The 57671-nt window shown below is 56.6% G+C and carries 52 protein-coding genes and 3 pseudogenes (1 of these 55 running past the window's edge); 33 read left to right on the forward strand and 22 right to left on the reverse strand.

What is annotated here, in order from left to right; translation table 11 throughout:
* Window positions 1–3483 (forward strand): glutamate synthase large subunit (gltB, locus tag G5358_RS02195; RefSeq protein WP_421323511.1); only part of this gene is annotated, 3483 nt, incomplete at its 5' end.
* 12 nt (window positions 3484–3495) lie between these two features.
* Window positions 3496–4911, forward strand: coding sequence for an FAD-dependent oxidoreductase (locus G5358_RS02200; RefSeq protein WP_005346752.1), 1416 nt, complete (start codon window positions 3496–3498; stop codon window positions 4909–4911).
* Between the two features lie 79 nt (window positions 4912–4990).
* On the opposite strand, the gene G5358_RS02205 is transcribed toward G5358_RS02200, so the two are convergent.
* Window positions 4991–5569 carry an O-methyltransferase gene (locus G5358_RS02205; protein ID WP_421323512.1) on the reverse strand — a complete coding sequence of 193 codons (579 nt, stop codon included), beginning with the start codon at window positions 5567–5569 and terminating at the stop codon, window positions 4991–4993.
* A gap of 286 nt (window positions 5570–5855) precedes the next feature.
* Here G5358_RS02205 and G5358_RS02210 point away from each other — a divergent pair, with 286 nt between their 5' ends.
* Together G5358_RS02210 and G5358_RS02215 are read left to right on the forward strand one after the other, a co-directional pair.
* Entirely contained in the window at window positions 5856–7151 is a 1296-nt protein-coding gene (locus G5358_RS02210) for a DEAD/DEAH box helicase (protein ID WP_005337380.1), read from the forward strand.
* A gap of 98 nt (window positions 7152–7249) precedes the next feature.
* Window positions 7250–7900, forward strand: a complete 651-nt coding sequence (locus tag G5358_RS02215) for a DUF2913 family protein (protein ID WP_421323513.1) — start codon at window positions 7250–7252, stop codon at window positions 7898–7900.
* A 94-nt stretch (window positions 7901–7994) separates the two neighbouring features.
* Here G5358_RS02215 and G5358_RS02220 read toward each other — a convergent pair whose 3' ends face one another.
* From G5358_RS02220 to G5358_RS02230, 3 genes are all read right to left on the reverse strand, one after another.
* A complete protein-coding gene (locus tag G5358_RS02220) occupies window positions 7995–8234 on the reverse strand; it encodes a FeoC-like transcriptional regulator (RefSeq protein WP_421323514.1) in 240 nt (79 codons plus the stop codon).
* The gene (gene feoB, locus G5358_RS02225) at window positions 8231–10504 is read right to left on the reverse strand and encodes a Fe(2+) transporter permease subunit FeoB (RefSeq protein ID WP_421323515.1); all 2274 of its coding nucleotides are present in this window, start codon (window positions 10502–10504) and stop codon (window positions 8231–8233) included. Before feoB ends, G5358_RS02220 begins: the two co-directional genes overlap by 4 nt.
* A 128-nt stretch (window positions 10505–10632) precedes the next feature.
* On the reverse strand, window positions 10633–10860 hold the full coding sequence (locus G5358_RS02230) for a FeoA family protein (RefSeq protein ID WP_421323516.1): 228 nt from the start codon (window positions 10858–10860) through the stop codon (window positions 10633–10635).
* A 119-nt stretch (window positions 10861–10979) separates the two neighbouring features.
* On the opposite strand from G5358_RS02230, the gene G5358_RS02235 reads away from it, so the two are divergent.
* The 8 genes from G5358_RS02235 (at window position 10980) to G5358_RS02270 (ending at window position 17317) form a co-directional block, all read left to right on the forward strand.
* Window positions 10980–11309, forward strand: a complete 330-nt coding sequence (locus G5358_RS02235) for a translation initiation factor (RefSeq protein ID WP_139428489.1) — start codon at window positions 10980–10982, stop codon at window positions 11307–11309.
* Between the two features lie 259 nt (window positions 11310–11568).
* On the forward strand, window positions 11569–12126 hold the full coding sequence (locus G5358_RS02240; RefSeq protein WP_005337386.1) for a TMEM165/GDT1 family protein: 558 nt from the start codon (window positions 11569–11571) through the stop codon (window positions 12124–12126).
* Between the two features lie 163 nt (window positions 12127–12289).
* The gene (locus G5358_RS02245) at window positions 12290–13228 is read left to right on the forward strand and encodes a DUF2157 domain-containing protein (protein WP_421323517.1); all 939 of its coding nucleotides are present in this window, start codon (window positions 12290–12292) and stop codon (window positions 13226–13228) included.
* Entirely contained in the window at window positions 13221–14225 is a 1005-nt protein-coding gene (locus G5358_RS02250; protein ID WP_042056213.1) for a DUF4401 domain-containing protein, read from the forward strand. The genes G5358_RS02245 and G5358_RS02250 overlap by 8 nt, the downstream gene beginning before the upstream one ends.
* A complete protein-coding gene (locus G5358_RS02255; protein WP_042056215.1) occupies window positions 14222–14740 on the forward strand; it encodes a GDYXXLXY domain-containing protein in 519 nt (172 codons plus the stop codon). The genes G5358_RS02250 and G5358_RS02255 overlap by 4 nt, the downstream gene beginning before the upstream one ends.
* Before the next feature lie 71 nt (window positions 14741–14811).
* Window positions 14812–15558, forward strand: coding sequence for a substrate-binding periplasmic protein (locus G5358_RS02260; protein ID WP_421323518.1), 747 nt, complete (start codon window positions 14812–14814; stop codon window positions 15556–15558).
* Between the two features lie 120 nt (window positions 15559–15678).
* Window positions 15679–16434 carry a substrate-binding periplasmic protein gene (locus tag G5358_RS02265; protein ID WP_216953322.1) on the forward strand — a complete coding sequence of 252 codons (756 nt, stop codon included), beginning with the start codon at window positions 15679–15681 and terminating at the stop codon, window positions 16432–16434.
* A 127-nt stretch (window positions 16435–16561) separates the two neighbouring features.
* Window positions 16562–17317 (forward strand): substrate-binding periplasmic protein, encoded by a 756-nt coding sequence (locus tag G5358_RS02270; RefSeq protein WP_216953321.1) that lies wholly within the window; start codon window positions 16562–16564, stop codon window positions 17315–17317.
* A gap of 391 nt (window positions 17318–17708) precedes the next feature.
* Here G5358_RS02270 and G5358_RS02275 read toward each other — a convergent pair whose 3' ends face one another.
* Genes G5358_RS02275 through G5358_RS02285 form a run of 3 tightly spaced genes read right to left on the reverse strand, consistent with a single transcriptional unit; the run spans window position 17709 to window position 22820 of the window.
* Window positions 17709–19694 carry an MtrB/PioB family decaheme-associated outer membrane protein gene (locus G5358_RS02275; RefSeq protein WP_421323519.1) on the reverse strand — a complete coding sequence of 662 codons (1986 nt, stop codon included), beginning with the start codon at window positions 19692–19694 and terminating at the stop codon, window positions 17709–17711.
* 11 nt (window positions 19695–19705) lie between these two features.
* On the reverse strand, window positions 19706–20680 hold the full coding sequence (locus G5358_RS02280; RefSeq protein WP_337072733.1) for a DmsE family decaheme c-type cytochrome: 975 nt from the start codon (window positions 20678–20680) through the stop codon (window positions 19706–19708).
* 55 nt (window positions 20681–20735) lie between these two features.
* Window positions 20736–22820, reverse strand: a complete 2085-nt coding sequence (locus tag G5358_RS02285; RefSeq protein WP_337072734.1) for an OmcA/MtrC family decaheme c-type cytochrome — start codon at window positions 22818–22820, stop codon at window positions 20736–20738.
* Between the two features lie 246 nt (window positions 22821–23066).
* Here G5358_RS02285 and pdsA point away from each other — a divergent pair, with 246 nt between their 5' ends.
* The 4 genes from pdsA to nrfD all read left to right on the forward strand — a co-directional run bounded on the left by pdsA (window position 23067) and on the right by nrfD (window position 26140).
* Window positions 23067–23678, forward strand: coding sequence for a periplasmic diheme shuttle PdsA (pdsA, locus tag G5358_RS02290; protein ID WP_216953317.1), 612 nt, complete (start codon window positions 23067–23069; stop codon window positions 23676–23678).
* Window positions 23679–23831: 153 nt separating this feature from the next.
* Window positions 23832–24452 carry a cytochrome c nitrite reductase pentaheme subunit gene (nrfB, locus tag G5358_RS02295; RefSeq protein ID WP_005346804.1) on the forward strand — a complete coding sequence of 207 codons (621 nt, stop codon included), beginning with the start codon at window positions 23832–23834 and terminating at the stop codon, window positions 24450–24452.
* On the forward strand, window positions 24449–25117 hold the full coding sequence (netC, locus tag G5358_RS02300) for an Nrf-like electron transfer protein NetC (RefSeq protein ID WP_421323520.1): 669 nt from the start codon (window positions 24449–24451) through the stop codon (window positions 25115–25117). The genes nrfB and netC overlap by 4 nt, the downstream gene beginning before the upstream one ends.
* Window positions 25118–25186: 69 nt before the next feature.
* Window positions 25187–26140 (forward strand): cytochrome c nitrite reductase subunit NrfD, encoded by a 954-nt coding sequence (gene nrfD / locus G5358_RS02305; RefSeq protein WP_421323521.1) that lies wholly within the window; start codon window positions 25187–25189, stop codon window positions 26138–26140.
* A 177-nt stretch (window positions 26141–26317) separates the two neighbouring features.
* Here the strand turns inward: nrfD and G5358_RS02310 are convergent, their stop codons facing one another.
* The 4 genes from G5358_RS02310 to G5358_RS02325 all read right to left on the reverse strand — a co-directional run bounded on the left by G5358_RS02310 (window position 26318) and on the right by G5358_RS02325 (window position 32079).
* The gene (locus G5358_RS02310; RefSeq protein ID WP_421323522.1) at window positions 26318–29752 is read right to left on the reverse strand and encodes an ImpA family metalloprotease; all 3435 of its coding nucleotides are present in this window, start codon (window positions 29750–29752) and stop codon (window positions 26318–26320) included.
* A 278-nt stretch (window positions 29753–30030) separates the two neighbouring features.
* Window positions 30031–30786 carry a UDP-2,3-diacylglucosamine diphosphatase gene (gene lpxH, locus G5358_RS02315; protein ID WP_421323523.1) on the reverse strand — a complete coding sequence of 252 codons (756 nt, stop codon included), beginning with the start codon at window positions 30784–30786 and terminating at the stop codon, window positions 30031–30033.
* Window positions 30783–31592 carry a DUF4269 domain-containing protein gene (locus tag G5358_RS02320; RefSeq protein WP_421323524.1) on the reverse strand — a complete coding sequence of 270 codons (810 nt, stop codon included), beginning with the start codon at window positions 31590–31592 and terminating at the stop codon, window positions 30783–30785. Before G5358_RS02320 ends, lpxH begins: the two co-directional genes overlap by 4 nt.
* The gene (locus tag G5358_RS02325) at window positions 31582–32079 is read right to left on the reverse strand and encodes a peptidylprolyl isomerase (RefSeq protein ID WP_033115878.1); all 498 of its coding nucleotides are present in this window, start codon (window positions 32077–32079) and stop codon (window positions 31582–31584) included. The genes G5358_RS02320 and G5358_RS02325 overlap by 11 nt, the downstream gene beginning before the upstream one ends.
* 212 nt (window positions 32080–32291) lie before the next feature.
* Between G5358_RS02325 and cysS the strand changes: the two genes are divergently transcribed.
* Window positions 32292–33668, forward strand: coding sequence for a cysteine--tRNA ligase (cysS, locus tag G5358_RS02330; protein WP_041208491.1), 1377 nt, complete (start codon window positions 32292–32294; stop codon window positions 33666–33668).
* A gap of 598 nt (window positions 33669–34266) precedes the next feature.
* On the opposite strand, the gene G5358_RS02335 is transcribed toward cysS, so the two are convergent.
* Entirely contained in the window at window positions 34267–36063 is a 1797-nt protein-coding gene (locus tag G5358_RS02335) for a UvrD-helicase domain-containing protein (RefSeq protein WP_421323525.1), read from the reverse strand.
* A gap of 2 nt (window positions 36064–36065) precedes the next feature.
* Window positions 36066–38276 carry an ATP-dependent nuclease gene (locus G5358_RS02340; protein ID WP_421323526.1) on the reverse strand — a complete coding sequence of 737 codons (2211 nt, stop codon included), beginning with the start codon at window positions 38274–38276 and terminating at the stop codon, window positions 36066–36068.
* 1198 nt (window positions 38277–39474) lie between these two features.
* On the opposite strand from G5358_RS02340, the gene G5358_RS02345 reads away from it, so the two are divergent.
* Window positions 39475–40830: an 8-oxoguanine deaminase gene (locus tag G5358_RS02345; RefSeq protein ID WP_421323527.1), complete on the forward strand. Its 1356-nt coding sequence runs from the start codon at window positions 39475–39477 to the stop codon at window positions 40828–40830.
* Window positions 40831–41006: 176 nt separating this feature from the next.
* Window positions 41007–41641: pseudogene (locus tag G5358_RS02350) on the forward strand (integrase core domain-containing protein); the annotation flags it as partial.
* A 63-nt stretch (window positions 41642–41704) separates the two neighbouring features.
* Here the strand turns inward: G5358_RS02350 and G5358_RS02355 are convergent.
* The 7 genes and pseudogenes from G5358_RS02355 to G5358_RS02385 form a co-directional block, all read right to left on the reverse strand.
* Window positions 41705–42883, reverse strand: coding sequence for an acyltransferase family protein (locus G5358_RS02355; RefSeq protein ID WP_216953306.1), 1179 nt, complete (start codon window positions 42881–42883; stop codon window positions 41705–41707).
* Between the two features lie 220 nt (window positions 42884–43103).
* Window positions 43104–43955 (reverse strand): annotated as a pseudogene (locus tag G5358_RS02360) (IS5 family transposase); the annotation flags it as partial.
* 93 nt (window positions 43956–44048) lie between these two features.
* Window positions 44049–44784: pseudogene (locus G5358_RS02365) on the reverse strand (IS3 family transposase); the annotation flags it as partial.
* A 558-nt stretch (window positions 44785–45342) separates the two neighbouring features.
* Window positions 45343–46401 carry a phage integrase gene (locus tag G5358_RS02370; RefSeq protein ID WP_421323528.1) on the reverse strand — a complete coding sequence of 353 codons (1059 nt, stop codon included), beginning with the start codon at window positions 46399–46401 and terminating at the stop codon, window positions 45343–45345.
* Window positions 46398–46799: a hypothetical protein gene (locus tag G5358_RS02375; protein WP_110303031.1), complete on the reverse strand. Its 402-nt coding sequence runs from the start codon at window positions 46797–46799 to the stop codon at window positions 46398–46400. Before G5358_RS02375 ends, G5358_RS02370 begins: the two co-directional genes overlap by 4 nt.
* Before the next feature lie 227 nt (window positions 46800–47026).
* Window positions 47027–47917, reverse strand: a complete 891-nt coding sequence (locus G5358_RS02380) for a BRCT domain-containing protein (RefSeq protein ID WP_110303030.1) — start codon at window positions 47915–47917, stop codon at window positions 47027–47029.
* 100 nt (window positions 47918–48017) lie between these two features.
* Window positions 48018–48713 carry a LexA family protein gene (locus G5358_RS02385; RefSeq protein WP_110303029.1) on the reverse strand — a complete coding sequence of 232 codons (696 nt, stop codon included), beginning with the start codon at window positions 48711–48713 and terminating at the stop codon, window positions 48018–48020.
* 99 nt (window positions 48714–48812) lie between these two features.
* On the opposite strand from G5358_RS02385, the gene G5358_RS02390 reads away from it, so the two are divergent.
* From G5358_RS02390 to G5358_RS02450, 13 genes are all read left to right on the forward strand, one after another.
* Window positions 48813–49004, forward strand: a complete 192-nt coding sequence (locus G5358_RS02390) for a Cro/CI family transcriptional regulator (RefSeq protein ID WP_110303028.1) — start codon at window positions 48813–48815, stop codon at window positions 49002–49004.
* Between the two features lie 10 nt (window positions 49005–49014).
* Window positions 49015–49377: a hypothetical protein gene (locus G5358_RS02395; RefSeq protein ID WP_226013961.1), complete on the forward strand. Its 363-nt coding sequence runs from the start codon at window positions 49015–49017 to the stop codon at window positions 49375–49377.
* A 33-nt stretch (window positions 49378–49410) separates the two neighbouring features.
* Window positions 49411–49926 (forward strand): phage regulatory CII family protein, encoded by a 516-nt coding sequence (locus G5358_RS02400; RefSeq protein WP_110303026.1) that lies wholly within the window; start codon window positions 49411–49413, stop codon window positions 49924–49926.
* Between the two features lie 8 nt (window positions 49927–49934).
* Window positions 49935–50159, forward strand: a complete 225-nt coding sequence (locus tag G5358_RS02405) for an ogr/Delta-like zinc finger family protein (protein WP_005351998.1) — start codon at window positions 49935–49937, stop codon at window positions 50157–50159.
* A 49-nt stretch (window positions 50160–50208) separates the two neighbouring features.
* Window positions 50209–50661 carry a hypothetical protein gene (locus G5358_RS02410; RefSeq protein ID WP_110303025.1) on the forward strand — a complete coding sequence of 151 codons (453 nt, stop codon included), beginning with the start codon at window positions 50209–50211 and terminating at the stop codon, window positions 50659–50661.
* 65 nt (window positions 50662–50726) lie between these two features.
* A complete protein-coding gene (locus tag G5358_RS02415) occupies window positions 50727–50915 on the forward strand; it encodes a hypothetical protein (RefSeq protein WP_110303024.1) in 189 nt (62 codons plus the stop codon).
* 2 nt (window positions 50916–50917) lie between these two features.
* On the forward strand, window positions 50918–51178 hold the full coding sequence (locus G5358_RS02420; RefSeq protein WP_005352009.1) for a helix-turn-helix domain-containing protein: 261 nt from the start codon (window positions 50918–50920) through the stop codon (window positions 51176–51178).
* 193 nt (window positions 51179–51371) lie between these two features.
* Complete coding sequence (locus G5358_RS02425) at window positions 51372–51578, forward strand: hypothetical protein (RefSeq protein WP_005352017.1); 207 nt, start codon at window positions 51372–51374, stop codon at window positions 51576–51578.
* Entirely contained in the window at window positions 51575–51775 is a 201-nt protein-coding gene (locus G5358_RS02430; protein WP_110303023.1) for a hypothetical protein, read from the forward strand. The genes G5358_RS02425 and G5358_RS02430 overlap by 4 nt, the downstream gene beginning before the upstream one ends.
* The gene (locus tag G5358_RS02435) at window positions 51753–52064 is read left to right on the forward strand and encodes a hypothetical protein (protein ID WP_421323529.1); all 312 of its coding nucleotides are present in this window, start codon (window positions 51753–51755) and stop codon (window positions 52062–52064) included. The genes G5358_RS02430 and G5358_RS02435 overlap by 23 nt, the downstream gene beginning before the upstream one ends.
* Window positions 52061–52318, forward strand: coding sequence for a hypothetical protein (locus tag G5358_RS02440; protein WP_421323530.1), 258 nt, complete (start codon window positions 52061–52063; stop codon window positions 52316–52318). Before G5358_RS02435 ends, G5358_RS02440 begins: the two co-directional genes overlap by 4 nt.
* On the forward strand, window positions 52315–54612 hold the full coding sequence (locus G5358_RS02445; RefSeq protein WP_421323531.1) for a replication endonuclease: 2298 nt from the start codon (window positions 52315–52317) through the stop codon (window positions 54610–54612). The genes G5358_RS02440 and G5358_RS02445 overlap by 4 nt, the downstream gene beginning before the upstream one ends.
* Window positions 54613–54995: 383 nt before the next feature.
* Window positions 54996–55553 carry a lecithin retinol acyltransferase family protein gene (locus tag G5358_RS02450; RefSeq protein ID WP_421323532.1) on the forward strand — a complete coding sequence of 186 codons (558 nt, stop codon included), beginning with the start codon at window positions 54996–54998 and terminating at the stop codon, window positions 55551–55553.
* A gap of 60 nt (window positions 55554–55613) precedes the next feature.
* Here the strand turns inward: G5358_RS02450 and umuC are convergent, their stop codons facing one another.
* Together umuC and umuD are read right to left on the reverse strand one after the other, a co-directional pair.
* Window positions 55614–56891: a translesion error-prone DNA polymerase V subunit UmuC gene (gene umuC, locus G5358_RS02455; RefSeq protein ID WP_421323533.1), complete on the reverse strand. Its 1278-nt coding sequence runs from the start codon at window positions 56889–56891 to the stop codon at window positions 55614–55616.
* Entirely contained in the window at window positions 56888–57310 is a 423-nt protein-coding gene (gene umuD, locus G5358_RS02460) for a translesion error-prone DNA polymerase V autoproteolytic subunit (protein ID WP_421323534.1), read from the reverse strand. The genes umuC and umuD overlap by 4 nt, the downstream gene beginning before the upstream one ends.
* Window positions 57311–57482: 172 nt before the next feature.
* Between umuD and G5358_RS02465 the strand changes: the two genes are divergently transcribed.
* Window positions 57483–57671, forward strand: partial view of a hypothetical protein gene (locus G5358_RS02465; protein WP_421323535.1) — the 5' portion only. Its footprint extends 51 nt past the window's final position; the window shows 189 of its 240 coding nt (coding positions 1–189); the start codon lies at window positions 57483–57485; its stop codon lies off the right edge, out of view.

The raw sequence follows: 57671 nt of genomic DNA on the forward strand, positions 1-57671 counted from the left end.
AACTCCATGCACATGGAGCCGTGGGACGGCCCGGCCGGTATCGTCATGACCGACGGTCGCTACGCCACCTGCGCACTAGATCGCAACGGTCTGCGTCCGGCCCGCTACGTCATCACCAAGGACAAGTTCATCACCCTCGCCTCCGAGGTCGGCACCTGGGACTACACCCCGGACGAAGTGCTGGAGAAGGGCCGGGTCGGCCCGGGCGAGCTGTTCGTGGTGGATACCAGCAACGGCAAGGTGTGGACCAGCTTCGAGATCGATGACGACCTCAAGAACCGTCACACCTACAAGCAGTGGATGGATAAACATTGCCGCCGACTGGTCCCCTTCGAGCAGATGGACGACAGCCAGACCGGTAGCCGCGAGTTCTCCGATGACCAGCTGAAAACCTATCAGAAGTTGTTTGGCTACTCCTTCGAGGAGCTGGATCAGATCATCCGGGTGCTCGGTGAAAACGGTCAGGAAGCGGTGGGCTCCATGGGGGATGACACCCCGATGGCGGTGCTCTCCTCCGGCCCGCGTACCCTCTATGACTACTTCCGCCAGATGTTTGCCCAGGTGACCAACCCGCCCATCGACCCGCTGCGGGAAAACCACGTCATGTCTCTCGCCACCTGTATCGGTCGCGAGCAGAACGTCTTCAACGAGACCTTCGGCCACGCCCACCGGGTGCTGTTCCAGTCGCCGATCCTGCTCTACTCCGACTTCCACCAGCTGCTGGCACTGGAAGGTGAGTACTACCGTCATCAGGTGATCAGCCTCAACTTCAAGCCAGAAGAGGGGCTGGAAGCGGCCATCGTGCGCATCTGCGATGAGGCCAAAACCGCCGCCAGGAGTGGCACCGTACTGCTGGTGCTGTCGGATCGCGATATCAGCGCCGATACCCTGCCGATCCCGGCCGCCATGGCGGTGGGCGCGGTACAGCGCACCCTGGTGGACAACAACCTGCGCTGCGACGCCAACATTCTGGTGGAGACCGCAAGCTGCCGTGACCCGCACCACTTCTCGGTGCTGCTGGGCTTTGGCGCGACCGCCATCTACCCCTATCTGGCCTACGAAACCCTGGCCAAACAGGTTGAAGAGGGCGTGCTCACCATGTCCCTGCGCCAGGCCATGGTCAACTACCGCAACGGCATCAATAAGGGGCTCTACAAGGTGATGTCCAAGATGGGCATCAGCACGGTCGCCAGCTACCGCTGCTCCCAGCTGTTTGAGGCAGTGGGTCTGGCCAAGTCGGTGGTCGATACCTGCTTCCGCGGCGTTTCCAGCCGTATTCAGGGTGCCGATTTTGCCGACATCCAGCAGGATCAGCACAATCTGGCCCGTCAGGCCTGGCTGGTGCGCAAGCCCCTCCCCCATGGCGGCCTGCTCAAGTTTGTCCACGGCGGCGAGTACCACACCTACAACCCGGATGTGGTGCAGACCCTGCAAACCGCGGTGCGCTCCGGCAACTATGCCGATTACAAGGAGTACGCCCGTCTGGTGAACGAGCGCCCGGTTGCCACCCTGCGCGATCTGCTTGCCCTGAAGAAGGTCGACAATCCGGTCGCGCTGGATCAGGTTGAACCAGCCGACAAGCTGTTCCCCCGCTTCGACTCCGCCGCCATGTCCATCGGTGCCCTCGGCCCAGAGGCCCACGAGGCGCTGGCTGTCGCCATGAACCGCCTCGGCGGTCAGAGCAACTCCGGCGAAGGGGGCGAAGATCCCAAGCGTTTCGGTACCGAGAAGAACTCCCGCATCAAGCAGGTGGCTTCCGGCCGCTTTGGCGTCACCCCCCACTACCTGATGAACGCCGATGTAGTGCAGATCAAGGTGGCGCAGGGCGCCAAGCCCGGCGAAGGGGGCCAGCTGCCCGGTGACAAGGTGACGGCCCAGATCGCCCAGCTGCGTTATTCCGTGCCCGGCGTAACCCTGATCTCGCCGCCGCCGCACCACGACATCTATTCCATCGAGGATCTGGCCCAGCTCATCTTCGACATCAAGCAGATCAACCCGAGCTGTCTGGTGTCGGTGAAACTGGTCTCCGAGCCCGGCGTGGGCACCATCGCCTGCGGCGTGGCCAAGGCCTATGCCGACTTCATCACCATCTCCGGTTATGACGGCGGCACTGGCGCGAGCCCCCTCACCTCGGTCAAATATGCCGGCTCCCCGTGGGAACTGGGTCTGGCCGAGACCCAGCAGGCGCTGGTCGCCAACGGTCTGCGCCACAAGGTGCGGCTGCAGGTGGATGGCGGTCTCAAGACCGGTCTCGACATCATCAAGGCGGCCATCCTCGGCGCCGAGAGCTTCGGTTTTGGCACCGGCCCCATGGTGGCGCTCGGTTGCAAATACCTGCGTATTTGCCACCTGAACAACTGCGCCACCGGCGTTGCCACTCAGGATGAGAAGCTGCGTCGCGAGCACTTCACCGGCCTGCCGGAGATGGTGATGAACTACTTCAAGTTCATCGCCGAAGAGACCCGCGAGCTGATGGCCCAGCTCGGCGTCACCCAGCTGACCGACCTGATTGGCCGCACCGATCTGCTGGAAGCCCTGCCCGGCCTCACCGCTCGTCAGGCCAAGCTGGATCTCTCTGGCATTCTGGCCCGTCCGGTTGCGCCGGCAGGCTCCAGCCTGTTCAGCCAGCAGCACAACCCCACCTTCGACAAGGGGCCGCTCAACCTCAAGATGGTGGAAGATCTGCTGGAAGCGGTGGAAACCTCAAGCGGTGGCGAGTTCCGCTACGACATTCGCAACACCGACCGCTCGGTGGGGGCGCGCCTCTCGGGCGAGATCGTCAAACGTCACGGCAATCAGGGAATGGCGGCGGATCCGGTCAAGGTGCACTTCAACGGCACCGCAGGCCAGAGCTTCGGCGTCTGGAACGCAGGTGGCCTTGAGATGATCCTCACCGGTGACGCCAACGACTATGTGGGCAAGGGGATGACCGGCGGCAAGCTGGTGATCAAGCCCCACGTCGGCGTGGCGTTCAAATCCCATGAAGCGGCCATCATCGGCAACACCTGCCTCTACGGCGCCACCGGCGGCAAACTCTACGCCGCGGGCACTGCCGGCGAGCGTTTCGCGGTGCGCAACTCCGGCGCCCTGGCGGTGGTCGAGGGAATTGGCGACAACGGTTGTGAATACATGACCGGCGGCATCGTCACCGTGCTCGGTCAGACCGGCGTCAACTTCGCGGCGGGCATGACCGGCGGCTTTGCCTACGTGCTCGACGAGTGCGGCAACTTCGCCAAGCGCACCAACCCCGAGCTGGTAGAACTGCTGGACGTGGCGGATCTCGCCATCCATCAGGAGCACCTGCGCGGCATCATCACGGCGCACCTCAATGAGACCGGCAGCTCGCGCGCCGAGGAGATCCTGGCCAACTTCGACTCCTATGTGCCCAAGTTCAGGCTGATCAAACCCAAGTCCAGCGACGTGAAATCGCTGCTGGGTCACACCAGCCGTTCCAGTGCAGAACTCAGAATCCAGGCGCAATAAGGAGGGAACCCTATGAGCCAGAACGTATTTCAGTTTATCGATGTCCAGCGGGTCGACCCGCCCAAGAAGCCACTCAAGATCCGCAAAATCCAGTTTGTGGAGATCTACGAGTCCTTCAATCAGCCGCAGGTACAGATGCAGGCGGATCGCTGCCTCGAGTGCGGCAACCCCTACTGCGAGTGGAAGTGTCCGGTCCACAACTACATCCCCAACTGGCTGAAACTGGCCAAAGAGGGGCGCATTCTGGAGGCGGTGGAGCTCTCCCACCAGACCAACAGCCTGCCGGAAGTGTGCGGTCGGGTCTGCCCGCAGGATCGCCTTTGCGAGGGCTCCTGCACTCTCAACGATCGCTTCGGTGCCGTCACCATCGGCAACATCGAAAAATACATCACCGACAAGGCGTTCGAGATGGGCTGGAAGCCCGATCTCTCGAACGTGGTCAAGACCGGCAAGCGGGTCGCCGTTATTGGCGCGGGCCCTGCGGGTCTTGCCTGTGCCGATGTGCTGGCACGCAATGGCGTCACCCCGGTAGTGTTTGACAAGTATCCGGAGATCGGCGGCCTGCTCACTTTCGGTATCCCCTCCTTCAAGCTGGAAAAAGAGGTGATGCAGCGTCGCCGCGAGATCTTCCAGGGGATGGGCGTGGAGTTTCGTCTCGAGACCGAAGTGGGCAAGGACATCACCTTCGCCGACCTGCTCGGCGAGTTCGATGCGGTCTTCCTCGGGGTCGGCACCTACAAGTACATGAAGGGCGGCTTTGCCAACGAAGAGGCGCCGGGAGTCTATGACGCCCTGCCCTACCTCATCGCCAACGCCAACCGGTTGCTGGGCTTCGAGAAGGCACAAGCCGACTACATCGACTTCGCTGGCAAGCAGGTGGTGGTGCTGGGCGGTGGTGATACCGCCATGGACTGCGTGCGTACCGCTATCCGTCAGGGCGCCGCCAAGGTGATCTGTGCCTATCGCCGCGACGAGGAGAACATGCCGGGCTCCAAGCGGGAGGTGAAAAACGCCCGCGAGGAGGGGGTTGAGTTCATGTTCAACCTGCAACCGGTAGCGGTCGAGCTGGATGCCAGTGGTCGCACCGTCGGCATCAAAGTAGTGAGCACCGAGCTGGGTGAACCCGATGCCAATGGCCGCCGCAATCCGGTGGTCATCGAGGGCTCAGAGCAGGTGTTGGCCGCCGATGCGGTGGTGATGGCGTTTGGCTTCCAACCCAACCCCCAACCCTGGATGGCGGAGTTCGGCATCGAGCTCGACAACCGGGATCGCATCAAGGCCCGCGAGCAGGCGGAATACGCCTTCCAGACCAGCAATCCCAAGGTGTTTGCCGGTGGCGACGCGGTACGCGGATCCGATCTGGTGGTGACCGCCATCTACGAAGGGCGCAAAGCGGCCGAAGGGATCATGGACTATCTGGCGGTCTGATCCGACCGACCAAGACCCTGATGCACTTTCACAATCAGCCTCGCCAATGCGGGGCTGATTTTTTGCAGCTATCCACCTCCTACAAACGCACCACCAGCCACTCCCCCTTGCCGACCGGCACCAGCGAGGTGGCAAAGGCCGGATCCTGCCCGACCTCGTTCATCCACTCCACCATCTCGCTGCGATGGGAGATGGCGTTATCAACCACCAGCAGGCCACGGGGTGCCAGCAGGCGGCGGATCTGCGGCCACCATGCCCGGTAGTGCTGACGCTCCGAATCGAGGAAGATGAGCTGATAGCCGCCTTGCGGCAAGGTCGGTAACAGCTCACTCGCATCCCCTGCCAGCAAGGTTACCCAAGGGGCCAACCCTGACCTCTGAAAGTTGTCATGGGCCAACACGCGCTTGTCCTCATCCAGCTCAATGGTGGTCACGTGCCCCTCCAACCGACGCACCGCTTCTGCCAGCCAAAGCGTGGAGTAACCATTTGAAGTACCGATCTCCAGCACCGCCTGTGCCCCACGGGTCTGCACCAGCACTGACAGCAACTCCCCCGTGTCGCGGGTGATATTGAGCAGCTTGCGGTGTCGAGCCTGCTGCATGCTGTCATTGCGCTCGCCAAGCTGCTCCAGCTGGCGTTTTAACTGTTCCAGTTCCATCGATATCCCTTTCGTCCTTGCCCAAAACCATTAGCCACGCATCTAAGCTTGGCATTTGGGAGTCAAATGATTGCTTTCAACCGCCATTCACACCACAAAGGATGAGAAAAGGACAACCATTTGAGGCAGAATTTGTGACGTCTATCTGTTACACTTCGCGCCCGCCATTTTCCGGCTCACTCTCTGACTTGATGTCAGGCGCAGCCGTCGGTGGTTACAACCTCCGTCTCGCTCATGCCGAGCTAACCAAGCCAAACACAGCCCAGCTGGAACACAGGAACCCATTATGAGATTTGAATCGTTCGATTTTGCCCCCGAGATTTTGCGTGCTGTCTCAGATTGCGGTTATCAGGAGATGACCCCTGTGCAGCAACAGGCGATCCCGGCCATTCGCCGTGGCCGCGATGTGCTGGCCAGCGCCCAGACCGGTACCGGCAAGACCGCCGCCTTCGCCCTGCCCATTTTGCAACGTCTGGTAGACAATCCGGCGCCGGTCCAGCCTTCCAACGCCCGTGTGCTGATCCTGACCCCGACCCGCGAGCTGGCGGCTCAGGTGGCGAGCAACATCAATGACTTCGCCAAGTATCTCGATATCACCACCATCACCATTGTCGGCGGTGGCAAGCAGGACGTGCAGGCCAAGAAGCTCAAAGCGGGCGCTCACATCATTGTGGCCACCCCGGGCCGTCTGCTGGAGCACCTCACCGCCTGCAACCTCAGCCTCTCCGGCGTCGAGTGTCTGGTGATGGATGAAGCGGATCGCATCCTCGACATGGGCTTCAGTGCCGATGTGCAGAAGATCCTGCAAGCGGTCAATAAGACCCGTCAAAACCTGCTCTTCTCCGCCACCTTCTCCGACGCGGTGAAGAAGCTGGCCAACCTGATGCTGGACAGACCGCAGATCGTCAGCGTCAACAAGCAGAACTCCACCGCCGACACCGTCAGCCACACCGTCTATCCGGTCGAGCAGAAGCGCAAGCGCGAGCTGCTCTCAGAGCTGATTGGCAAGCAGAACTGGCAGCAGGTGCTGGTGTTCGCCAGTACCCGCGAGAGCTGTGATGTGCTGGTCGAGGAGCTGAACCTCGACGGCATCAAGTCCGCCGTGGTCCATGGCGAGAAGGCCCAGGGCAACCGTCGCCGCGCCCTGCGCGAATTCATGGAAGGCAAGGTACGGGTACTGGTGGCCACCGAAGTGGCCGCCCGTGGTCTGGACATTCCGGATCTGGAATACGTGGTCAACTACGATCTGCCGTTCCTGGCGGAAGATTACGTCCACCGTATCGGCCGTACCGGTCGTGCCGGCAAGCGCGGCATGGCCATCTCCTTCGTCAGCCGTGAAGAGGAGCGTACCCTGCTGGAGATCGAGGCCCTGATCGGCCAGAAGATCCGTCGCATCATGGTGCCAGGCTATGAGGTGAGCAGCCGTGACGAGCTGATCAAACAGCTGCAAGAGCGTCGTCGCTTTGGCAAGCGCCCGCAGCGTGAAGATAACGCCGTGGCCCAGGTGATGGCCGAAGCCAAGCTGCAGGGTCAGCGCCTCAAGCGTCTGGCCGCTGCCAAGAAGCCCCGCCAGCCGAAATAAGGCGGGCAGTTGCTCTATTGAACCGCAAAGGCGCCACTGGCGCCTTTGCCATCTCTGTCATCGGTGTTGGCCCCTGGTGGTCAACTCAAGGATTGCTTATGACCTCTCCTACCTACAATCAGGCCCTGCTCGAGATGGCCACCCAGAGCCTGGCCGAACTGGCCCGCACCGCCGAACAAAAGGCGGGCAAGCGCACTCCGGCCCAAGAGAGCCACTCTCTCTGCACCTGGATGGCCGACTCCCTCAAGGAGAAGCGCTTCTCCCGTCTGGTGATGGAAGATTTGAAAGCTTGGGTGCAGCTTGGCCGCACTCTGGGCGCGGGTGCCGATCTCAAGGGATTGCTTGCGCGCATCGCCTTCCAATACCAGTGCGCCATGACCAACCCGCAACAACTGGGGGCCAAGCTGGCGGCCCTGCTGGAGGATCTGACGGCGGCAGGCTGGCTGGTGCTGACCGAGAGCGAGGTGAATGCCAAGCTGCGCCTGCAATCTGGCGGTCAGGCGAGTCTGGTGGTAAGCCACAGCGAATATACAGGCCATATCGAGGACGGTGAGCTTGTCAAACCCCTCACCCTCTATGTGCGCGGTGACGAGAAGGTGCTGGCCGAGGCGGCCTTCAAGCACGGCCTGCTGCTGAGCCAGGGCAACAAGAAGACCACCCTGGTCAAACATCACAAGGCCTACCGGTTGATGCCGGACAACGCCCAACCGGCGCTGGCACTGCTGAGCGAGGCCCGCCATAGCGCCTGATCCCGCCTGTTTTCAGCAATAAAAACGGCAGACCCTTGTGCAGGATCTGCCGTTTTTTATTGTTCGATGTTTGGTGATGAGGTTTGGTGGTCGTTTAGCGGATCTTGAACCCAATCTGGCCCGCGTCACACCACTCGAACATCACCTCCTCGCTCTTGCCGCAGCAACTGCCACCACAGACCCGACTCTCGCGCTTGATGACCCGCCCCTTGCGCATCCAGAAGCCAAGCATGGCCTCCACCGCATCTTCCGAGGTGTGGAAGTGGCGAGCCAGATCACGCCGGCTCACCTTCTGCTGCGCGGCGAGGTAATCCCCCAGCTCGCGCAGGATCATAAGGTCACCACCTTGCGGGCAACGATGTCACCATGACGGCGACCGGCCCACCAGAGCAACACCAGAGAGAGGCCGTAGCTGACGATCCAGAACAGGCTCTGCTCCGGATGAGCGGCAAAGGTCGCGACCTGATAGAAGAGGGTCGCGCACATAAAGGCCATATAGTTGCACCATACCGCCGTCATCAGCGCCCACTGACGACCGGTTTCCCGCACCAGCGCGCCCATGGCGGCGGCGCAAGGCATGTAGAGCAGCACGAACAAGAGGTAGGCAAAGGCACCAGCCGCCCCGTCGAAGTGGGTCTGCATGTTGCCGTAGGTGGAGACATCCACTTCCTGCGCCTCGGCGGCAGCTTTCTGGTCGTCGAGGTTGCCAACATCAAGCCCCATAGGGTCGCTCGGGTTGATCTCCGCCAGATTGGCCGCCACGGCATCGATCGCCTCGTGGAAACTGGCCACCAGCGAGAACTCGCTCGCCTCCTCTTCATCCGCGCCACCACCGGCGTAGAGGCTGTTGAGGGTACCGACCACCGCCTCTTTGGCGAAGATACCGGTGACGATACCGACCGTGGCCTGCCAGTTGTCATCGCGCACACCGATGGGGTGCAGCACCGGGGTCACCGCCTGGCTGATCTTGCTCAGTACCGAGCTCTCCTGCTCCTGATGGCCAAAGCTGCCATCGGTACCCAGGGAGTTAAGCACGCTCAGCACGGCAACCACCAGTACGATGGTTTTACCTGCGCCAAAGACGAAGGATTTGAGCTTCTGCCAGGTCTTGATGGCAACGTTGACCGGACGCGGCCACTCGTAGTCCGGCATCTCCATCAGCATGGAGTCGCTCTTGCCCGGCAGCAGGGTGCTGCGCAGCAACAGGCCGGTGAGCACCGCCACCAGAATGCCGATGAGGTAGAGACCGAACACCAGGTTCTGGCCAGACTCGGGGAAGAAAGCCACCGCAAACAGGGCGTAAACCGGCAGACGGGCACCGCACGACATAAAGGGGGCCATGGCCGAGGTCATCAGCCGCTCCCGCTCGGAGTTGAGGGTACGGGTCGCCATCACCGAGGGGACGGTACAGCCAAAGCCCATCAGCATCGGCACGAACGCCTTGCCCGGCAGGCCGAGGCGGCGCATCAGGGCATCTACCACGAAGGCGGCGCGGGCCAGATAGCCGGAGCTCTCCAGTACCGCGAGGAACAGATAGAGGCAACCAATCACAGGAATAAAGGTGGCCACGGTCTGCAAACCAACCCCGAAGCCGTCAGCCAGAATGGCGCCCAACCATTCGGGGGCATTGATCAGCCCCAGCAGGTGGTGCACCCCATCGACAAACAGGGCGCCGCCCATGATGTCGAAGAAGTCGATAAAGGCGCTGCCCACCTTGATGGCGAACATGAACATCAGGTACATGACAAACAGGAAGAAGGGGATGCCAATCCAGCGATTGAGCAGCACCCGATCCAGCCACTCACTCTGGGCCTCGGTGAGCTTGCCCTTCTGCTGGCGAGCCTGTTGTACCCACTGGTGGATATGTCCGTAGCGGATATCTGCCAGTTGCAGGTCGATATCCTGCCCTTGATGAGCGCGAGCTACCACATTGGCGGCGGCCGCCTGCTGACCGGGCAGCAGAGTCTCCTGCATCACCGCATCCTCTTCCAGCAGGCGCAGGGCGCGGCCACGGGTAGTGAGGTGATGCGGGGCGAGCAGGGTCTCCAGCTCCGCCAGATCGGTTTCAAGCTCTTGGCCGTAATCGAGTTGCAAGGCTGCTTGCGGCTGACCGATAAACTGCCGGATCTGCTGCTTGAAGGCGGCAACCTGCTTGCTGTTGTGGGCAGAGAGGGCCACTACAGGGCAACCGAGGGATTTGCCGAGCTTGCTATCGTCGATGACGATGCGGCGCTTTTGCAGGATATCCAGCTTGTTGAGCACCACCACCATGGGCAGGCCCAGTTCGCGCAGTTGCAGCGTGAGGTAGAGGGAGCGCTCCAGATTGGCGGCGTCGATGACGTTGAGCAGCAGGTCGGGTTGTTGGCCCTGGGCAAAGCGGCTGGCGATCTGCTCGTCCAGACTGCCATCCTGACCCGCCAGGCTATAGATGCCGGGCAGATCCATCAGCTTGAAGTGATGCTCACCCGCGCTGAACTCACCCATCTTCTTGTCGACGGTGACGCCACTCCAGTTGCCTACCTGCTGGCGGGCGCCGGTCAGGGCGTTGAACAGGGAGGTCTTACCGCTATTGGGGTTACCTACCGTTACCAGGGAATAATTCATACCAGCTCTACCTCTATTTTCTTCTGAACCCGCCGCGTGCGAGTGGCAAGCTGCTTTGCAGGTTCGACTTCTTGTCTCTGAACCGCTCCCGGTGACTTTCTTGACCGAAGCGGTAGCCGAACAGGGGGTTATACCGGCTCGACTTCTATTTGCTGGGCCAGACTCTTTTGCATGGAGAGACAGATCCCCTGGCACTGGATCTGGAGCGGGTCCCCCAGGGGGGCGGAGCGCAGATAAATGACTTCAGTCTGGGGCAACAGGCCCATCACCATCAGTTTGCGGCGCAGCGGCCGGGCGAGCTGATTCATATTCTTGATGCGAGCACTCTGTCCCGGTGACAACTGCGTGAGTAGCATGACTGACTCCTGAAGTTAAACAATAATAATTCTCTTTTACTTGGGGCATTATAAGCTGTGTCTTCAACTTTTATTTGAGTAAAATCAAACTCCGCTTAGCTAACCCATAAAGTAATGCCATGAATCACGACAACAACAGCCGCCTCGTTTACAGCACAGATGGCGGCATGATCAAGGAGCAGAGCGCTCCCCAATCCGCCTCCCCCTTCCCCACTGACGGCACCGTGCGCATTCGCCGCGAGACCAAAGGGCGCAAGGGCGCCGGGGTGATCACCATTCATGGCGTACCCGCCGATCAGCAAAAATCCCTGGCCACCCTGCTCAAGAAAAAGTGCGGCACCGGAGGCGGTATCAAGGAGGGAGTGATCGAGATCCAGGGGGATAAACGGGACCTGATCAAAACCGAGCTGGAGAAAGCCGGTTTCAGCGTCAAGCTGGTGGGTGGCTGATCCCCTTGTCACTCATGCGGTTTTTCCCTAGAATGCCCGCTCCCATCGAGGGGGAGTAGTCTCGCACGCCGGTGCCATCCATTGCATGAATACCGGTTTGCGACCCTGATCAACATACTTGGTGCCAAATCACCATGGTCAGGGTGATCCATGCCAGCCATGGATTTGACAAGACCTTTGACGGGCCAGTGCCAATACCGGGGACGGATGGCGCAGGCTTGTCTTTGGTTTATAACAATTCCGTCCCCCGGTCATTTTTATGGAAGCCTTGTTAACCTCAACCCTCAGCGTCGCTATTGCCGAAATCGGCGATAAAACCCAGCTGTTGGCTTTGCTGCTCATCTGCCGTTTTCGCAAGCCCTGGCCCATCATCGCCGGCATGCTGGCGGCTACCTTGCTCAACCATGCGGGCGCTGCCTGGATTGGCGAGTTCATCAGTCGCTGGCTCGATCCCAAGATAATGACCTGGCTGGTCGCCATCGCCTTTATCGCCATGGCTATCTGGATTTTGGTGCCGGACAAGATGGATGACGAGGAGAGCTCGCTGGATAAATACGGCCCCTTTATGGCCACCTTCGTGCTCTTCTTTATCGCCGAGATTGGCGACAAGACCCAGATCGCCACCGTGCTGCTGGCCGCCAAGTATGACTCGCTGGTGCAGGTCATTACCGGTACCACCCTCGGCATGATGCTGGCCAACGTGCCTGTGGTGCTGATCGGCAAGCTGGGGGCAGACAAGCTGCCGCTCAAGGGGATCCGCATCGCCTGCGCCATCCTCTTCGTCGGCCTCGGGGTGAGCACTCTGATCTTTGCCTGATCGCCTTTTCCGCTGACCAAGCCCTCCACCTCGGAGGGCTTTTTGTTTACTGCTGTGTCTATTGCGTAATCCGCTGTCGCAACCACCAGCCGTAGAGCCAAGGGGCAGTGCACGGTTGCGGGTGCCTCATGCCATAATGGGGCAAACCTCGTGGAGTCCCCCCATGCACAACGTATCAAGAGAGACGCTTCTCGAATGGGTCAAACAGGGACGGCTGGCGCCAGAGAAGCTGGTAGACGCCCTGACCCTCGCCGATCTTCCCCCCCATCCGGCGCGCTGGCAGTGGCTGTTTGACCGGCTGCTGCTCTGGCTCGGTGCCCTCTGCATCGGGGCTGGCCTCATCTTCTTCGTCGCCTTCAACTGGCAAGAGCTGGGCCGGGTCTCCCGCCTTGCCCTGCTGGAGGCGCCGCTGCTCGCCATGCTGCTTCTGCTGTGGCGCAAGCCCCTTGGGAAGACCCCCCGTCAGGCACTGCTGCTCGCCATCGCCCTCAATATCGGCGCCCTGCTGGCGCTGGTGGGTCAGACCTACCAGACCGGCGCCGATCCCTGGCAGCTGTTCGCCACCTGGGCGCTGATGCTGGTGCCGCTGGCGGCATTTGGCCAAAGCCCCCTGCTCTGGACCTTAAGCTGGCTGCTCGGCCAGCTGGCGCTGGTGCTCTACTGGCGGCTCGGCCTGTTCACGCTCTTCTTTACCTTCGATGAAGAGGGATTGGGCTGGTGCCTTACCCTGCTCAACGCCGCCCTCTGGGGTCTGCTTCTGCTGGCGCCAAACCGCTGGCGCCTGCTGCCAAGCTGGCTGGCGGGCCTGGCCGCAGGTCTGGGGGCTACCCTGCTCACCCTGCTGGCGCTGTTTGATGCCGCCTCCCCGCTGGTGTGGCCGCTCTGGCTTGGCTGGCTCGCCGCGGCCTATGCCCTGTGGCATCACAGATTTATCGCCGGACTCGCCATGGGGTGCCTCAGTCTGATTGCCGTCATCCTCGCGGCGCTGGGCAAGTGGATGGAGCCCGACATCAACGGTTTTTTGCTGCTGAGCCTGATTGCCATCGGCCTTTCTGTCACCGCCGCCCGCTGGCTGCAACAACAACGGAGGTCTCATGAGTGATCTGACCCTTTGGCAAGCACTGCAACAGGCCAATCTGGTGGAAGGGGATCAGCCCCGTGATACCCAGCCCCACTGGTCGAGCCGCTTTCTGCTCGGGCTGGTGGGCTGGATTGCCGCCCTGTTCCTGCTCTTTTTCCTGTTTCTCACCTTCGAGCAGCTGACCCGCGAGGCCAACAGTGCTCTGCTGCTCGGGGCCGTGCTGTTGGCGGGGGCCTACGCCCTCAATCGCAGCCAGCGCGGCGATCTCTGGGATCAGTTCGTGCTGGCCCTCACCCTGGCGGCCGATGCCTGGCTGCTCTATGGTCTGCTCGATCAGCTGGACCTTCATCACGCCCAGCTCTGGTTTGGGTTGTGCCTGCTCTCCCTTGCCATCGCCGTGCTGTTCGATCACTGGCTGGTGCGGCTGTTTCACAGCGTGGCGGCGGCCCTGCTGCTCACCCTTGGCCTTGCCTGCCTCGGGCTGCAACTGCTGGCCCTGCCGCTGGTGATGGCGGCCATCACCTTCTGCTGGCTGCGGGCAGATAGGGATCCAGAGCGCCACCAGCTCTACCACTCCATCACGCTGGGGCTGGCCCTCTCCCTGCTGGTGCTGGGTCGTCTGCACCACCCGTTGTGGGATGGCGGCAGCAGCGTGCTGGACGAACTGGGGCTGTCTCGCCTGCCGCTCTGGCTCAATCCGCTGATCTGCGCCGCCCTGCTGCTGGCGGTGATGGTGAAACTGAGGCTCCCCCTGCTGTTTGGCCTGCCGCTGGTGCTGATCAGTGCCATCATCCCCGGCATGGGGGCAGGCGCACTGGTGCTGATCCTCGGGTTTTATGCCGGCAGTCTGGGGCTGATGACCCTCTCGGCCCTGCTGCTGCTCGGCTATGGCTCGCTCTATTACTACGATCTTGGGCTCACCCTGATGACCAAATCCTGGCTGCTGCTGGGCTCCGGCATCCTGCTGCTGGGTGCCCGCCAGCTGCTCACCACCTTCGCGGCAAGGAGCGACTCATGAAACCCGTCACCCGACAGCTCGCCCTGTTGCTGAGCGGCCTCGCCATCCTGGCAGGCATCAATGCCACCGTCTGGCGCTATGAGCACGCCATGAGCAGCGGCGAAGTGGTGCTGCTGCGGCTCGCTCCGGTCGATCCCCGCTCTCTGATGCAGGGGGATTACATGCGGCTCAACTATGAAATTGCCCGCGAGCTGACCAGCCGCGACGCCCAAACTACTCAAAACAAGGGCAGCGACACCCTGGTGATCCGCCTCGATGCCCATCAGGTAGCCACTCTGGTGGCTGATGGCAAACCGGATCGGCTCGCCAGCGATGAGCGGCTATTGCAGGTGCACCAGAGCGAGCGGCAGTGGCAGATCGGCCCCGATGCCTACTTCTTTGAAGAGGGCACGGGGGAGCAGTACGAAGCGGCCCGCTACGGCGAGTTCCGTCTGCAAGCGGATGGCAAGACCCTGCTGGTGGGGCTGAGGGACGAGGCCTACCAGCCCATCGGGCAGATCCGCGCCCGCTGGTAACGGCCGTGAGTGGCTATTTACTCTGTTCATGGTCACACTCAAGGGAAGGTTGATCGCTAAGGATGTTCCCAATGAGGATATGGCTGATCTGTCATCTGTTGCTGCTCTGCTGGGCCTCGACGGCCCGGGCTGATCTGGGCAAGCTCGAGTACCTCACCGAAGAGTACCCCCCCTACAACTTCAGCGATCCGCAAGGCCAGCCCACCGGCCTTGCGGTCGATCTGCTGCAGATGGTCTGGCAACACAGCGGCGTGACACCCCAGCCGGTGCGCATCCTGCCCTGGGCGCGAGGTTATTACTTGCTAACCCAGAAGCCCAACGTGGTGCTCTTCTCCACCGCCCGCACCCAGGCGCGGGAGGATCTCTTCAAGTGGGTCTGCCCCATCGGCTACTCGGAATACATACTGCTGGGCCGCAAAGCGCGGAACATCACCCTGACCGCCTTCGATCAGATGAGCCAATACAAGATCAGCGCGGTGCGCTCGGATGCAGCCGAACAGCTGCTGCTCAACAACGGCATGGATGACAACAACATCATCCCGGCCAACCGCCTGTCGCAGGGGTTGAAGATGCTGCTCTCCGGCCGCGCCGACCTGCTCGCCACCAGCAAGCTGGCGGGATATGACGCCATCCGCGAACTGAAGCTGAGCAGCGACGACTTCAACGTGGCCATGGTGCTGAGCGCCGAGCAGCTCTGCTACGCCTTCAGCCGTCAGGTGCCTGACAGCGAGATCACCCTCTTTCAGCAGGGCCTGACCCGCGCCCTCGCCTCGGAGGAGTTTCGCAAATTGCAGGCCAAATACCTGCCGGTGCGCTGACTCTCGGCTGCGGCTGGGATGGTCCCTCAGTCGCACTATGGTTGCCCTCAAGGAGCTGGCTATTGCGAACTCGAGCCGTCACACTGTTTGGCATTGTCGATATAGTGAAGGATCTCTTCCATGCGGAAATGGCATCTCTCCCACATCCTACTCCTTCTGTGGGCCAGCTTTGCCCGTGCAGATCTGGACAAGCTCGAATACTGCACCGAAATCTCCCCGCCTTTTAACTTCAGTGACGCAGAGGGTCAGCCCACCGGCCTTGCCGTCGAACTGCTGCAGATGATCTGGCAATATAGTGACCTTTCCCCCCAACCAATACGCATTCTGCCGTGGGCCCGCGGCTACAAAGAACTAAGCAGCAAGCACAATGTGGTGCTGTTTGCCACCGCACGGACACCCGAACGGGAAGCGCTTTTCAAGTGGGCCTGCCCCATCGACAACTCGGACTTTGTGCTTCTTGGCCGCGCAGCTGACAAGCTGACCCTTGTCTCTGCCGAACAAATGAAACAATACAAGATTGCGGTGGTGCGCTCGACCGTATCGAGTCAGCTGTTGCAGGAGCGGGGTCTGGATGAAAGCAACCTTGTCGAGGCAAACCGTCTCAGCCAGGCGGCCAAAATGCTCGCCTCGGGCCGTACCCATCTCTTTGCTACCAACAAGCTGGTCGGCTATCAAACCCTCAAGGACCTCAACATGGATCTGAATGACTTCAATGTGGCCTTTGTGCTCGACAGCAAGCCACTCTGCTATGCCTTTAGCCGTCAGGTGCCAGACAGGGATATAAGCCGCTTTCAACAAGCTCTGGATCGTGCCCGGGCCTCCCCTCAATTTTCGCAACTGCAAGCCAAATACCTGCCACTGCGCCAGTCTCTCTGACCCTCGCAACACAGCACAACATGCCGGCGGCCTCCTGCACTTTTTGCCAAACTGCAAACCCGCCTTGGCGAAATCATCCGGCTTGGTCACAATTGAGCATAGGTATTCCCTTGAGCAGGATAGAGAAATGAAACCATGGATCGGGTTGGCCACACTGCTTGTTACCTCCTTTGCCAACGCCAGCCCCGAGCTGGCCAAGCTTCACTACATTACCGAAGAGTACAAACCCTACAACTACGCCGATGCAAGTGGCGCCCCCACCGGCCTCGCGGTCGAACTGCTGCAACTGGTATGGAAAAAGACCAATACCCCAGCGCAGCCCATCACCATCATGCCTTGGGCGCGCGGTTACTACCTGCTGACCCAAAAGCCCAATGCGGTACTCTTCTCCACCGCCCGCACCCAGGCGCGGGATCCTCTGTTCAAATGGGCCTGTCCCATTGGTTACGCCGAAATCGTGCTGGTAGGGTTGGCCGAGCGCAATATCACCATCACCAAGCTCGATGATGCCAAAGCATTCAATATCGGGGCGGTACGGGCTGATGTGGGAGAACAGTTGCTACTCAACAACGGCTTTGACGAGACCAAGCTGATGGCAGCCAATCGGCTGGCACAAGCGCTGAAGATGCTCACCTCAGGTCGGATCGATCTGGTCTCCACCAACAAAACCACCATGGAACAGCTGATCGTGGAGCAAAAACTCGACCCCGCCCGCTTCAAGGAGCAGTGGGTACTTAGCTCGGAGCAGTTCTGCTTCGCCTTCAGCCATCCGGTAAGCGACGAACTGGTCAAAGAGTTCCAGACCGGCTTGACCCAGGTGCTGGCGAGTAGTGAATACCCGCTGCTGCACAGCAAATACTTCCCTGCCCCCGCCGCCAAATAGCGGCGCAGCGAAAAGCGCCAACAACAAGGGGCCCGCTGCAGGCCCCTTCGCTTTTTACCATTTGCTCTCACCTGGCCACGTACCAGCACAGCAGCAGCCACCTTGTGAAGGGCGATAAGCTGTTCGATATCGAGCCCCACGACGGCGCCATTCACACCCGCCACTTGTCGCCCACCATCACCCGATCGGCCCGTTCGGCGCCACACAAGATCAGCGGCCTAACGTCGCAGTGCCGCCATGCAACCCAGCTGCTGGGAAGATCTGAAATATAGAAAATCAATTAGATAGCAACATGCCTCGCGGCATCCAGGCATCAATTGCTATCCGCATTCGGGTGTCTGTGCCGGGCATGAAAAAGGGGAGCCAGGCTCCCCTTGTGGCACTTGCGGCGTTAGAACTTGTAGAGCCAGGAGATAGCGGTGAAGTAACCGTTATAGTTCTGGTTAACATGACCCATGCTGTACTCCTCACCGGTGTAGAGGTAGTCCACATCGTGGTAGAACTCGTAGCGCATATCCCAGCGCAGTGACTGCTTCTCGTCGAGCTGATAGAGGGCATAGCCTTCCAGACGGTGTTGCTTGCTGGTCAGGTCGGGGTAGTCATAACCCTTGCTGGCATCTGTCTGGCCACGGCCATAGGAGAAGCTGTAATCCACCCCCAGTTCCAGCGCCAAATCAAACGCCTTCTTCTGGCTTAGACCCACTCCCAGAGTAGTGATTTGGTCACGAACCCGGGTCGAATAGGGATCCCAGTCCGGGGCACCGGTGTAAGCATGGTTCTGGCTTGAGGTGATCCACTGTACATTGCTGAATAGATGGCCACTGAGATTCTCATCAAACTGCTGGTTAAGGGTCAGATCGATACCATAGTCCTCCCCTTCACTGAGTCCGATGTCAGGCTCCGGATAGTTTGCCCGTGCCCACCACCCTTCCAGCGAGGAGCTTAACTGCTCGCTGAAGGCATACTGCAGATCGCCACGCAGCTCGAACCTGTCACGATTGGCCAGATAGAACTGACGCAAGGTCGGGCTGACATTGGTATTGTTATTCTTCCACTCAGAGCCATCCCGGGTGCTCCAGGAGAGTTTCCCCCCCAGTTGCAGATCACCCACCGGGCGATAGCGACTCTTGAGGAACAATGTCTGCTCATCCGTCTTGCGACGATCCGCGTACTCCCGTTCATCGGCACGATACTGGTAACCCCCGGTTACCTTGACCGATCGACTAAGGCGGTAATCCGCTTCCAGATTGGCTTTACTGTGAGAACGATCCCCCGGCTGCCGTTGTTTGCCAATAACAACCTGCTTGTCCGAGTTGTCCTGCCGATCCCGGTATTCGCCCCCGGCACGCAGAGTCAAATCCCGGCCAAAACGCCCCACCCATTTGGCATTGGTCTGGATGGTATCGATCTCGCCATGGAAATCGCTCTGGGTGATCGGCACCTGCCGGAAGGCGGCTAGATTGCCATCCGACGTTGCTCGACTGCTGAGAATGCGACCGCTCAGACTCTGCCGGTTCCAGTTGTACTGGCCGGACAAACTGACCTGATGGAAGCTGTTGTCGGGTTCGTAAGCCCGCTCATTGGCATAGGGGTCGCTGGCCGAACCGAAATAGAATGCGGTCTCCTCGTTGCGATAGAGTGAGCCGTTGTAGGCCAGATCAACCAGCCAGCCTTCACCCAGGTAGCTGATGCCACTCTTGACCAGGGTGGTGGTGCTGCCATCGACCAGCTTGGGTACAAAGCCCGGCGTACTGCCTATCCCCGGGATGCTGGACTGATAAGTGGCCAGCGTTGCCTCTTTTTTCTCATAAGAGAAATCGGCATAAGGGCGCCATGGGCTCTTGGGGGTATAGGCAAGCCCCATGGTCAGCTTCTTGCGGACCACCTCCTTGTCAAATTCGGCCAGCGCACCAGCCGCCATCGGCGCATCGTCAGAGCGATAGACACTCTTGCCATGGCTGTTCCAGTAAAAGGGGGTTTCGGAGTAGCCAATTTTGGCGCGCGCGCCATCATAGAACCCTTGCTCCAGTGACATGCTGAAACGGCGCATTCCAAGATCCCTGACCTCGAGTGCGCCGTAACGGGATCCCTCTCCCCGATACTGCAGGTCAGCGTTAAAGATCCCCAGCATGCCGGTATCGTTGGCGGCGGGCACCCAGTTGCGAAAACGGGTCGCGCCATCATCGTTGATGTAGCCTGTCCCCAGCCCCACCTCACCAAACCAGCCACTCTCGCTTTCGCATGATGCGCAGCGCCAGCGCGCGGTTTTGGCCTCCCTGGCCGATTGCAGGGAGTAATCCTCGACAGCCAGCGGCTCCTCGGTGGCATGGGCCGAGAAGATGGTCAGCAAGGAGAGCCAAAGTGTTGAATGTTTCATGACTTCTCTCCTCAACGTCGCAGGGACTGCCCATTCGGATGGTTAGTCCCGTGGATCTGGTTATGACAGTTCAGGCAACTGCCGCCGCGCACCTTGAGATCCCCCTCGGGGATGGACACGTTGGCATGGGGGGCACTGTGACACTCCTGACACAGCTGGGGCACGCGCTTGTTGAGCAGCGCCTGATTGATGGAACCGTGGGGGCTGTGGCATAGAGAGCAATCCTCGGTCACCGGTTCGTGCTCCCACAGGAAGGGGCCCCGCTTCTCGGCATGGCACTCGTAACAGCTCTCGTTGACGGTTGGCTGTTTCAGGCTGGCCTCATTTTGTGACTGATGCGGGTTGTGGCAGCTGGAGCAGGGCATTTCGCCATTCAGGATGGGATGACTGGTGCGCTTGTGCAGATCCGATTTCTCTGCGGCATGGCAGCTGGTGCAGGTCTCGACCTGTTTCTTGCTGTCCATCACCGGATCCTTGGCCTGGTGCAATGTGTGGCAGCTGGTACAGGAGAGATCCTCGACCGCATGAACACTGGCATGCCAGCCCATCCGGTTGGTATCGGTATGACAGGAGAGACAGACACTGTTCTGCTTCTCGACCGGCACAGGTGAATCGGGACCAAAGGTGATCATCGGCTCCCGTTTCTCTCCTTTGCGAGGATTGCGCGTGTGGTTGCCTGCCGGACCATGACAAGCTTCACACTGCCGGTCGGCCATGGGGCCATTCTGGTTGCCCAGATTGCCGTGCACACTGTGGAATATGCCGGTCGCGGGTTTGCGTGAATCTGAATCGTGGCACTTGAGGCAGGTATCAGCTCCCTTCGGGGAGTATTTTCCCTGGTCAAATTTCTTGTCCAGAGCCGATTCAATCTGGAGTCGCGGATCTGCATCGCCAGCGGGTTGCGCGGCATCGCTCTTGGCCCAGGCTGACAGGCAGCTCAGGGCCAGCATGCCAGCCAATAACCACTGCGAGATGGTCTTTTTCATCTTGTTTCCTTCAACGGCGAAGGGCCAGGGGTTACCCCCTGACCGCAGGATTTCATCAACGGAAGTCGTAGACCTTGTGAACCTTGTCGACACCCTGCTCCTGCCCGACGGCATGGCAAGAGGCACACTGTTCAACACCGGTTGCGGCTTCGATCGTCTCTGCACCAAAGACGGCGCCGTTATTCTTCATGTGGGTAGCCCACTCATCCCCTACCACCGGGCTATCCGGCTTGACCAACCCCAGCGGTGATTTGAGGTGGCAGCTGGAGCAGACCACCAGCACCGGGCTGAAGTATTTAGGCTGTTTGTTGTCAGCCGTGGTGGCGACCAGAGAGGGGCGAGCGTTCTGCTGGTTGGGCAGGTTGTATTGCCCCTGGGTATGACAGGACTCGCAGTTGCTGATATCGCCCGGGAAGGTAGCGCTTCCCCCATGTTTGGCGCCAAGCGCGTGGAAGGAGTGGACGTGATATTTCAGGTCCCCCGGCACCCCCGCATAGAACGAGGTACGGGTCGCGTTGTGGCAACTGGTGCACTGGCTCATATCCTTGGCCGCATGATTGCTCATGTGGACTGCCAGATCCTTGTGACAACTGTTGCAGGAAGCGAGATCCGCACCGGCCTTGAGCAGATAGCTGCTGTCGATGCCCCCTTCGGCACGGAAGTAGGCGCTGACCGGATTGATGGCGATCAGGGAGAGTGCGCTGGCAGTACTGCTGCAAGGCAGCAGATCCCCTGCGGCAAACGCCCCGTTGCGATCGGCTTTACGCGCCACACAGACTCTCAAGTCGGCGATGGTCGCAGCCAGGGTGCCGTTGACCTCGTTGCCCGTCTCTTTGCTGCACAGGAAGCGGCCTGTGCCCTGGCTGACACACTTGCTGAACTCGATCTTGTTGCCAGAGACGAAGGTCTGCGGATTGGTGGTGGCCAGCTCGAATCCCTGGCCCTGATCCCAGTTGACCAGAATGGCCGGATTGCCATCTTTGACATATTTCAGCACGTCATTAACGCTCTCGGCCGGCGTACCGTCGACGGTGACGGTCAGTTCGACCTCGATATTGGGAGCGGCATAGCGAACGTCATCGAACGTGAACTGCAGCTTGTCGCGTCCAATCGCCTCGTTGGCCATGTAACCCAGGTGAACCATATAAGGTGACTTGCTGCTGGCCGGATCAGCGCCATGGCACTGGGTGCAGACTGCGCCACTGTTGATCTTGCCGGTGATGTGAGCATCAAAACCTGTGGAGCTGGTTGAATCGGCATGACAGGCACCACAGGCTTTTTCCTGGGCATGTTGCCAGTTACCGGCATTGAGGGTGGCTGGCGTAGCGTCCTTATGACAGGTATCGCAGTTGCGCGGGTCTTGCGGAAAGTGGCTGACCGTCTTGGTATCCGTGCTATCCAGATTGCCATGGTACTTGTGCACTATGGTCGTCAGAGAACGGCGGGTAGCAATGGTCGGATTACTCTCGTTGTGACAGGTGACACAGAGTTTGGGGTCAGCGCGATCCGCGTGTTTGATCGCTTGCTTCATGTGACAACTGTTACAACTGCTCTGATCCACGATATCCCGGGTCAAAGCGGCGGGCGTCCCTGCCGGCACCCAGTCCAGCACATAGTTGGTAACGGGAACATTGTTGCTGCCACCAAAAAAGATACCGAGACGATGAGTCGCCGTCTCATCCCAGCTAATTACACCATTATTGCTTTGTGAATCAGAAGGATAGGGATCCTGAACTGTGGTGGGGTTGATCGCAAAGGTGTAGCGATATTGCCCATTGCCCAGTGGCTCCAGCTTGCCGCTGTTTTCACTGGTGGCTTTGCCGGAACGGTAGATAAAACTCTTCCAGATGGCCGGGTCTTGCCGTGTGGCATCGCGGCCGGGGATCACCTTGTTGAGGGTGAAGGAGGGGATCGTAGCGCCCAGGTCGTAACCCGAACCCTGTTTGTCCGCCACGTTGAACTGCACCGAGAGCTGACCATCCGGGGTGAGAACCGGTGTCGAGGCCGAGATAGTCAGAGAGTCAGGGGTTCCAGGAGGAGGGGGGGGCGGCTCACTCTTGTCACTGCCATCCCCCCCGCCACCGCAGGCCGAGAGGGTGAGCACCATTGCAGCGGCCACCAGCGCTTTCCAGTATTTCATCTTGTTTATCCTTTTTTATCGGATTTTTTATTTCATGTATGAGCTGTCTCAGAAAAGTCCCAAAAACATGCAACATTGAAGCCTTTTGAGCCCCACCTTGGTCAAAAACCATTTCCCCCCGAATTATAAGGTTTATGTGGCTCTCGACGTTGACAGAAGTCTCAAAAGCGGGACTAAGCCCACTTTTTCGAATAAAAAAACGGTATAAGCTGTCTTTTGCGATTTTTATGTCAAGAGGAGTGCAAAATGAAGCGAAGCATGAAATGGGAAGTGGTGGGGTTATCTCTGTTGATTGGTTCAATTGGGCCAGCCTTTGCCGGGGTCGACGAGATGGCCAAAACATGTAACGCATGTCACGGTAATCAGGGGATCAGCTCACATACAGATATTCCGACAATCGCCGGAATAGCAGAATCTAATCTTGCGGAGCAGATGCGAAGCTACCTAGATGGCCGCCCTGCTAAGACCGTTAATCATGTCACCGGTGACACCAGCAAACAGGGAAACATGACCGACATTGTTAAGGGTCTTAGCGACGATCAGATCGACGAATTGGCAGCTTACTATGCCGAACTGCCCTACCAGCCGATGAAGCAGCCGTTCGATGCCGCACTGGCCAAAGCAGGACAAAAACTGCATGAAGAGTCTGGTTGCAAGAAGTGTCACTCCGAAGGTGGCTCCGTTGCCGACGATGAAGCCTCCATCCTCTCCGGTCAGCCAAAAGGTTACATACTGATGGCCCTGCAAGAGTTCAAGGCCGGCAAGCGCAGCAATGACGAGAAGATGAATAACGCCATCATTGCCATGAGTGATGCCGATCTCCAGGCGTTGGCCGAGTACTACGCCAGCCAGCAATAACCAAAGCGGTCAGGTTTATCCATTGATCAAGCCCCCACTCTGTCGTGGGTGGGGGACTCTTGCCCGTTTCTGGCATTTTGGGAGGTATTTGTCGCTCTTTTTCTTGTCAGGGGGTGGATAACGCCGCTGAACCTCTTTGATCCGGAGTCCAGTATGAAAAAAATAATGCAGTGGGCCTTGCTTGCCACGATCTGTCTGGGTGCAAGCGAGTTTGCCCTCGCAGCGACCGCCGTCGAACCAGCGTCTGCTGCCGTCAGCACTGTGGCCGATAGCAGTGCCGCCGATGCACTGGCCGCACGCCAGGCCAAAGCCGCGAAGAAAGCCGCAGCCGAGAAAAAAGCGGCCGCCCGTTTCGCCAAGTGTGACAAGTGCCACGACGGAAACGAGGGGATGCATGGCAAGCATGCCAGTGTCACCAACCCCAATACCAATGAAGCGGTGACCTGTACCAACTGTCACGGCAACCCGTCAGCCCAGCACCGCAAACAGCGTGGCGGCATTGTCGACGTGATGCGCTTTGGCGACGATGCCTTCCCGCTCAGCCAGCAAAACGGCGTCTGCATGAGCTGCCATGAGCCCGATGATCTGCGCAAGGCGCTGTGGGCTCACGACGTGCATGCGACTCGCGTGACCTGCACCAGCTGCCATCAGTTGCACCCGGCCAAAGAGCCCATGGTCGGCATCCCCGAGAAGGCCCGCATCAAGCTGTGCGTCGACTGCCACAGCAAGCAGCATGAGGCCAGGCAGCAAGCCGCGGCCAAGGAGGGCGCATGAGCACGACCCGTCGCGAGTTTATGGTGGGGATGAGTGCCAGCGCCTTGATCCTGATGACGGGGTCGCCCCGCGCCCTGGCCAACAGCATGACCATCGGGGGGGTGCGCTACGGCATGATCCACGATGAGACAGCCTGCATCGGTTGTACCGCCTGCATGGATGCCTGCCGGGAAGTCAATCAGGTGCCACAAGGGGTAGCCCGCCTGCAGATCCTGCGCTCCGGCCCTGTGGGTGAATATCTGGATCAGGAGTACCGGTTTTTCCGCAAGTCCTGCCAGCACTGTGATAACGCCCCCTGTGTGCATGTCTGCCCGACGGGTGCATCCCATATCCGGGCCGAGGATGGCATCGTCGACATTAACCCCGATCTCTGTGTCGGCTGCCGCTACTGTCTGGCGGCCTGCCCTTATCAGGTACGCTTTATCAACCCGGTCACCCGCATTGCCGACAAGTGCGACTTTTGCCGCAAAACCAATCTGGCAAACGGCAAGCAACCCGCCTGTGTCGAAGCCTGCCCTACCAAGGCGCTGGTGTTCGGCAATCTGGATGATCCTCACAGCCCGATCGCCAGACGGCTGGTGCATGAAACCACCTATCGCTACAAACAGTTCCTCGGCACCTCGCCCAAGATGTATCGGGTACCGAAAGGGGAGGTAAAATCATGAGTCCTCATAACCCGCATCATGACGGTATCCCTCTGCAGATGGTGAGTAGCGAAACGGGAGGTATGTACCATGTGGCATAACGCATTTCACTTCGACTCACTGGTCTGGGATGGTCCCATCGCCATCTACCTCTTTCTGCTGGGGATCTCCGCCGGTTCAGTCACCCTCTCGGTGCTGTTGCGCCAGCGCGGGGCCGGCAGCGAGAGCGGCATCATCAGGGCGACCGCAATTCTGGCCCCGCTCAGCGTGATACTGGGGCTGCTGATCCTCATCTTCCACCTGGCGCGACCCTGGACTTTCTGGAAGCTGATGTTCCACTATCAGTTCGATTCCGTGATGTCGATGGGGGTCATGCTGTTTCAGGTCTATATGACGGTGTTGTTTGCCTGGCTGGCGGTGGTCTTCAGAGCCGAGATCGAGGGGTTGCGGCGGCACCTGCTGGCGGACAGGTTCGCCTTCATCGATACCCTGATAGGCAAGATGGCACAGATCGAGCGACTGCTTACTCCCCTGTTGTTGTTGCTGGCCGTACTGCTGGGGGCCTATACCGGCTTCCTGCTCTCGGCGCTCAAGACCTACCCCATGCTCAACAACCCGATCCTGCCGGCGCTGTTTCTGGTATCCGGTATCAGCTCGGGGGTCGCCTCCACCATCTTGCTGGCGGTGACTCTGTTCAAGGAGAGCAGCCATAGCAAGGGGGTGAGCTTTGTGCACCGCTTCGAGCGTCCCATCGTGGCTATCGAGATCTTCTTGCTGGTCTGCTTCTTCACCGGCCTCTACTTCGGTGGCGGCCAGCGGGAGGCAGCGATGTGGGCGGCCATAGGCGGCGGCTTCTGGTCGCAGGTCTTCTGGTTTGGCGTGATTGGCATCGGCATCCTGCTTCCCCAACTGTTGGGGCTGTTCAGCTCGCCAGCTCGCCAGCTCCAGCGCTCCCACCTGGTGCTGGTCTGCAGCCTGAGCCTGGTGGGGATCTTGCTGCTGCGCTACTTCATCCTCTATGCCGGTCAGATGACGGTGCTGTAACATGGCTGCGTGGATGGGCCAGAGATGTGTCTAGTCCTTACACAGGCTTACACATTTTCGGCTCGTTCTTCTCCACGCAGACTCCCCAACCTTCTCGGCATCCACTATGGGGCCAAAGGCTGGATAAACAACAAGCGCCCTGCCGGGCGCTTGTTGTGGTTATCGTGATGACCGGATTCAGGGTGTTGGGCAGGCGCTTGGCGAGCCGCTGTTGCGGGGCCAGAGGGTGGATCCGTCGCTTTCAGAGAGCGGCAGGAATGTGACGCCTTCGCTCATGTTGGCTGGGGGCAGGTCATCCTCCAGCACATACATCCCCATCGGCAGGCTGCCATAACGCTGGTTGGCCTGCACCTGAGCGACCGCGAGGCTGGAGTAACGCAGGCCAAGCAGATCGAAGTGATTGCGCCAGTCCCAGCCGGTGAGCCGACTGAGTGCAACCAGCATAAAGTCATTGCCCGGTATATCGCGCACCCGTTTGCCGCCATAGACCGCATGCCCCGAGTAGGGGAACAGGCTAAAGCCGAGCCTATCCTTGTTGGCATTCCACTGCGCTTCACTGTCGGCTGCCGCGCCGAAGATCCGTGAATGCTGATAGAGCAGGGTGAAGAGAGTGAAGCCATCGTTCAGCCGGGTGCCATCAGTCAGGAGCATACGGTGGGCGCGTAATGCCATCTGGATATAAAACGCCATGCGATAGCCGTTGTGGACGGCGTAGGCATTGCTCTTCCAGGGGGCTTCGTAGCGACTCTCGCCGGTATCGAGCACCTTGCAGTTGGCCCCGAGCACGACGCGGTTGCCACTCCTGTCCCGTACCTGCGCCGCATCAGACATGAACACATAGAAGAGATCCTTGTGATTCATGTGTCCATCCTTGATGGGCGCCGTGTTGCCATCTCTCAGATAATGGGCGCGCCACTTCACCACATAAGGGAAGATGTTGTTGGAGTTTTCCCCCGCCCGGCTGCCGTAGCCACTCCAGTTGTCGGCATCGTCTGCCGCAGCGTACTGCACGTTCAACCGGTTGGTCTGCAGGTTGTGGCCCAGCTCGTGATTGTCGAGCCAGCCGGTCGGGCTGATGCTGCCGGAAGAGTCCCACGGGTTGCCGCTGCAACCGCTGCCGCAATGGGCATTCTGGTCATAGTTGGCATGCTGGATGATGGTGCGGGTATGGAGCGATTCATCGAGACACCCCTCCCCCAACAGTGCCACGCAGGCGTTTTTAACATCCGCAGGCAGCGACTCATCGAGCCCCTTGCCCTGAATTTTCAGGCCCGCCAGGGTGTAGACACCATTGATGTGATCCCGGGCGATGCTGTCGAGCAGGGCATTGGTGTCGGGGATGACGCCACCCACCGCCTTGGTGAAGCGATCCCGGCGCAGATGCTGTTCTGCGCCATCGGCCCGCAGATCGATATGGGGCAGCTCGGTTTGTTCCAGCCGCTCGTTGAACTCGCGGATCTGCTGCTCATCACTGAAATCCATGATGGCCGGATGACGGGTGACGCCCGTGGCGCTCACCTGGACGGCCAGCGATGCAGCCGCCCCTTCCAGATAGAGGTAGATAGGGCCGCCATAGGGCGAGGTGAAGGTGACGCTGCCCCCCTTGGCCAAGATCAGTCGTCCGGTGGTCAGCTCCAGCGGGGCTCGATAGATCTTCTGCTCATAGGCGCGATTGGTGTTGGGCCTGTGGTAGTTGAGTCGGACGGTAGCGGACACATCGGCGTTATCGGTGCGTCTCAGGGTGATGGTTTGTCCCGGCAGGGCATACCAGCCGGTGGTGGTCCACTGCCCGCTGTAGGGAACCGCAATGCGCCGACTGTCGGTGAGCGTTGCGGGATAGGCATAGTGAGTCGCTTGTCCCTTCACTACCTTGCTGCGCTCGGTGACGTACTCCCCCAGATCGGGTTGGGCCGGGGTACGAGTGCGGGCATAGCTCACCAGCCAGTCGGCAAACATCGCCTGCTGCCAGGATTGATGCTCATCCCAGGCGATGGGGTAGTCGATGGCGGCACGGTATTTGTCGGCCAGCAGCAGGGTGGCGGGCAACAGTGTCACGCCGTCACGGGCAAAGGGGCTGATCCCGGCCTTGTCGAGGGTGATGGCCCCATTTCTCAGCCAGTCGGCCCCCTGCTTGAACTGCTGGTTGAAGCTCTCCGAGCCACCGCAATTGATAAAGTTGCCGCCGCAGCTATCGAGCCACTGGGTCGTGAAGTTGCGATCCTGAAGGTTGCCAAGCAGGGTATCGACCGCCATCAGCTGGGCGTCGGGTGCCATGATGGTGTTCACTGCCAGATCGCTGGCTCTGAGTTTTGACCAGTAGTTGCCCCAGGTGACCAGCCCCATATCGAGATAGAGGGGGCTTAGCAGCGGGCTGGCATCGCGCCGATAGTTGGAGAGCAGCAGCGGGATCCCGGCCGCTTTGGCCTTGGCGATCGCCTCTGCGATCCCCTGATACCCCAGCCCCTGGCGGTCGATATCGCTGATCACGATAAGCTCCGGCGCCATGGTGTCGATACAGTTGCTCAGCGCCTGATAATCGCAGGCATTGGCCGGGTTGATGCTGTGCTTGTCGGGATAGATCGCCTTGAGCCAGTCCCGCACGCCTTCGTTGTGGGGAAAATAGACGCTATCGGCGCGGCTTGGCATCTGGGTGGTAATGATGCGCAGGCCATCGCTATCCTTGCCCCGGGTCAGCCAGCCAATCAGCCCCTTGAGCAGCGCCTCGCTCTGCGCTGTGCGGTCAACGGAAAACAGGTTCGCCCCCATGGCAGCCTGACGGTAATCGGCTTGCTCGGAGACCATCACCAGACCCCGGATCTCGCTCTCCCCCTTGCCATTGATGTTGGAGGGGAGCAGGGTCACCGTGCTCTCAGGCTGGAAGCTGGAAAAGGTGATGGAGTCGTGGCTCGGGTTCCAGCTGATCTGTGCCATCCCCTGATAGAGGCTGCGAACCAGCTCGGTGCGGTGCGCCTCACTGTCAGCAATCGCCGCGCGGGCATGGGCGATCAGGGATTGCTCGCTGGCAAGGGTATGATCTTCCCGGGTAATGGCATTGGCGGCATCGCTGATAAAGCTGGCCGAGATTTGGCAATCACCACGCATGGGGCCTGTGGTGTAGGTGTTACCCGTCAGGGTGCCTTCACACCCTGTGATGTTTGCCAACACGAAGCCACTCTCGGGCTGCACGGTGAAACGCCCCTGTTCACCCGCATTCAGGCGCAGGTAGTCGGGACTGACCGCGCCTCCCAGAGAAGCTTGGGTGGTGGCGTTGAAATAGACGGCTGCACTCTCCTGCGTGAAGCTGGCCGAGATCTGGCAATCGCTGCGCATGGGGCCAGTGGTATAGGTGAGGCCGTCCAGGGTGCCATCACAGCCGCTTATCCCGGTCAGGAGGTAACCGCTGTCAGCCTGTACCGAGAAGCGCCCCTGTTCACCCGCCGCCAACCGCAGGCTGGTGGGGTTCAACTGTCCGCCCGCGCTGCTCTGGCTGGATGCCTCGAAATAATTGGGGGTGACAGGGGGGCGGATAGGGGTCTCTTCCTGTTCGCCATCACCGCCGCCACAGCCTGTGATCAACAGCGCCAGTAAGGGGGTGAGAACCGTCTTTTTCATTGTTTGATACGTTCCTTGTGTTACGACGGGTGGGAGGAGTCGGTAGTCTAATGAGCGGTTTCGTTTATTTCAACGCCGATTGAATGGTTAATTATCTTTATTTTCAGCACCTTGCATGCTTTTTGGTCGATTTCTGCCCTTGCTGGCGCAGCAGAACCGGTACAGATGGGCCGAACAGCCCATAGGCATACCTGAACTCGCCGTTCTACGTCGGTTCACCGGGTTTACAGGGGGGCGCCGGGCCGCAGGTTTTACCTGCAACCCGCACAGGGGGGATGTCAGACGGATGGCTGAGCGGCGGGGTCGATCGTTGCCAGCGCCCGCATCTCCAGCCGCTGCTCGCCGGGGCGACAGACCAGCACCGAGCCTTGCTCGAACCAGTCCCCCAGCACGATGCGCCGCGCGGGGTGACCGTCCAGGATGAAGTCGTGGATGGCGGGTCTGTGGGTGTGGCCGTGGATCATCATCCGGCAGTCATGGGCGCGCAGCATCTCGTCCACCGCCGCGGGCGTCACATCCATGATGATCTGGCTCTTGTGAGCATTTTCCATCTGGCTTTGGCCGCGCATCTTGCAGGCGATGGCCTGACGGCGGGCAAGCGGCAGTCGCAAAAAGAGCCAGCGCAGCCACTTGAGCTGGGTGATGCGACGAAACTTCTGATACCCCTCATCCAGGGTGCAGAGCAGATCCCCGTGGCTCAGCACTACCCGCTCCCCATAGAGGTCGATCACGCAGGGGTCCCCCAGCAGGGTCATCCCCGCGCGCTTGGCAAACTGCTGGCCCAGCAGAAAGTCGCGGTTGCCGTGGATAAAGTAGATGGGCACGTTCTGCTGGCTCAGGGCCAAGAAGGCATCGGCCATCTGTTGATGGAGCGGATTGGGGTCATCATCGCCAACCCAGAATTCGAAGAGATCCCCCAGCACATAGAGGGCATCGGCGCCGGGGGCGTCGTGCTCGAGAAAGCGCACCAGTGCCGCGGTCATATCGGGCCGCTGGGCAGAGAGGTGAATGTCACTGATAAAGAGGGTGCTCATGATGTGGGGGTCGGGCTCTCGGTCGAAACAGGGCAAACAGGGGTGGCAGAGGTAGTAGACACAACAGGGGACGAATAGTGCGCTGCGGGCGCCATCGCGCCAGTTGAGGTATGGATATCGTCACGGGATGGCGGCTGCCATGCCAGCTCGGCAAGATTGCGTCCCTCCAGCGTCAGCAGCGCTTCATAAGGATCTCCCGCCAGCCCCAGCAACCGGCACATGGCCGCCTCCCCTTTTAGTCCCTCTTCAAAGCGCAGACGTAGCACGTCACGGTAGAAGGCATCACCAAAACGCTCTAGCAGGGCCGCCATCAAGGTGAGGTGGCGCCAGCCGTTCTGCATCTCGATGGGAGCTGGGGTGACATAGAGCTCCAGCGGCCAGCTGGTGGTGCGGTTATCACAACCGTTATCGGCACTACTATCGGCAAAGTGCTGGTCGAGGCAGGAAAAGGTACGTTCCAGCAGCCAGACATTGTCGTCCTTGGCGCTCGCTTGCCAACCTTGAGCTTTGAGCGTTGAGGCAAACTCGGCGGGATCTGGATGCTGGCAGAGGATATCGAGATCGCTGCCCGGCCGATCGAGGCCGATGGCCAGCGTGCTCACCAGCGCCAGATCGGCGCACTGCGCTGCCAGCTCATCCCACACACCGGCGGTGAGCAGGGCATGGGCCGAGCGCTGGCGCGGGTTGCCGTGGGCCAGATAGTCGAGGCGGCGCCAGTTTGGGCTGGCAGTGGGGGAGGCAGATGGAAAAACTGCGGCCGGGGCCGCAGTTTTGTCAGTGCCGAGTCGGCAGAGATCAGTCAGCAAGGGTCACCTTGGTGATCACCACGTCTTCGGTCGGAACGTCCTGGTGGATACGGCCGTAGTTGCCGGTCTTGACGCCCTTGATCTTGTTGACCACGTCCATGCCGGCGGTCACTTCACCGAATACGCAGTAGCCGAAGCCCTGAGTGGTGGCGGATTTGAAGTCGAGGAAGTCGTTGTTGTTCACGTTGATGAAGAACTGGGCGCTGGCAGAGTGCGGCTCCATGGTGCGAGCCATGGCGATGGTGCCGATCTTGTTGGACAGACCATTGGCCGCTTCGTTCTTGATGGGGGCGCGGGTGTCTTTCTCTTCAAAGCCCGGAGCATAGCCGCCGCCCTGGATCATGAAGCCGTCGATAACGCGGTGGAAGATGGTGTTGTCGTAGTGACCGTCACGGCAGTATTGCAGGAAGTTGGCCACGGTTTCCGGGGCTTTTTCAGCATTCAGGGTGAGGGTGATGTCGCCGTGATTGGTGTGCAGAGTGACCATGATATGTCCTTTCATTTGATGCGGACGACGAAGTGTCCGCTGGTGTATGGCATAAAGTGGTGGCAATTCTAGCCCATCAGGGGCTGGCGGCATAGTCTCTCTGGCGCCGTAACCGTGCTGGCAGGCGGGATTGGCCACGTTTTCTGCCTCGTTTTCTGCCCCTGAACGGGGTATCATGACCAACCATTTTACTCACAGGCAGTGGTTAGAAGATGCTGAAGATATACAACACACTCACTCGTCAAAAAGAAGAATTCAAACCTATCCACCCGGGCAAGGTGGGCATGTATGTGTGTGGTGTCACCATCTACGATCACTGTCATATCGGCCACGGCCGCACCTTCGTCGCTTTTGATGTGGTCGCTCGCTACCTGCGTTACGCAGGTTATGACCTCACCTACGTGCGCAACATCACCGACGTGGATGACAAGATCATCAAGCGTGCCGCCGAGACCCAAGTGACCTGCGACGAGCTGACCGAGCGTCTGATTGGCGACATGCACGCCGACTTCGACGCCCTCGGCATGGTGCGCCCGGATATCGAACCGCGCGCCACCCAGCACATCGAAGAGATCATCGAGCTGGTGCAATCCCTGCTGGAAAAAGAGCACGCCTACGTGGCGGATAACGGCGATGTGATGTTTATCGTCGAATCCTACGCCGATTACGGCAAGCTCTCCGGGCAGGATCTGGAGCAGCTGCAAGCCGGTGCCCGCGTTGACGTGGTGGATGCCAAGCGCAACCCGCTCGACTTCGTGCTGTGGAAGATGTCCAAACCGGGCGAGCCGACCTGGGAAAGCCCCTGGGGCCCGGGCCGTCCTGGCTGGCACATCGAGTGCTCCGCCATGAACTCCAAGCACCTTGGCAACCACTTCGACATCCACGGCGGCGGCTCCGATCTGCAGTTCCCGCACCACGAGAACGAGATCGCCCAGTCCTGCTGCGCCCACGGTGGCGACTACGTCAACACCTGGATGCACAGCGGCATGGTGATGGTGGATAAAGAGAAGATGTCCAAATCCCTTGGCAACTTCTTCACCATCCGCGACGTGCTGGCTCACTACGACGCCGAAACCGTCCGTTACTTCCTGATGTCTGGCCACTACCGCAGCCAGCTCAACTACTCGGAAGATAACCTCAAGCAAGCCCGCGCCGCGCTGGAGCGCATGTACACCGCCCTGCGCGATCTGCCGGTGGCCGCTGCTGCCGGTGGCGACGAGCAGGTGGCTCGCTTCAAAGAGGCGATGGACGACGACTTCAACACCCCGGAAGCCTACTCCGCCCTGTTCGATCTGGTGCGCGAGATCAACCGCCAGAAGGGTGAAGACATGGCCGTTGCCGCCGCGCTGGGCGCCCGTCTGCGCGAGCTGGGCGCCGTGCTTGGCATCCTGCAGCAAGACCCCGAGGCCTTCCTCAAGGGTGACGAAGCGGACGAAGAGGTTGCCGAGATCGAGCGCCTGATCGCCGAACGCAATCAGGCCCGTGCCGACAAGAACTGGGCTGCTGCCGATGCCGCCCGCAACCGTCTCACCGAGATGGGCATAGTGCTGGAAGACAGCGCCGGCAAGACCAGCTGGCGCCGTGCCTAAGGCCGGTTGGCCTGTTGGTGTCTGGAGCCAACAGGTTGAGCCAATAAAAAAACCGCAGCCCTTGGGCTGCGGTTTTTGTTTGTGTCTCTTCCCTCGACACCTCTTAAGCCTCGGTGGCCTGCGCTCTGATCCCCTCTCCCCTTGCGGGAGAGGGTTAGGGTGAGGGGGGCTAACGTCATTTCTCGGCTGAATATCGTCATACGCCTTAATGGCATGGCTTCGCCATGCAGGACGCGAGGGCCTTGCCCTCGAAGGTGTTTCGCCCGCCCTTCGGGCTGGGGCGAGTGACTTTTGAAAGACCCGCTCTCTTTGGCAAATAACACCAAAAGCCTTCTCCCCCGGCAACCCGCCCGCTTCGCGGGTTCCCTCGTCTCGTCCAACGGGTCGGACGGAGCGCCGCAGACGGCACTTTGGCCTACGCCATCCATGGCTTCGGCCAAAGCCCGCTTCGAACATCCTTGTTCTCGCGCCAAATCGGGGGCGAGCAGTGCAAGGGGTTGGGGAAATAGAAATAAGGTATATAAAAACCTCAGCCGAGGCAGCTGTTTTTATTATGAGACAGGTAGTTGGAAAATATTATAATTCATATGTATCGTATTCAATTTTGATCATATATAAAATTCAGCTGCTGTAGGATTTCTGTAGGTTGTCGCGATCTTCGATTTTGACCATAACCAAACATCCTTCCCGTTTCTGAAATAAGGTATAGGTTCTTTCTGGCTCTAGAGGCAACTACATAGAGCAATTTTTTGGCACTTTCAACAGAAAGGTCATTGAAGTTAGGTACTAGGCCTTGAAGAAGGCCGAAGGAGATAACAACATCATATTCATCTCCCTTTACTCCATGTATTGTTGACACTTTTATTCCGGTTCTGGGTTTAAATGTTTTTCGAAAAGCGTCAATGTCTGTTGCAAACAATCCATTTTCATTATTTAGTCGTTCAATCCTATTCTGTGAACTATTGAAAAACGATTCGTGATGTTCCTTTAACATGGGATATAATGTGAAATCTATGTCAAGTTCACTAAAAAGCTCTTCAAAGAAAATGCGAAGATACGTTAGACCATCATCTTCATCTATAAAAATAGAGTTAATCGTCTTCAGTAACTTCTTGGGTGTTAGCAAATGAACATCGACCAGCGAAAGTTCTAGGTCATATAAGACATCCGCTGCCCACCGAAGGCGCTTAACATACATATTTGGTGATGGTTCTGTTAGGATTATTTGAGTCAACTTGAACCAAAAATTATCAATGTCCCTTGAGAAAGGTACTAAACCTGGGCCATCAAAATTATATTGAGGTAATCTATTTACCAAACTACGAGTTAGTGAAGCCAAGTGCATCCACCAAGGTGCAATGATACAAATTTCCCTCTCCAAAATACCAAGATGATTAATGTTGTGTTCAATATGCCTGCTGATTTGTTCAACGAGGCTATCCTTATGAGTAATTTTGTCATAAGTAATAATGCTTGGGTAATCCTGAAGTTGTCCTTCTGAGATAGTCTCACTAGGGAAAACATTAAAGTTACGATAATAGTCGATTATCTTTCTAGAGCTTCTATAATTTTTATTTAATGCCATGGCAGTAAATGGTACTTCGGCTAACTGCTCTAGTTCTTGTTGTGCTATTGCGTAGCCTCCAAGCGAGCCATAGATAGCTTGGTTTGGATCGCCGACAATGAATGCTCTTACCCGACCTGGTCTAGATTTTATAATGCTTGAAACTATTGAATACTGTATTTCTTTGGTGTCTTGGTATTCATCAATGAATATATATGAAAACAAATTTGCTAGTATCTTAGCAATAGATGAGTTGTTAGATAGGATTTCATGAGTGAAATATAAAATTTGTTCAAAGTCAATTTGATTGTTTTTTTCAAGATGGTTGTGATATCTATCTAATACCTGTCTTGCTAGTAAATAATTATTTCCAGCACTAGTCAAAGTTAATCCACGAGGTGTGTAGTAATGACTGCACTCTCCATAGTTAATTCGTGCTGTGCGAATACTAGCGCATATCGCTGATATTATTTCTTCAGAGTCATAAGAGTTAATTATTTTAAATCCATTTTTTAGCTTATCATGGTATATGCCATATGGTTTCAATATCCATTCTAAACAAAACGCATGAATAGTTCCTATCCACAACTGAGATGTATCTACACCAAGAATCTCAATTCGATCGCGAATCTCATCAGCCGCCCTATGCGTGTAGGTAATGGCGACGACCCACTTTTTAGAGTCCTTTAAACTTGAAAGCTCAAAAGCAATTTTGTAGGTAAGTGTTCTCGTTTTACCACTTCCTGGACATGCAATTAAGAAAACATTATTCGGTTCGCTAATTGCCGCTACTTGCTCATCATTTAGATCACTTTTATCCCACACAAACATAATTAGATCCTTGTCAATATACCATTTCTCTCATAAGGTAAATCGTTTATTAGATCTGTCTTGAGTGCATTTATATCGCCATCAGCTGGACTAAATGCTTCCAGTTTTGGAGTGAATATGGCCAAGCCATTCTCATATGGAGTCAAGTATGTTTCCCATTGTTGCACTAGAGCTGCATCACCCTCTAAATTCAGCCTCTCGATGGTTTCTCTGCCAAATTTGACATGTTCAATGACAGAGTCATAACGGTGCTTAATAATTTTGAAAATAAGTCCTGTATTGAAGTCACCGTGCGCAAACTTGATAGCATCTAAAATGTACTTAGGGATATTTACTTTAAAATCAATGACTTTTCCTAGTGTGAGAGCAAACCAACCTTTACCTTGGTAGTTTGCCATAGTTAATGCTCTTGAACCTGATATTGCGATATCGGTTGAAGATAGTTCAGTAATAGAAGTATTTATCGTAGCTTGCTGAACGTAGACATCATTGACGATTAGCTTGAGGTAACAACTGTTAGAGGATTTTATGAAATCAACTTCAAACGTATGATCTGCATAAAAAGTTGAAATCCAAGGATTATTTTGACAGAAGGCATCAAGTCTTATTTTTCGAGCAAGTCCAGCTTCTTGAGAACCGAGGGCTTTTTCTTTTTTCTTTTTATCTGTATCACTATCTTGCTGAAGGATTGTAGTATCAAAAAAGGCCTTGTCTAGGTCTGTTATAATACTGCACCTCTTTTTTATTCTTTCATTATTAAACAACATTGCAATATTCTCGAAACCAGTGCTTCTGATATTTACTAGAGTAATACCAATTTCGTCCAAGCTCAATCCTAAAACTTTCTTAATTAGAACAGGAATCAGGATTTCTTCGGCATCTCCTTCAACTAAAACAACACTTCGAGCAAACAATAAGTTACTACGAATGGCATCAAGGTAACGTTGGACGAATCCCACTTTCTCTTCATCGAGTCCTACTGATGGCTGAAATACTTCACTGCAGCCATCAACAAAACCAATGATGTTCATATTCTTAATATTACTCACTTCTGATATGTGTGATGAGTGAGTTGAATATATTATCTGGGTGTCTTCATAGCTAACATTGTCGAAAAGGGACTTTTGAATATGAGTGTGGATATGCGCTTCCGGTTCTTCAATTAACAAAAAATTTGCAATTGATTGATTGGCCTTCTGGTATTTGAATTCCAGTATTTTTAATGTAAGAAATAATAGATTAGCACCACCTAAGCTCATTTCATGGATAGTTCCTTCATAGCCATCATTCGACTCTGCAATAAAGAGCTTTAATGACTGGAATAGCTTGTCAGATTCATCTGTTAAACTAGAACGAATAGAGATTGAGTTAGGTGAATATGTATCGCCAACAGTATCACTGATAGTGGTAACTATATCATCACGAACTTTACAAATATCTAATAGACCTTCAATTTCATTATTTAATCTACCAATCAAATTAGCAATTGGTTGGAAATCAGCTTGACTGATATCACCTGATTTACTTTTTAAAAGTGTGAGCAAAGGGTTGGTTCGGTTGCTATGAAAGTCCGAAACTACATCCCTGAGTGCTTTAATAAAAGTAAACGAAACTTCATTAGGCATATTGAGGATGTTAGGTAAGCGTATACCGATATCTGGGTTATTTAATCCTCTAGGGAAAACTACTCTATCGAAATCACCGACTATGTTTCTGTATACTGCTGGGTCATTGAAATTAGCGGTGCTTTTTCCGGTGAGAACGGTTTCATAGTCATCAATAGCTATGCTTTCCAAATAGCTTTGCATGGCTACTACATCCCCAATTGGAAGCTGCGCTAAGGCTTGGCGAATATTTGCTTTAGGTCTGAATATTAGATTGTACGTTGCTCTGGTAACAACATCATCTTCCGCGTTTCCTACACCATGAAGAAATAGTGACTGACTAGTTTCATCACTTGCAATGTCATTAAACTCAAGACTAATGACGATCCAGTGGCCACGCCAGTCACCTAATGATCTGCAAAAATCCAATTCGGTAAGCAGTGTGGCCGAGCGAGGCATTGAATTATCAAGTAAAAGTCTCATCGCTCGGAATAAATTAGTTTTGCCAGAGCCATTCTCGCCAATAATCGTATTTATACCATTATTAAATAAAAGCTTTGCGTTCTTGAAATTTCTATAATTTACTAGGGATAGCTTTGAAATGTGCATACGTCCTCTTTAATTCGGTTTTATTAGATGCTTAGATGAAAGTATAAAATTGTATAAAGCATGTTTTATGTACACTAAAATTAGTGCGCATTCTTATTTTATAAGAGCTATTAATTAGATTCGTGAAGCGTAATCGGCTCTTCGGTAAATAAGGTGGTTACTACTATAAAAATATTTACTATCGGGCCTTCAATATAAAACTGTTCCCCGATAAGGATGTGTGCCGCTTGCTGTTGTACTCACAGTTATTTTTCCCCTGGGCAACCATGTCGATGACACCTGTTGCATAAGTGCGACAATCTAATCTCGTAATAGAGTGGGCGAGGGGCGGATCAGAGATAACGTCTCTCCCGATCACAGTCTCGAATAGACCGGATGCTGTTAACCAACCTCGGTGCGGCGGGTTGGGAGTTGCCCCCTGTTGTGAACAGAGGGAACCCGACGCAGGAGGGCGAACAAGTGGGGGATTAGACTTTTGGTGTTATTTGCCAAAGAGAGCGGGTCTTTCCAAAGTCACTCGCCAAGCCGCGCAGCGGCGGCGAAACCCCGTCGAGGACGGAGTCCTCGTGTCCTGCATGGCGAAGCCATGCCCATCAGGCTAGTGACCCCTCACCCTAACCCTCTCCCGCAAGGGGAGAGGGGATGGTGACCGCGGACGATTACGCTTCGCTAATCGACCCTACAAATTGTCCCAATGTCTCATCCGCATGGTGGCATGGGCACAGCCCCGGGGGCTGACGGGAACGCCAGTCGAGGGTGCAACCCTCGCACCTTGGCGCAGGGGCGGGAGACCGGCTGGTCTCCGTGAAAGACGCTACCGCCCCTGACTGTCGCTGCCACATTGCGCCGTTGACCTTGGTTTGGGAAAAGGGGCCAACAGGCGCCGCCAAATATCTTACGGATTCATTGAGCGCTTAACTATGGCGGCCATCACGCAACTATCAGAAACCAGAGGTTTTTTTGCGCTGGCACAAGCTTTTGTTAATCACCGATTGATTAATTGCAGGGCAAAGCTTACGCGGTTGGTCGTCTTGGGCAATCCGTTGCTATCACCTTGATTCAAAATGGCGATCACAGACTTTTTGCGCCGTATGCCTAGACTGGGTTGGCCGCGGTCGCTGACCGCCGCCTCTGGATCAGCAGACAGGGTATAACTGAGCTGGCTCACCCCTATGTGTCACTGATGGAGGAGTCGGCCATGTCCGCTACCCGTATCTGGATTAAAAACCCCCTTGCCACCTTTACCCCCGAAGCGGTCGATGGCCGCGGCGGGCTGGTGATTGAAAACGGCCTGATAAGCGAAGTGCTGGCAGCAGGCCAGCAGCCTGCCCGGCCGTGTGATCAGCTGTTCGATGCCCGCGACCATGTGGTGCTGCCGGGCCTTATCAATACCCACCACCACTTCTACCAGACCCTGACCCGCGCCTGGGGGCCGGTGGTCAATCAGCCGCTCTTCCCTTGGCTCAAGACTCTCTATCCGGTCTGGGCCAGATTGACGCCCGACGCTCTGGCGCTGGCGAGCAAGGTGGCGATGGCGGAGCTGCTGCTCTCGGGTTGCACCACGGCGGCCGATCACCACTACCTCTTCCCGCGCGGGATGGAGGAGTCCATCGATATTCAGGTGGCGGCGGTGCGTGAGCTGGGGATGCGCGCCATGCTGACCCGTGGCTCCATGAGCCTTGGCGAAGATGAGGGGGGCTTGCCGCCGCGCCACACGGTGCAGGGGCAGCAGCAGATCCTCGATGACAGCTTGCGGCTGGTGCGCCAGTACCATGAGCGCGGCGCCGGGGCGCAGATCCAGATTGCGCTGGCCCCTTGTTCCCCCTTCTCGGTGACCGAGGAGATCATGGTGGAAAGCGCCAGACTCGCGGCCGAGCTCGATGTGCGGCTGCACACCCATCTGGCGGAGACGCTGGATGAGGAGGCGTTCTGCCTTGCACGCTTTGGCCTGCGCACCGTCGATTATCTCGAAAAGGTGGGCTGGCTTGGCGATCGCACCTGGCTGGCCCACGGCATCCACTTCAATCCGGACGAGATTGCGCGGCTGGGGGCGGCGGGCACCGGGGTGTGCCACTGTCCGGTCTCCAATATGCGGCTCGCCTCCGGCATCTGCCCGACCCTGGATCTGGAGGCGGCCGGTGCGCCGGTGGGGCTCGGGGTGGATGGCTCGGCCTCTAACGATGCCTCGAACCTGATGCAGGAGGCCCGTCAGGCGCTCTATCTGCAGCGGCTGCGCTACGGCGCCGAGCGCATTACTCCGCGCAAGGTGCTGGAGTGGGCGACCGCTGGCTCGGCCCGGCTGCTCGGGCGCGGCGATCTCGGTGAGCTGCTGCCCGGCAAGCAGGCGGATCTGGCGCTGTTCAAGCTCGACGACCTGCGCTTTAGCGGCAGTCACGATCCCATCGCGGCCCTGATCTTGTGCGGCGCCGAGCGGGCCGATCGGGTGATGGTGGGTGGCAAGTGGCGGGTGGTGGACGGTGCCATCGAGGGGCTGGATATCGAGCAGCTTATTGCCCGTCACAAGGTGGCCGCCGCCGCGCTGGTGCAGGGCTAGCCGACTCTGGTGCCACTCCCTGGCTGTATGGAGTTGGTATTCACCTGACAGTTGTCCACAAAAGGGAGTGGTCATATGGCTTCAAACCGGATAACAAAACAGAGCCCCCTACTGTGTTATCTGGAGTCACCGTAGACCTGCAACGAGAAAAACTCAGCCTGCCAGAGCTCGCCAAAGAGCTCAATGACGAGTAACTTCGCCTGTTCGAGCGTCTCAGCCCAGAGTTTCGAGAACGTCAGATTGAGGTCCACTACACCGGAGAACTGGTGGCTGTCGGCACCTTCTTCGTCGGCGCGATCCAAGGGGTTGGCAGGTGTATCTGCAAACCGTGCTGGACTGCTACAGCCGCCACGCCTGGGGACGGCTCTACACCAGCAAGCTGCCGGTGACCTCGGTCTATGTGCTCAATGAAACGGTACAGTCGTTTTTCGAGGCCCACGAGGCACGGGTCTATACCATCCTGTCGGATAACGGGCGCGAGTTCTGTGGGCGCCCAGACCATCATCCCTACGAGCTGTTCCTGCAACTGGAGGGGATTGAGCACCGGACAACCAAGGTACGCAGGCCGCAGAGCAACGGCTTTATCGAACGGCTGCATCGCACACTGCTGGATGAACACTTCCGTATCAAGGGGAGGACGACCTGGTATGAGTCGGTAGAGCAGATGCAGACAGACCTGGGTAGCTGCCTGGCGCACTACAACACCCAGCGGCCGCATCAGGGCAGGATGATGGAGGGACTGACGCCCTACAGCATGTTCAAGAAGGGTCTGAAATTGCTACCGAAGGAAGTGCGCTCTAAAGTAGCGTAAACAAGACACCGGCTTGAGGCCGGTGTCAGGTGATAACTAGATCTGTACAGCAGCTTAATAGACTTAATTTAAATGACTAACGGCCACTTCATTATTAACTCTACAGTCATTTTTTTTGATAATAAAGTAGCCAGCCAATTTTTTACCAACTCGTTGGGATGGCTTTTCCACTAGCTTATGTAAAACCCAAGATAAAAATATGCACCCACCAGTCACAATCAACAGTGAAACCCAAGCTTTCATGCCAAGATCGAGTAAGATTCTAAGCGCTACATAGCCAGCGACACCATGTATCACATAAAGTGGGTAGCTTATATCTGCCAGGAAATCGAAGAACTTGTTTGACCTGAAAAAATCCTGATACGTAAATGCAAAAATGAAGGTCAGCAATGCAAATGCATAGCTCCATGCTACCGTTATTCCGGCAGCTGCGGGGCCAATATACCATTGCAAACAGAAAAGGCAAAAAATCACTCCAATTAAAAGATATGCTTTGTCTCTTTCAATACGACCACGTTGGACATAGTGAAACACCACCCCAATGAACATATATATAATATATTGCGACACTGTCATAAAGGTCATTGCCAATTGCCACAACCTTGCATCCGTATTACCCCAACCGGGAATATACTTATTAATAACAATCGATGCTATGAAGATAAATATCGGGGCTAAAAAAACCATGGTTGATTGCTTTCGAAATAGCACAATCAATAACGCACAGACAAAATAAAACTTCATTTCTATCTCTAGCGTCCACACTATTCCATCAATACCTCTTGACCATAAGACATCTCTAATACCAGGTATGTAATGAATCAATACCTCTTGAGTAGTGAATGGCCACTCCCTTGAAAAATAATGCGAGCTAATTAAAATGGCAACCAACGTAATACTAAAACCTACAATATATGTTGGCACAATTCGCAGCATTCGATTGATAGTAAAACCAAACCAACTTGTTTTTTGCAAAGAAAATGGAATTACGAAGCCACTAATGATAAAAAATAATGCTACACCATATGCCCCCCAATTAAATAATGAAAAGGCGTTTAATAATGAAACATAAATAGGAATTGCATGCGTTTCAAAGGGAAGCATTGGCGCATTTGTTAACACCTCTACAGCTGCACGGCTTGACCAAAAAACGCCATAGTAATGTGAAATAACTACAGCTAATGCAGCAAAGCCTCTTAGAGTGTTTGCGAAATCAATCCTATTGCTTTTCTGGTTTTGCATATGGTTGACGTAGATAGTGAAAGATTGACAAATTGTAACATGAACTCAAGCACAGTCTGTAGTGGTCAACTAAATCCGGACTCTTGATTAGGCGGATCCTCGGCTTTTGCTGGCGTGACCCCGTAATTGTGTTGATGTGGATGCCGCCAGTTGTAGTAATCGGCGTTGTTGCCCAAATCCCCCAGCAAGTCATGACTTCCCCAGCCCCTGGTGACCGCAACACTCGGGGTTTTCTGACAGGTAGACCCAGGGTATTGAGTTTGTTTATGGCGCTTACATACGCCATGACTTCTCCCACTTGGCCGTTTAGTTACGCAGACTGATTTTCCCCGCCAACAACTGCTTGAACCGATACATCACCGTCTCGGCCAGCGAGCGACGGTGATACCCCGATATCTTCTTCCAGTCCGCTAGCCCTTCCTTGCGCATCACAACACAGCATCATTTCTCGGGTGTCCCTTTTCCATAACGCCGTGCTTTCGCTAGTCAGGATACAGGCTGTCGCCCCCTGTGCGCTAGATAAGCTGATGGCTGGCTTTACTGTCGTCGGCGCCATCCGCATAAACATGTCCCAGCGAGACTTCCGCCGCCACGATATCGTGGCTCACCGGATCTACCGCCAGATGCAACTTGCGCCACACTCGCCGTTTTTCGGCGCAGTGTTTGCTGACCTTTCACTCACCTTCACCAAACACCTTCAGCCCGGTTGAGTCGATAACCAAGTCGGTAACGCGTCCCCTTGGGGGGAGCGATAAGCCACTTTCACCATACGGGCTCGCTTGCAGACACAGCTATAGTCCGGTGCGCACAACGCCAGATTCCTCAACTCGAGCAGGGAGTCGAGTAGTCCCCGAGTGGCCCGCGGGGTGAAGTTGAAAATTCCCTTGAGCATCAGGAAGGTACAGATGGTCTGGTTGGTGTAGAACTGGCTGCGGCCTTGCCGTCCGTGATAGTCGTGGTGAAACCAGTTGCTCATGGCCTCGGCATCAACCCAGAAAGTGGGTGAACCACGGTGAATCAAAGACTTGTTGTATTTAGGCCAGTTGGTGATGGGGTGCAGCGAAATGCCCATGATGCAAACTTGAAGAGGATGGTGATGAGCAGATCACCGAGTCCTCAGCTAGTTCCATTCAAGCTGCATCGATTTGGGCAACAACGCCTAGCAATCCATCAGGTAATAGCTGATATCCAGCTTCGCTTCCCGCAGGTTCAGGTATCCCGTTGCTGGGAGCCACTGTGACTTCAAGCTTCTGAACAGCAACTCCATCGGGACGTTATCCCAGCAGTTACCACCATGATTCATGCTCCAGGCCATGCGATAGCGCCACTGTCGTTGCCGAAATGCCCGACTGCCCTATTGGCTGCCCTGGTCGGAGTGAAACAGCACACCCTGATTGACAAGCCCGCTGCTGATAGGGCATCTCCAGAGCTTTGATGGCCAGATCTACATCAGGCTTACCAGAGATCGTCCAGCCCACAACTCGCTGGGTATGCAGGTCGAGCATCACAGCCAGATAATGCCAACTAGCCCCTGCCCAAACCTAGGTGATATAGCCACATCTGATTGAGTTGCTGGACATCAAATTTGCGGGCCAGCAGATCGGGAATATCCGGTCGTGCAGACCGGGCACCTTATAACGGTGTGCGCCCGGCTGTTTGGATGCCAACCCGGATTCCTTCATCAGGTTACGGACTTTGAATCGGCCAATCTGATACCCCAGCGTTCGCATCATCGACATCAAGGCGCGACTGCCTGCGGAATCCCGGCTCTCTTTGAACAAACGGCGCAACTAACGGCACTGTTGCATGCACTCACGGTTAATTACTCTCCTACGAACCAGATAATCATAAAAACAGAACGAGGGAGCATCGCAAGCGCAGCAGACCAAAGTGATGAGGGCTTTCCTCCAAGTCCTGTCAGGGATATCTAACGGGCTAAATGATCTGAGAGTAGTAACCAAAGCGAAAACAGGGACCGTAGAGCAGGACGGAGCCTCTCAGACCACCAGTAAGAGAACATTGAGCACAACACTGCGCTTTCATGGCCATGAATACCCGGTTGGAGAATGGAATAACTTACCAAGCAAGGAGTGGTGGAAGTAATCGGCCATACCCTGCCCCACGCGGTAAATTCCTCGGCTATATACAGACCCGATAAAAGCCTGCCTTCAGCAGGCTTTGTTGTTATGAAGCTGTGGACTCAGCACAATCGCTGTCGCTACTTTGGCGCCATTTAGGAAAAAGAAAAAGGCCACTATTTCTAGTGGCCTTTCGTAACTCTTTGATTTTAATGGTGCCCGAGGCCGGAATCGAACCGGCACGACGCGAACGTCGAGGGATTTTAAATGCCTGCGCCCAGCCTTTAAAATCAAATAGTTAAATAAATACAGTCACTTATAGACACGTCATTATGCGGAAAAATGCGGTGTTCTGCGAGCTGTGTGGATCAAATGTGGACACTAGCACAGGTTGTTTACCGTCAGCGGATTGAGCCGCAACGCATCTTCAAGGTGGTCTGGGGCAAAGTGGGCATAGCGCATTGTCATGGTGATGGTCGAATGCCCGAGTATCTTTTGCAGCACCAGAATGTTACCACCGTTCATCATAAAATGGCTGGCAAAGGTGTGACGCAGCACATGGGTACTCTGCCCCGCCGGTAGCTGGATCCCTGCCTTGTTGATGGCGGATTCAAAGTGGTGGTAGCACTCACTGAACAGTTTCCCCCGGCGCTTGGGGATGATATCGATCAGCTCTTGGTTGATGGGCACGGTTCGGCGCTTTCCGCCTTTGGTGTGAGTGAAGGTCAACCGGTTCTGTGACACCTGCGACTGGGTCAGGTCCTGGATTTCTCCCCAACGTGCCCCCGTGGCCAAGCAGAGTCGCACCACAATGCCGAGGTCTGGATTGCTGGCCGTGTCGCAAGCATCGAGCAGGGCCTTGATCTCGTCAGGGTACAGAAACGCCAGCTCTGATTCGGTAACCCGGTAAAGCCGCATCCCGGCTAACGGATTCTCTGCCGTCCACTCACCCAACCGCTTTAGTTCATTGAACACTGCTCGCAGATAAGCGTGATCACGGTTCACCGTCGATGCGCTCACCCCCTTCCCTTCTTGCGTCGCCGCCCGTCGATCGCTCACTACGCCAGAGAGACGCGCCTCACGGTATTTGGCAAAGTCATTACCCGTAAACTCAGCAGCCAGTGGGTTGCCCAAGCTTTCGCAGATCAGCAGCAGTTTGGACCGACGCTGCTCACCATCACGCAAGCTCTGACCATGCAGGCCATACCAACGTTCAACCAGATCAGACAAGCGCCGGGTATCTGCCACAGATTCGGCTGCCTGCTCATCATCACCCAGCCAAGGTTTTTCAGCGAACTGTTCAAGCTGCCACAGCTCCCAAGCAGCCGCCTCGCCTTTGGTGGCAAATCGCTTGCGCCTGCGCGGCCCATTGCGACCACCTGGGCGAATATCGGCAAGCCAAGGTAGTGGCTTGCCGTCGTCAAGTTTGCGGATGGTCATAATCCAATTTTTTCCATTATGACCTCTTTGCCTAATTCGTATTGAATTGCATTAGTGTCTAATGCCAGAAGAATTAACGGCCTCACATATGTAATGTAGGAAAATGAGATTGGTCCTTGCCATGGATAGTCTAATGCCTCCTTTCCACTTCTTTGACGCAAGTTATTTGCTATATCATGGATGTCATCCTTATCCAATCCTTCAACGCCAAGTCTTTCGGCTCCAATCACACCCAAATCAGAAAAGTAAACTCCCATTTGCTCTTTGGACATGTAAAGTGTTTGCCATTTCATCGAATGCCAAGCAGCTCCAGGCAAGTACGTCTCTTCAGTAAAATCGAAGTCATAGAATGAAAGCACCGTACTGATGAAAATATACAGACCAATTAGTGCAGGCATAATCTCCCCCTAAATTCATATAATCTCGACTGGTTCAATGATGACCAACGAGTATCTATTTTTTCGCCGTATTGTACCGCTGCATTTTTGTGTCTGCTGGCGTCATATACATGGGTGCCAGCAGACGTGTCCGCCATCATGTCGATATGGTTTGCATATTTCTTTGCAGGAGGAGCAATAAGAACCGCCATTGCAGACAAACCAACCGCTACACCGATGGCTGGCGGCTATACCGCCAACGGTTCCGAGGCGATCCGCACCCAGTCCTCTTCGTTGATGATCTGGATGTCCTGCCCTTTTTCCTTGGCTTTGATAGCGGCTTCAATCTTGCGTCCATGGCTGGTGAACATCCAATCTCGACTAGCTAAACTCCCGACGATCAACACATCAAGATGAGTTGTAACTCCCTTAATTGGAGAAGCGCCAAGCAGCTTAGCTTGCTGTTCTAGGTTATGGCGGGTGTCGGATAGGAATTTTCCTGTGAAGCATACTGTTTTGCCTTGGAGAGTCATCACATCTCCATCAGCAAAGAACTCAGTCGCCAATCCGGCAGCTAAACCTGATTCAGTGAAACGCTGGCCAGAGATTTGTTTTACCAGCTCCAACAGGTCTTCTCGTTCATCTTCAGTGATCTTACCGTCGGACAGAATATCGTTGAGGCGGCTGAACAGCAGACTACCCGGCCAAGAGGCCAAGAGGTCACGGTGCTTAAGTAATAATGAACTGAGCGCGAGAACCTCTTGCTCAACAATGTTGCTATCAGCACTAATGCCCTGCAGGAAACCAAGCAGCATGTTAACCAGCGCATCCATGTTGTCGTGCTCAATTTCGTTGTACTGCAACACATCGTTGAGTAGGTTCAGCAGGTCTTCTTTTTCATCAGCAGTGATAACACCGTCTTCGAGAACATCATGGATGAGGTCTTGAATATCGAGGAAATCACCATCTTTTTTGAACTCGGAATCCGATTTCAACCAAGTAGCCATAAAGAGGACTTCAGTATCATTGAGACGCTGATCAGCTGTGATTCCGCTCAAAATACCGTGAAGGCTGATCAGGGCTTTTTGCTTATTGCGCTTGTAACCGAATGACATTGGAACATCATGGAACTCTGACATGTTTTCTCCCTAAAACGTCTTGTCAGCCCAAGCATGTCGACCAATGTTTTTTCATCTTGGTTTGGCTATAAGCTGGCAACGGATGCAAAAACAGGGCCTATTAGCGCCCTGTTACTCTTTTTCTAAATATTCTGTGTTCTACCATCACGCCGATGATCTCGATGTGCTGCCGATCGGAGTGCATGGAAGGGTAATCATCATTAAGGGGGACAAGCTCAAACACCTCTTGCCCGTTTTCATCGATGCCGCGGGGTCGGAACTTCTTGAAAGTAGCTCCTTCGCTACCGTTCTTGGCAACAACATAATCGCCAGGGCGAGGTGACTCATCAGGGTCAACGATCACCAAGTCCCCTTCATTAAAGATCGGAGTCATGGAATTGCCGCGCAGCCAGAGACCGAAGCCACGAGGGCCAATATCGATACTGGCAGACACATACTCGACATTGCCGTCGAAGGTCGTGGCCTGCTCGCACATCTCCCGCCAGTTACCAGCTTGGACATAGCTCAGAATCGGAACACGATTACCCTGCGGTATCACTGCCGGTTCGACGTTGTGATAGCCGGGCATAGTTTCTTGTGAAGGAGCCGTCGCCCCCTCCCCACCACCGGCCAAAAGCCAGTCAACAGATACCCCCAGCGCTGCCGCCAAGTCATTGAGATAGCGGCCTTTCGGCTGGTTCAAACCAGACTCCCACTTCCCTACTGAAACGTCACTCACACCAATGGCTTTGGCAAGTGCAGTCTTCGAGAGATTCAGAGCCGTTCGTCTACTGAAAATGCGATCACTTATTGTCATCGCTCTAGCTTAACCTCGGCAATCCGAACAAAAGGTTGATACTTTACCGAAGTTAAGTTAGGCTCAGTTCAATCCAAACTTAAGGTCGGAAAAGAGGTCATGAAAAAAGAGGACGCAATCAGCTACTTCGGAAGTGCAGCAGAGCTAGCCAGAACCTTGAACATTTCAGAGCCAGCTGTATCCCGCTGGGGAAGCGACATTCCCAAAGGCCGAGCCTATCAAATCGAAGTGCTGACTGGCGGGAAGTTGAAAGCTACCCCAACAACAAAGCACTCGCGTACAGCACATTAAGGAGATCGCCATGACGATGGAAAACCATCCTGTCGAGCCCATCACCGAGGTACTGCGTGAGCTAGCGGCCATCAAGCAAGGGCTGGCCTTGCAAGCCCTGCCGGCCATTCCGCTCGATGCCTTTTTGGACATGCTGCTCGACGTCTACAAGTTCAAGCTCCCCAAGCGCACCGCCCAGGACATGATTGCCGATGGCCGCATTCCCATCATTCCCAAGCTACGCGCCGGCGATCAGCCCTGGGTCAATCTGGTGCGCTGGCGCGAAATGGCTAGCGAGCCGGAGCAGTATTTCAAGCTGGTCAATGAGAACTCCGGACGGCGGTTGGCAAGCCGTGCGCTGACCAAGAAGCCCACGTCCCGCTCTGTGGCTTGATCACACAGTAGCGACTGCGAACAGGAGCTGAAAGTGTCTAACTGTCAACGAAACCTACACCGCCACTTCGCCAGTGCCTGCGACCGCTTCAAGCAGGTGCACAACCTTGCCGACTTGGCCGCGCAGATCGGCATGAGTGCCGATGTGCTGCGCAACAAGTTCAACCCGGCTCAGGCGCGGCACAAGTTGACTGCGACTGACCTTATCGACCTTTACCGCGTCACCGGTGACGACACCTTGTTCGACGGGCTGCTGTTTGATTGCCAGTTGACGGCCGTGCGCTTGCCGGCTGCAGCGGCTGCTGCACCAGAAGCACGTGCCCAACAGGCACTCAATGCGGGGGCCCAGATCCTAGGTGTCACAGCTCAGGCGACCACGCTGCTTGCCGGCGACCGAGTCACCAAATCCAACCGAAACACCGTCGTCACCGGCATCTGGGCTGGCATTGAGCACCTTGTGCTGCTGGCTACCGAGGTCGAAGACCGCTTTCACGCCGTCCCTGGTCTTGCGTGTGCCGCTGATATGGCGCGTGCAGCACTGGGCGCATAGGAGAAGCCATGAGACTGATTTGCCCCCACTGTGGTGCCCGCGCCAGCACTCGCACATCCATCCGGATGAGCCCGCTTTGCGGCATCGCCACTTATCAATGCAGCAATGTGGATTGCGGCCACACCTTCAAGGCGGGGTTCGAAATCATCGCAACCATCAGCCCCAGTGCCATGCCCAATCCGGCCATTGTGCTGCCCATTGTCCCGCGCAGGGTGAAAGAGGTGGCCCAGTGATCCCCTCACTGGCCGCCAGATTCTGCGCCCAGGTGAAGGAGAAACCAGCATGCAACACACCCAACCAGAGCCCCGCAACATCGCCGGTCTGACCGCCGAGGAGCAGGTGTTGATGAATACCGCAGGCATTGCGCTGTTGCGGGAGCACCTCAACCGGGCGGGTTCAAACCTCGACGGTGATTGGCTTAATGCGCCCAAGACCAAGCGCGTCGCCATTTGCACCATCGCCCGCCAGCCGTGGGATTCGCTGATGATGGCGACCCTCTCTGCCCTTCCCTATCAGCAGCGTGAGGCGATCCGCCTTGCGGTGATTGCGCTGGATTATCAGTCGCTGTTTCACAGCGGGTGCGACCCCAAGGTGTGGCACCCGTCGGTGAAGGTGATGCCAGCAGAACTGGCCGAGCGGAAGAAGAGAGAACAGGCCAAACGCCAGCAACTGGATCATGCGGTGCATGTCGCTGGCCAGATTGGCCAAGAAGGCCCGAGAGCAATCGGGCACTAAAAAGCCCGCTTAACGGAGCTGCAACTCCAAGCGGGCCTTTATCAACAACGTATGAGGAAGTCGACATGGCAACTTTAGCGATCCCCTGCGCACTGCGCAACCTTCGCATCCAGCAACGCAAGCTGACGGGCCGCTATGGCGCCCGTCTTAGACAGCACCCTGACGGGGTGGCTCTGCTCGAGCGTTCCACCGCACTGGCTTGGGCTTCTCTGTTCAGCCGCATCAACCCCTGCACACCTCAACAAGGAGCCTGACCATGACCGCACAACCGACCCAAATCAATCTGCTCAACCACCATGCCGCCAAGCGCCTGCGCCAGTTGCGGGAACAGTTGAAGCTGAGCCGCCCGAAGTTTGCCGACCTGCTGGGTATTCCACCCACCACGCTCAAGAACTACGAGCTGGGATACCGCGAGATTGGCGGCGGTTTGTTCCTGCTGATTGCCAACCACCCGGAGCTGAAACGGCACATCGACTGGCTGCTGACTGGCATCGCCACGCCGGAGGTGCAGCCATGAGGCAGATCTTCCACCCCATATCCCAACAGGAGGCGCTGGCAGAGTTGCCGCGCCTTCAGCAGCGGCTGACCGCCAAAGCTCGCCCTGCTTCTTTTACCTATCGGGGGTCAGAGGGCAAATCCCTGTTAGTCCAGGCGCAGCAGTCATTGCGCTGGCACCAGTTGTTTCACCACCTCAACCGGAGGGCCCGCCCATGAGTGACGCCATCAAGATTGCCAACCAAGCACCCAAGGTGATCGAGGGTCTGCTAGCCGAGATGTTTGCCGCACGCGCCGAGGATAACCGCATCGCCCTGGGCGCACTCTACTCGGGGGATGAATACATCCAGGTACAACTGGTGGTGACCAGCAAGCCTGCGGATCTGCTCGATGACGATTTGGTGATGGGGGATGAGGCATGAGTACCACGCTGTTTACCCTGGCCAGCCTGAAAGAGTGGCTAGCCCAGAACGAACCGAAACTGCTGCCGACAGCCCCGCTTTGCTGTGGTGGTGAACTCGGTATCTCGATCCGCATCGAGGCAGGCCATATCGCCATCGATGAGCCGGACTTTCAGTCAATAGATGAGGCATGCGATGAGCAACTTCGAACTGTTTGAGCTGGACGCCCAACAAGAGCAGAGCGAAGCCGCCCCTGAACATATGCAGCCCACCACACCGGTCAGCCAGCTGACCACCCACTGGTTTGCCGCCCGCGCCGAGTTTATCGCTGCGGGCAGCGATGCCAGAGGCAACCGGGATCAGGTGGCCGAGCTGCTGGCGCTTGGCGCAATGCGCACTGTCTACTGGTTGGCCGCTGCCAATCAGGAGTTGGCACTGGCCCGGGAAATTGCCGAGTGGTGGGCCGAGTGCGCACCACTGCATGGACAGGGGGAGATCATCAAATGAGCCATGGACTGCAATGGGAGCTCACGCTCCTTCAAGATCGCTGGCAAGCCACCTACCGGGAAGACTCGGCACGGCTGCGTCATTATCAGCGGGAGCTGGCCCATGCTCGCCGACTACCTGCCCGCCCCCACGCCAGCATCAAGCATTTGCTGCGCCAGTGTGCGACCGCTCGCCGATTAAAAGAGCACGCCCAAATGAGCGTTCGCGACTACCAATCCCACATCAAACAGCTATCGAGTTATCTCTCTGCATGACCAGCAAGACCAAACGCCTGCCGCTGTCGAAAAGAACACTGCGGCAGCGCATCGATACCCTTTGCAACTCTCTGCCCGGCGTCAACTTTGACGCCGCTTTTGCTGGTGACCGCGGTCAGTACGATCTGATCTGGGCCATGCAACTGCTCGATGGGCTCTCCACCGAGTTGACCAAGAACCTGTTCAAGCAGTACATCCGCCGCCGCAAGGATTGCAGCTTCACCCATTGCCGCTCTGCCAACATCTGGTTGAGGGAGCGAACCAAGTGGGTGCGGATGCAGCTCCAGGCCATCCCGGTCGATCCGAAACAGATGCGCGATGACACCGGCCGCAAACAGATTGCCCACCAGTTCGCCAACCAGACCGCAGCCATTTACAAGCACATCGAGCAGGGCATCAAGGAGGGCGCTGAGCCGGATCTGCTGCAGACCTGGGAGCTGATGCGCCAGCCTGCAGACCAGTGGGGGTTTATCGGCGAGCTGCCGAAGTTCAAAACCGAAGAGGCTCGGGATAACTGGATCCTGAGCGTGATGGTGCGCCTGCTCTCTGCCAAGTGGTGGGAGAAACGCGTCAACCGCTGCTGGGACAGGCTGCAAGAGCACATCAATATCCTGCTCGGCAAAGTGCGCAAGGGCGTATCTGCTTATGTATCGAACGCCACCATGAAGGTGGTACGCGAACGCAAGCGGGCCATGATGCGCTGGCTGGCCGAGTCGGAAGTGGTGAACGAGCGTTATGACCTGGTCGTGTCGATGAAGGATTGCTGGGAGGCCAGCAACGCCAACCCGGTCAACCGCCGCAACGAAATGATGGTGCGTGCGCGGGGGTTCAATGACTATGCCGAGGAGCAGGGTCATGTGGGGATCTTCTTCACCTGGACAGCGCCGAGCCGCTTTCATGCCTGGGCACAAAAGCACAATGGCAAAGCGGTAGAGAACAAGCGATATCAAGGGGCCACGCCGCGGGAGACCTGCGGCTATCTGGCCAAACTCTGGAGCCGCGCCAGAGCTGCCCTCAAACGGTGGAACGCCCCTGTTTATGGATTTCGCGTGTGCGAGGCCCACCACGACGGCACCCCGCACTGGCACCTGCTGCTATTTATGCGCCCGGAAGATCGCAACCGGGTGATCGGTATCCTGCAACGCTATGCCCTGACCGATGACCACGACGAGCTGGTGCGGAATATCAAAGGCGCCCCACCCTTTACCGACTTTACTCCCCGCTTTGACTGGAAAGAGATAGACCCGGCCAAGGGGGATGCCGCCGGCTATCTCGCCAAATACATTGCCAAGAACATCGACGGCGCCTACCTGGACGATGACGAGGAGGCCGGTACCGCCGCCGATGAGGGTGCCCTGCATGCCGTGGCCTGGGCCAGTTGGTGGGGTATTCGCACCTTCCAGCAGATCGGCGGCGCCCCGGTAGGGGTATGGCGCGAGCTGCGCCGCATCAGCAACGCCAAGAAGCATGCCGATCTGGTGGGCCCACCCAAGCCAGTACTGCAAGACCCGCGCTTTGAGGCAGCCCGATTTGCCGCTGATAACGGCATTTTCCGCTGCTACCTGCACGCCATGGGCGGCGCACTGGCGACCCGTGCCGAACACCCCATCAAGCTGGCCCACCTCATCGAGGAGCAGGCCAACAGCTATGGCGAAGACATCAAGCGACTGATGGGCATCACCTCCGCTCGCCTTGGCATCAAAACCCGCCTGCAAGGGTGGGAAGTGGTGCCTGCAGGTACCTATGTTGCTAATAGAGCCGCCGAGGCTGCAGCGAGGGGGGTTGGGGTTAAGCCGGGCGACAGCCCGGCACCTTGGAGCTCTGACAATAACTGTACGCGGCCGGCTCCTGATGCCTTCGCAGAGCAGATCATGAGGGAACAATGGGGGTTATCACCCTTCTCCATTGAACGTATGCGGGCTGGTGCCAATGTCAGGGCCGATGGTTTCACCCTCTGGCTGGAGAACGGGCAGGTGCAGTCGAGCCGCTTGACCCCATCGGGCAATGACGACCCACTTATCGAGCTGGAATGGCTGCGTGCCTTGGTCGGTGTACCAGAACCGAACGAACAGCCCGACACTATTCCTCCCGATGATGAACATTGGCCGACACTGGTAATGGATTGCTACGAGCTGTTAAACACTTGCGGATTTGCAACATGCCATCAGTGGATCACGGGTCTGCCAAATCCATATCGGTGTGAGCTCTGGCGCGTACTTGATAAATTAGACTGGGCAGAGCGGCAGGAAAGCCCGTTGTTTGACGAACTGATGAGCGAGGTAGAGTTTGACTGACCTATTTTCCAAGCAGGACGCCCTGCAGGGCGAACTCCCCGACACGCCCTATACCTACAAACTACTGACTGTGTCTGATGTGTCGCCTCGATCACAGTCCTAGCTTGTCCAAGAATACTAAGCTTGGGTCGTGCTGGAACGCACCGCTGGATCGAGAGCGAGATGCAGCAAGGAGGAGTCCTATCAGCTAGAGATGTGCATAGAATTGAAGACGCTGGGACAAGATGCCCCCGGCAAAGAATGAGAATAAGAATAAGAATTAAATAACATCATTATTTAACTGATTTGAAATTTTGGATTTATGTGACAACCTTATATGTATTGCTAAAGGTCTCTGAGATATTAAATAGCCAAAATAAAAGCACTAAATGTAAGGGGGTTGTATGAAAATCACTGTAGGTGATCACGTCGTCACTCAACGATTTGGCTACACACATCATGGATTGTGTGTTGGTGATGATCAAATAATTCATTATTCAGGACTTGGAGGTGGTGCGTCAAATGGAGATATCTGCTTATCATCCTTAAATGAGTTTACACAGGGTAATAATTTTTGGATTAAAGAATACACAATTCGCCCTTACTCAAGAGAAGATAGTGCAAAAAGGGCATTTAAACGCCTTGGTGAGGACTGGTACAACCCATTAGTGAATAATTGTGAGCATTTTGTTACATGGTGCATAACAGGTATACATTCTAGTGAGCAGGTCAACAATGTCATTAAAAACATTCATGAAGCGAGTACAACTGAGCGACCAAGAGTGAATCCGAACAGCGATGTCATGTTCAAAAGCCCAGAGAATACATACAAACCAACCACAGTACAAAGCAATTTAGATATAGATAAATTTCTTAAAGATGTAATAACCCCTTCACCTCTTCGTCAAGCAGAGTTAGCTATTGAGGGCTTTAAAAAGCTCTTAGGTTGGATAAAAAGCTAACAATTTCAATAAGCAATTTAACATATACCAAGAATTATATTATACATACAATTGTCATCCTTACTTCACCACCGGAAGTTCGCCGAGCACGGTGGTATAGCGGGGGCTTAACTGCTCCCGCTTCATCATCCACTCCCGGGTGTCGCGGCCACGGGCCGCAAAGTAGACCTTCCCCAGCCGCCCCTGGTTGATCTTGTCGATGACCTGCATCAGTGCCTCGCTGCGTGGGGATTGCTGCTGTGCGGCGAACAAGTCGCCCTGCTGCATGTTTGCAGGGGTGAAGTCGGCCAGCATGACGCCCCCTTTCTGGTAACGCTGCTCGTCGCGCCAGATGCGGGGGAGGAGTTCCGGGATCAGGGCCAGCAGCGCCCGGGTGTCATGGGTGGGCATGGCCAGCTTGGTACTCACCTGGTTGCCGTAATAGGGCTCCCGGTCGCTGAACGGGCTGGTGCGAATGAACAGGGTCACGTGCTGGCAGCACATCCCCTCCCCCCGCAGCTTCTCGGCGGCCCGCTCCATGTAGCCGGCCAGCGCCTGGTGCATGGGGCCTATCTGGGTGATGCGCTCCCCAAACGAGCGCGAGCAAATGACCTGCTGCTTGGCCTGGGCCTCTTGCTCCAGCTCGGCGCAGGGGATCCCCCGCAGCTCCTGCACCGTGCGCTCGACCACCACGCCATATCGGCGCCGCAGTGCCTTGGGATCAGCGACGACCAGGTCAGCCACGGTCTTGATGCCCTGAGCCTCCAGCTTGGCCGATAGCCGCCGGCCAATGCCCCATATCTCGTCCACAGGGGTGATCGCCATGAGCCGTGCGCGCCGCGCTTCATCCCGCAGATCCACCACACCGCCAGTGGCCGGCCACTTCTTGGCGGCATAGTTGGCGAGCTTGGCGAGCGTCTTGGTGGGGCCAATGCCAACCCCGACGGTTAACCCGGTCCACTGCTGCACCCGTTCGCGAATCTGGCGGCCATAGGCCACCAGGTCGCCCGCCCAGGACTCACTCAGTTCGATAAAGGCCTCGTCGATGCTGTAGACCTCCACTCCCGGGGCCATTCCCTCCAGAATGGTCATCACCCGGTTCGACATGTCGCCATAGAGTGCGTAGTTGCTGGAGAACCAGACCCCGCCCATGGCCTCGAAGAATTGGCGGATCTGGAAATAGGGAATTCCCATCTTGATGCCCAGGGCCTTGGCCTCCGCCGAACGGGCCACCACGCAGCCATCGTTGTTGGAGAGCACCACGATGGGCCGCCCCTTCAAGTCAGGGCGAAACAGCCGCTCACAACTGGCGTAGAAGTTGTTCACATCGACCAGGGCGACAGCGCAGCGCTTTTTCATGGGGTATCCATCTTGTGTACGACAAAGGCCACTACCCCGAAGATTTCCAACTCCTGCCCCTCACTGAAATGGATGGGCTGATAGGCCGGGTTGCCAGGAAGCAGCGCCACGGTTGGCGCAAGCTGCAGCTCCTTCACCGTGAACTCGCCATCAACCGCGGCGACCACCACGCTACCGTGCCTGGCCTTGCGGCTACGGTCGACGACCAGCAGGTCGCCATCGCGGATCCCGTGGTCGACCATGCTGTCACCGGCCGCCCGCACGAAGTAGGTGGCCGCCGGATGGACTACGCACAGCTGGTTGAGGTCGATGGTCTGCTCGGTGTAGTCCTGCGCCGGCGACGGAAAGCCGCAGGCCACCGGGGAGAGAAACAGGGGTAGCTCCAACAAGGGAGCATCTGGGGCGGGTTGAGCAAACATGCTGGCAATCTCTGTGCAACTGTATAAATACACAGTATAGCAAGCCACCAAAATCGGATCACCGTGCGACATTTGGCTCCAGCTCCACCTAAGAGTCAATAATTGTGAAAAGGATCAATCAGTAGGCTAGATTCAAGTTCTTTTCTATCACACCTAATCATCAGGAGGATATGTGGAAAATCGAGTAAAGCTACAGCCAGATGAAAAACTGAAACACGAAAATTCTCGTACTAGAGGAACTATGGGACAAACCGATGTCTGCACATACTCAGTTGTCAATGAGGATGGGCAGGTTGTCGGCAAGGTGGTTCACACTGAGGAAATCACTCTGAACGGCCTTAACAAAAGGCAGAGCATTCGC

The organism is Aeromonas sp. 604176, from assembly GCF_049170755.1.
Taxonomy (GTDB): domain Bacteria; phylum Pseudomonadota; class Gammaproteobacteria; order Enterobacterales; family Aeromonadaceae; genus Aeromonas; species Aeromonas veronii_A.

Excerpts from the sequence above, each read along its gene's own strand:
- G5358_RS02200 (WP_005346752.1), top strand. The coding sequence starts at position 3,496 with ATGAGCCAGAACGTATTTCAGTTTATCGATGTCCAGCGGGTCGACCCG.
- G5358_RS02205 (WP_421323512.1), bottom strand. The coding sequence starts at position 5,569 with ATGGAACTGGAACAGTTAAAACGCCAGCTGGAGCAGCTTGGCGAGCGC.
- G5358_RS02210 (WP_005337380.1), top strand. The coding sequence starts at position 5,856 with ATGAGATTTGAATCGTTCGATTTTGCCCCCGAGATTTTGCGTGCTGTC.
- G5358_RS02215 (WP_421323513.1), top strand. The coding sequence starts at position 7,250 with ATGACCTCTCCTACCTACAATCAGGCCCTGCTCGAGATGGCCACCCAG.
- G5358_RS02220 (WP_421323514.1), bottom strand. The coding sequence starts at position 8,234 with ATGATCCTGCGCGAGCTGGGGGATTACCTCGCCGCGCAGCAGAAGGTG.
- feoB (WP_421323515.1), bottom strand. The coding sequence starts at position 10,504 with ATGAATTATTCCCTGGTAACGGTAGGTAACCCCAATAGCGGTAAGACC.
- G5358_RS02230 (WP_421323516.1), bottom strand. The coding sequence starts at position 10,860 with ATGCTACTCACGCAGTTGTCACCGGGACAGAGTGCTCGCATCAAGAAT.
- G5358_RS02235 (WP_139428489.1), top strand. The coding sequence starts at position 10,980 with ATGAATCACGACAACAACAGCCGCCTCGTTTACAGCACAGATGGCGGC.
- G5358_RS02240 (WP_005337386.1), top strand. The coding sequence starts at position 11,569 with ATGGAAGCCTTGTTAACCTCAACCCTCAGCGTCGCTATTGCCGAAATC.
- G5358_RS02245 (WP_421323517.1), top strand. The coding sequence starts at position 12,290 with ATGCACAACGTATCAAGAGAGACGCTTCTCGAATGGGTCAAACAGGGA.
- G5358_RS02250 (WP_042056213.1), top strand. The coding sequence starts at position 13,221 with ATGAGTGATCTGACCCTTTGGCAAGCACTGCAACAGGCCAATCTGGTG.
- G5358_RS02255 (WP_042056215.1), top strand. The coding sequence starts at position 14,222 with ATGAAACCCGTCACCCGACAGCTCGCCCTGTTGCTGAGCGGCCTCGCC.
- G5358_RS02260 (WP_421323518.1), top strand. The coding sequence starts at position 14,812 with ATGAGGATATGGCTGATCTGTCATCTGTTGCTGCTCTGCTGGGCCTCG.
- G5358_RS02265 (WP_216953322.1), top strand. The coding sequence starts at position 15,679 with ATGCGGAAATGGCATCTCTCCCACATCCTACTCCTTCTGTGGGCCAGC.
- G5358_RS02270 (WP_216953321.1), top strand. The coding sequence starts at position 16,562 with ATGAAACCATGGATCGGGTTGGCCACACTGCTTGTTACCTCCTTTGCC.
- G5358_RS02275 (WP_421323519.1), bottom strand. The coding sequence starts at position 19,694 with ATGAAACATTCAACACTTTGGCTCTCCTTGCTGACCATCTTCTCGGCC.
- G5358_RS02280 (WP_337072733.1), bottom strand. The coding sequence starts at position 20,680 with ATGAAAAAGACCATCTCGCAGTGGTTATTGGCTGGCATGCTGGCCCTG.
- G5358_RS02285 (WP_337072734.1), bottom strand. The coding sequence starts at position 22,820 with ATGAAATACTGGAAAGCGCTGGTGGCCGCTGCAATGGTGCTCACCCTC.
- pdsA (WP_216953317.1), top strand. The coding sequence starts at position 23,067 with ATGAAGCGAAGCATGAAATGGGAAGTGGTGGGGTTATCTCTGTTGATT.
- nrfB (WP_005346804.1), top strand. The coding sequence starts at position 23,832 with ATGAAAAAAATAATGCAGTGGGCCTTGCTTGCCACGATCTGTCTGGGT.
- netC (WP_421323520.1), top strand. The coding sequence starts at position 24,449 with ATGAGCACGACCCGTCGCGAGTTTATGGTGGGGATGAGTGCCAGCGCC.
- nrfD (WP_421323521.1), top strand. The coding sequence starts at position 25,187 with ATGTGGCATAACGCATTTCACTTCGACTCACTGGTCTGGGATGGTCCC.
- G5358_RS02310 (WP_421323522.1), bottom strand. The coding sequence starts at position 29,752 with ATGAAAAAGACGGTTCTCACCCCCTTACTGGCGCTGTTGATCACAGGC.
- lpxH (WP_421323523.1), bottom strand. The coding sequence starts at position 30,786 with ATGAGCACCCTCTTTATCAGTGACATTCACCTCTCTGCCCAGCGGCCC.
- G5358_RS02325 (WP_033115878.1), bottom strand. The coding sequence starts at position 32,079 with ATGGTCACTCTGCACACCAATCACGGCGACATCACCCTCACCCTGAAT.
- cysS (WP_041208491.1), top strand. The coding sequence starts at position 32,292 with ATGCTGAAGATATACAACACACTCACTCGTCAAAAAGAAGAATTCAAA.
- G5358_RS02335 (WP_421323525.1), bottom strand. The coding sequence starts at position 36,063 with ATGTTTGTGTGGGATAAAAGTGATCTAAATGATGAGCAAGTAGCGGCA.
- G5358_RS02340 (WP_421323526.1), bottom strand. The coding sequence starts at position 38,276 with ATGCACATTTCAAAGCTATCCCTAGTAAATTATAGAAATTTCAAGAAC.
- G5358_RS02345 (WP_421323527.1), top strand. The coding sequence starts at position 39,475 with ATGTCCGCTACCCGTATCTGGATTAAAAACCCCCTTGCCACCTTTACC.
- G5358_RS02355 (WP_216953306.1), bottom strand. The coding sequence starts at position 42,883 with ATGCAAAACCAGAAAAGCAATAGGATTGATTTCGCAAACACTCTAAGA.
- G5358_RS02370 (WP_421323528.1), bottom strand. The coding sequence starts at position 46,401 with ATGACCATCCGCAAACTTGACGACGGCAAGCCACTACCTTGGCTTGCC.
- G5358_RS02375 (WP_110303031.1), bottom strand. The coding sequence starts at position 46,799 with ATGCCTGCACTAATTGGTCTGTATATTTTCATCAGTACGGTGCTTTCA.
- G5358_RS02380 (WP_110303030.1), bottom strand. The coding sequence starts at position 47,917 with ATGTCAGAGTTCCATGATGTTCCAATGTCATTCGGTTACAAGCGCAAT.
- G5358_RS02385 (WP_110303029.1), bottom strand. The coding sequence starts at position 48,713 with ATGACAATAAGTGATCGCATTTTCAGTAGACGAACGGCTCTGAATCTC.
- G5358_RS02390 (WP_110303028.1), top strand. The coding sequence starts at position 48,813 with ATGAAAAAAGAGGACGCAATCAGCTACTTCGGAAGTGCAGCAGAGCTA.
- G5358_RS02395 (WP_226013961.1), top strand. The coding sequence starts at position 49,015 with ATGACGATGGAAAACCATCCTGTCGAGCCCATCACCGAGGTACTGCGT.
- G5358_RS02405 (WP_005351998.1), top strand. The coding sequence starts at position 49,935 with ATGAGACTGATTTGCCCCCACTGTGGTGCCCGCGCCAGCACTCGCACA.
- G5358_RS02410 (WP_110303025.1), top strand. The coding sequence starts at position 50,209 with ATGCAACACACCCAACCAGAGCCCCGCAACATCGCCGGTCTGACCGCC.
- G5358_RS02415 (WP_110303024.1), top strand. The coding sequence starts at position 50,727 with ATGGCAACTTTAGCGATCCCCTGCGCACTGCGCAACCTTCGCATCCAG.
- G5358_RS02420 (WP_005352009.1), top strand. The coding sequence starts at position 50,918 with ATGACCGCACAACCGACCCAAATCAATCTGCTCAACCACCATGCCGCC.
- G5358_RS02425 (WP_005352017.1), top strand. The coding sequence starts at position 51,372 with ATGAGTGACGCCATCAAGATTGCCAACCAAGCACCCAAGGTGATCGAG.
- G5358_RS02430 (WP_110303023.1), top strand. The coding sequence starts at position 51,575 with ATGAGTACCACGCTGTTTACCCTGGCCAGCCTGAAAGAGTGGCTAGCC.
- G5358_RS02435 (WP_421323529.1), top strand. The coding sequence starts at position 51,753 with ATGAGCAACTTCGAACTGTTTGAGCTGGACGCCCAACAAGAGCAGAGC.
- G5358_RS02440 (WP_421323530.1), top strand. The coding sequence starts at position 52,061 with ATGAGCCATGGACTGCAATGGGAGCTCACGCTCCTTCAAGATCGCTGG.
- G5358_RS02445 (WP_421323531.1), top strand. The coding sequence starts at position 52,315 with ATGACCAGCAAGACCAAACGCCTGCCGCTGTCGAAAAGAACACTGCGG.
- G5358_RS02450 (WP_421323532.1), top strand. The coding sequence starts at position 54,996 with ATGAAAATCACTGTAGGTGATCACGTCGTCACTCAACGATTTGGCTAC.
- umuC (WP_421323533.1), bottom strand. The coding sequence starts at position 56,891 with ATGAAAAAGCGCTGCGCTGTCGCCCTGGTCGATGTGAACAACTTCTAC.
- umuD (WP_421323534.1), bottom strand. The coding sequence starts at position 57,310 with ATGTTTGCTCAACCCGCCCCAGATGCTCCCTTGTTGGAGCTACCCCTG.